Annotated in this window: 40 protein-coding genes, 1 tRNA gene and 1 pseudogene; 29 read left to right on the top strand and 13 right to left on the bottom strand. The window is 50.4% G+C overall.

Annotated features, from left to right (window positions below):
* Positions 1-218: 218 nt before the first annotated feature.
* The 4 genes from QZ383_RS00210 to flgF form a co-directional block, all read right to left on the bottom strand.
* A complete protein-coding gene (locus QZ383_RS00210) occupies positions 219-938 on the bottom strand; it encodes a flagellar basal body L-ring protein FlgH (RefSeq protein ID WP_291442058.1) in 720 nt (239 codons plus the stop codon).
* A gap of 27 nt (positions 939-965) precedes the next feature.
* Positions 966-2195 (bottom strand): flagellar basal body P-ring formation chaperone FlgA, encoded by a 1230-nt coding sequence (flgA, locus tag QZ383_RS00205; RefSeq protein WP_291442057.1) that lies wholly within the window; start codon positions 2193-2195, stop codon positions 966-968.
* Between the two features lie 140 nt (positions 2196-2335).
* Entirely contained in the window at positions 2336-3121 is a 786-nt protein-coding gene (gene flgG / locus QZ383_RS00200; protein ID WP_192111283.1) for a flagellar basal-body rod protein FlgG, read from the bottom strand.
* Positions 3122-3180: 59 nt separating this feature from the next.
* On the bottom strand, positions 3181-3975 hold the full coding sequence (flgF, locus tag QZ383_RS00195; RefSeq protein WP_291442055.1) for a flagellar basal-body rod protein FlgF: 795 nt from the start codon (positions 3973-3975) through the stop codon (positions 3181-3183).
* 496 nt (positions 3976-4471) lie between these two features.
* Here flgF and QZ383_RS00190 point away from each other — a divergent pair.
* The 3 genes from QZ383_RS00190 to QZ383_RS00180 all read left to right on the top strand — a co-directional run bounded on the left by QZ383_RS00190 (position 4472) and on the right by QZ383_RS00180 (position 9024).
* Positions 4472-4558 (top strand) — tRNA-Leu (locus QZ383_RS00190).
* A 174-nt stretch (positions 4559-4732) separates the two neighbouring features.
* The gene (locus tag QZ383_RS00185) at positions 4733-6553 is read left to right on the top strand and encodes a DUF6538 domain-containing protein (protein WP_291442053.1); all 1821 of its coding nucleotides are present in this window, start codon (positions 4733-4735) and stop codon (positions 6551-6553) included.
* A gap of 47 nt (positions 6554-6600) precedes the next feature.
* Positions 6601-9024, top strand: coding sequence for an AAA family ATPase (locus tag QZ383_RS00180; RefSeq protein WP_291442051.1), 2424 nt, complete (start codon positions 6601-6603; stop codon positions 9022-9024).
* Positions 9025-10231: 1207 nt separating this feature from the next.
* Here the strand turns inward: QZ383_RS00180 and QZ383_RS00175 are convergent.
* The 4 genes from QZ383_RS00175 to QZ383_RS00160 all read right to left on the bottom strand — a co-directional run bounded on the left by QZ383_RS00175 (position 10232) and on the right by QZ383_RS00160 (position 15108).
* Entirely contained in the window at positions 10232-13051 is a 2820-nt protein-coding gene (locus QZ383_RS00175) for a DUF927 domain-containing protein (protein WP_291442049.1), read from the bottom strand.
* Between the two features lie 131 nt (positions 13052-13182).
* A complete protein-coding gene (locus tag QZ383_RS00170) occupies positions 13183-13416 on the bottom strand; it encodes a hypothetical protein (RefSeq protein WP_240824156.1) in 234 nt (77 codons plus the stop codon).
* A 229-nt stretch (positions 13417-13645) separates the two neighbouring features.
* Positions 13646-14278 carry a hypothetical protein gene (locus QZ383_RS00165; protein WP_291442046.1) on the bottom strand — a complete coding sequence of 211 codons (633 nt, stop codon included), beginning with the start codon at positions 14276-14278 and terminating at the stop codon, positions 13646-13648.
* A gap of 293 nt (positions 14279-14571) precedes the next feature.
* The gene (locus QZ383_RS00160; protein ID WP_291442044.1) at positions 14572-15108 is read right to left on the bottom strand and encodes a helix-turn-helix transcriptional regulator; all 537 of its coding nucleotides are present in this window, start codon (positions 15106-15108) and stop codon (positions 14572-14574) included.
* Between the two features lie 155 nt (positions 15109-15263).
* On the opposite strand from QZ383_RS00160, the gene QZ383_RS00155 reads away from it, so the two are divergent.
* From QZ383_RS00155 to brxL, 10 genes are all read left to right on the top strand, one after another.
* The gene (locus QZ383_RS00155) at positions 15264-18626 is read left to right on the top strand and encodes an autotransporter domain-containing protein (RefSeq protein ID WP_291442042.1); all 3363 of its coding nucleotides are present in this window, start codon (positions 15264-15266) and stop codon (positions 18624-18626) included.
* Positions 18627-18827: 201 nt separating this feature from the next.
* Positions 18828-19091, top strand: a complete 264-nt coding sequence (locus QZ383_RS00150) for a type II toxin-antitoxin system Phd/YefM family antitoxin (RefSeq protein WP_291442040.1) — start codon at positions 18828-18830, stop codon at positions 19089-19091.
* Between the two features lie 789 nt (positions 19092-19880).
* Positions 19881-20495, top strand: coding sequence for a DUF1819 family protein (locus tag QZ383_RS00145; protein ID WP_291442038.1), 615 nt, complete (start codon positions 19881-19883; stop codon positions 20493-20495).
* A 17-nt stretch (positions 20496-20512) separates the two neighbouring features.
* Positions 20513-21103 (top strand): DUF1788 domain-containing protein, encoded by a 591-nt coding sequence (locus tag QZ383_RS00140; protein WP_256267711.1) that lies wholly within the window; start codon positions 20513-20515, stop codon positions 21101-21103.
* Positions 21104-21117: 14 nt separating this feature from the next.
* Complete coding sequence (gene brxC, locus QZ383_RS00135) at positions 21118-24657, top strand: BREX system P-loop protein BrxC (protein WP_291442034.1); 3540 nt, start codon at positions 21118-21120, stop codon at positions 24655-24657.
* Positions 24654-25772 (top strand): ATP-binding protein, encoded by a 1119-nt coding sequence (locus QZ383_RS00130; RefSeq protein WP_291442032.1) that lies wholly within the window; start codon positions 24654-24656, stop codon positions 25770-25772. The genes brxC and QZ383_RS00130 overlap by 4 nt, the downstream gene beginning before the upstream one ends.
* Positions 25772-26269, top strand: a complete 498-nt coding sequence (locus QZ383_RS00125; protein ID WP_291442031.1) for a hypothetical protein — start codon at positions 25772-25774, stop codon at positions 26267-26269. The genes QZ383_RS00130 and QZ383_RS00125 overlap by 1 nt, the downstream gene beginning before the upstream one ends.
* A gap of 2 nt (positions 26270-26271) precedes the next feature.
* On the top strand, positions 26272-29796 hold the full coding sequence (gene pglX, locus QZ383_RS00120; RefSeq protein WP_291442029.1) for a BREX-1 system adenine-specific DNA-methyltransferase PglX: 3525 nt from the start codon (positions 26272-26274) through the stop codon (positions 29794-29796).
* 12 nt (positions 29797-29808) lie between these two features.
* Positions 29809-32307 carry a BREX-1 system phosphatase PglZ type A gene (pglZ, locus tag QZ383_RS00115; RefSeq protein ID WP_291442027.1) on the top strand — a complete coding sequence of 833 codons (2499 nt, stop codon included), beginning with the start codon at positions 29809-29811 and terminating at the stop codon, positions 32305-32307.
* Positions 32308-32321: 14 nt separating this feature from the next.
* Entirely contained in the window at positions 32322-34394 is a 2073-nt protein-coding gene (gene brxL / locus QZ383_RS00110) for a BREX system Lon protease-like protein BrxL (RefSeq protein ID WP_291442025.1), read from the top strand.
* Positions 34395-34527: 133 nt separating this feature from the next.
* Here brxL and QZ383_RS00105 read toward each other — a convergent pair whose 3' ends face one another.
* The 4 genes from QZ383_RS00105 to QZ383_RS00090 are packed head-to-tail and all read right to left on the bottom strand — an operon-like array spanning position 34528 to position 39981.
* A complete protein-coding gene (locus tag QZ383_RS00105; protein ID WP_291442022.1) occupies positions 34528-37896 on the bottom strand; it encodes an AAA domain-containing protein in 3369 nt (1122 codons plus the stop codon).
* Complete coding sequence (locus QZ383_RS00100; RefSeq protein ID WP_291442020.1) at positions 37897-38382, bottom strand: hypothetical protein; 486 nt, start codon at positions 38380-38382, stop codon at positions 37897-37899. It lies immediately after the preceding gene.
* A 17-nt stretch (positions 38383-38399) separates the two neighbouring features.
* Positions 38400-38933, bottom strand: a complete 534-nt coding sequence (locus QZ383_RS00095) for a hypothetical protein (protein ID WP_291442019.1) — start codon at positions 38931-38933, stop codon at positions 38400-38402.
* On the bottom strand, positions 38923-39981 hold the full coding sequence (locus QZ383_RS00090; RefSeq protein ID WP_291442017.1) for a hypothetical protein: 1059 nt from the start codon (positions 39979-39981) through the stop codon (positions 38923-38925). Before QZ383_RS00090 ends, QZ383_RS00095 begins: the two co-directional genes overlap by 11 nt.
* A gap of 645 nt (positions 39982-40626) precedes the next feature.
* Between QZ383_RS00090 and QZ383_RS00085 the strand changes: the two genes are divergently transcribed.
* From QZ383_RS00085 to QZ383_RS00040, 10 genes and pseudogenes are all read left to right on the top strand, one after another.
* A complete protein-coding gene (locus tag QZ383_RS00085) occupies positions 40627-41400 on the top strand; it encodes an ERF family protein (RefSeq protein WP_365860585.1) in 774 nt (257 codons plus the stop codon).
* 67 nt (positions 41401-41467) lie between these two features.
* Positions 41468-42631: a hypothetical protein gene (locus tag QZ383_RS00080; RefSeq protein WP_291442015.1), complete on the top strand. Its 1164-nt coding sequence runs from the start codon at positions 41468-41470 to the stop codon at positions 42629-42631.
* A gap of 16 nt (positions 42632-42647) precedes the next feature.
* The gene (locus tag QZ383_RS00075) at positions 42648-43010 is read left to right on the top strand and encodes a hypothetical protein (RefSeq protein ID WP_291442013.1); all 363 of its coding nucleotides are present in this window, start codon (positions 42648-42650) and stop codon (positions 43008-43010) included.
* A 67-nt stretch (positions 43011-43077) separates the two neighbouring features.
* Positions 43078-43323, top strand: a complete 246-nt coding sequence (locus tag QZ383_RS00070) for a type II toxin-antitoxin system prevent-host-death family antitoxin (protein ID WP_291442011.1) — start codon at positions 43078-43080, stop codon at positions 43321-43323.
* Positions 43313-43609 carry a type II toxin-antitoxin system RelE/ParE family toxin gene (locus QZ383_RS00065; protein WP_291442009.1) on the top strand — a complete coding sequence of 99 codons (297 nt, stop codon included), beginning with the start codon at positions 43313-43315 and terminating at the stop codon, positions 43607-43609. The genes QZ383_RS00070 and QZ383_RS00065 overlap by 11 nt, the downstream gene beginning before the upstream one ends.
* A gap of 353 nt (positions 43610-43962) precedes the next feature.
* Positions 43963-44937: pseudogene (locus tag QZ383_RS00060) on the top strand (AAA family ATPase); the annotation flags it as partial.
* A 369-nt stretch (positions 44938-45306) separates the two neighbouring features.
* The gene (locus QZ383_RS00055; protein ID WP_291442008.1) at positions 45307-46344 is read left to right on the top strand and encodes a DUF3150 domain-containing protein; all 1038 of its coding nucleotides are present in this window, start codon (positions 45307-45309) and stop codon (positions 46342-46344) included.
* A 59-nt stretch (positions 46345-46403) separates the two neighbouring features.
* On the top strand, positions 46404-46640 hold the full coding sequence (locus QZ383_RS00050; RefSeq protein ID WP_291442006.1) for a hypothetical protein: 237 nt from the start codon (positions 46404-46406) through the stop codon (positions 46638-46640).
* 130 nt (positions 46641-46770) lie between these two features.
* Positions 46771-48402 carry a VWA domain-containing protein gene (locus tag QZ383_RS00045; RefSeq protein ID WP_291442004.1) on the top strand — a complete coding sequence of 544 codons (1632 nt, stop codon included), beginning with the start codon at positions 46771-46773 and terminating at the stop codon, positions 48400-48402.
* Between the two features lie 253 nt (positions 48403-48655).
* On the top strand, positions 48656-48820 hold the full coding sequence (locus tag QZ383_RS00040) for a hypothetical protein (RefSeq protein WP_291442002.1): 165 nt from the start codon (positions 48656-48658) through the stop codon (positions 48818-48820).
* 356 nt (positions 48821-49176) lie between these two features.
* On the opposite strand, the gene QZ383_RS00035 is transcribed toward QZ383_RS00040, so the two are convergent.
* On the bottom strand, positions 49177-49695 hold the full coding sequence (locus tag QZ383_RS00035) for a hypothetical protein (RefSeq protein WP_291442000.1): 519 nt from the start codon (positions 49693-49695) through the stop codon (positions 49177-49179).
* A gap of 253 nt (positions 49696-49948) precedes the next feature.
* Between QZ383_RS00035 and QZ383_RS00030 the strand changes: the two genes are divergently transcribed.
* From QZ383_RS00030 to QZ383_RS00005, 6 genes are all read left to right on the top strand, one after another.
* Positions 49949-52147 (top strand): AAA family ATPase, encoded by a 2199-nt coding sequence (locus tag QZ383_RS00030; protein ID WP_291441998.1) that lies wholly within the window; start codon positions 49949-49951, stop codon positions 52145-52147.
* Positions 52148-52180: 33 nt separating this feature from the next.
* Positions 52181-53182, top strand: a complete 1002-nt coding sequence (locus tag QZ383_RS00025; protein ID WP_291441996.1) for a WYL domain-containing transcriptional regulator — start codon at positions 52181-52183, stop codon at positions 53180-53182.
* A gap of 71 nt (positions 53183-53253) precedes the next feature.
* Positions 53254-55272 carry an ADP-ribosylglycohydrolase family protein gene (locus QZ383_RS00020; protein WP_291441994.1) on the top strand — a complete coding sequence of 673 codons (2019 nt, stop codon included), beginning with the start codon at positions 53254-53256 and terminating at the stop codon, positions 55270-55272.
* Positions 55273-55328: 56 nt separating this feature from the next.
* Complete coding sequence (locus QZ383_RS00015; protein ID WP_291441992.1) at positions 55329-56060, top strand: hypothetical protein; 732 nt, start codon at positions 55329-55331, stop codon at positions 56058-56060.
* 972 nt (positions 56061-57032) lie between these two features.
* Positions 57033-57377 carry an IS3 family transposase gene (locus QZ383_RS00010; RefSeq protein ID WP_365860579.1) on the top strand — a complete coding sequence of 115 codons (345 nt, stop codon included), beginning with the start codon at positions 57033-57035 and terminating at the stop codon, positions 57375-57377.
* Positions 57365-57671: DDE-type integrase/transposase/recombinase (locus QZ383_RS00005; protein ID WP_291441989.1), on the top strand; the 307-nt coding region annotated here is incomplete at its 3' end. The genes QZ383_RS00010 and QZ383_RS00005, both read left to right, overlap by 13 nt.

Raw genomic sequence — 57671 nt, 5'->3', positions numbered from 1 at the left:
TTTTATCCGCCCAGGTAACTAGCTAAATATAATAGTAAAAAATAACGACTATTTTTCTACAATTTTTTAGCCCTTTGTAATCAGGAACCAAGAGCATTAGCCCACAGAAGACATCTGGCTGATTTGCCGTTTTTCTGGTGACTTCACGCAAACACCCCGCCAACGCATGCCGCGCTGACGGGGTGTGCAGGTATCATCCCGAACGATGGATGAAGCGCCTAGAAGGGCCAGACGTTATCCATAAGCCGTGAGAACCAGCCGGGCTTCTGCTTGTCGGCCAGCACGCCCTTGCCGTAGTATTCAATGCTTGCGTCCGCAATCTGGGTGGAAAGAACGCTGTTGTCGGCGCTGACGTCCTTGGAGCGGATCATGCCGCGCACAACCATATACTCTGTTTCTTCGTTAACGCGGATTTCGCGAGCGCCCTCAATTTCCATCAGGCCGCCCGGCAACACGCGGAGCACACGCGTGGCCAGCGAGGTGGTCACGTAGTTCTCACGCTTGGTCTTGCCCGTGGCCGTCAGACCGCTGGTAGACCCTGTATTCAGGACAGGCAAGCCCACCGCAGGCTGCGGCCCCACGGGAACAAAGGGAATGAAGCCTGCGTGATCCCTATTGAACATTGCGGAAACCTCGTAATCGTTGGAGCCTTTCTTGTTGGCTGTAGTTTCCGCCTTGTTCTGGGCCTTGGTATTTTCCACCAGTTTGACCACAACAATATCACCGACGCGTCGGGCGCGGCTGTCTTCAAAAAGGGTATCTGTTTCGCTGGCGGCAAAAATCGACCCCGGATTGTTGGCCGAATTGGCCTCCTGCCGATATTCCTGTGGCGGCGTTACCGGCGGATGCAGTGCAGGTCGCCGGGTTGGGCTGCCGCCGCAGGCGACGCAAAACAGGTAGCTCAGCGCCAGAACGGGTATTATGTATCGTGCCTGCATATGCTCCTCTCCTTCCACCTTTAAACGCTAGTGGATTTCCACGGTGCTGCCATCTTTGACAATGGCGTATACCTGTTTTTTGGTTTGCAGATTCCGTACCGCAATGGTGGCCCCCGGCTCGCCGTCGGCCAGAGCCTGGGCCTGCGTGGCAATGCGCAGGTTGCCCTTTATATAGATGAGGTTGACCACATCACCGCGCCTTACCATCAACTGGCTCACAAGGTCGCTTTGCAAAATTGGCTCGCCGGTATTCAGCGCGCGGTTCACCTGCCAGGGGCCGCCGCGCCCATCCCACGGCAGATCACGCAACTGGCTGGCGTTGACCTTCATAAAGGTGACGGACTCTGCCGCCAGGGCTTCCCCTTTGTTCATGGGGCGCGATGCCGCAGGAGCCGTTATCCAGAGCGTGAGGTTGACCGTGCCGGAAATGCGCCGGAGCACATTGCCGTCCACTTCCTGCACAGCAAAGCGCAAGGGCACGCGGCCGGGCGACAGTTTGCCCGGTTCAAGCTGCACCCGCTGCTGCGCATGGGCCAAAAAAATGTAATCCGGCAGCCGAAAATCGCTCAGTTCCACCTGCCCCGGCATGGCGGACAATTGCGGTGTCAGACTTTTGACCACGTAGGAGCGCAGGTCTTCCTCATGAAACACCAGCCCCCCGCGCTGAATCACCAGCGAAGATGGCAAAATACACCGCCCGGCAACATCCTTGCCCAAGGCCTGCCGCAAAGCCTGTGAAAGGCGGGAATGACTGATCTGCAGGGGTTTGCCTTCTTCCGGAGGCGCAGGCCAAAGCTGCTGCGCGCGCAGTTGCGCCCAGGTATCCTGCCCCATCTGCCCCAGCGGAACAGCAATATCCCCCAACAAAACCATATCTGAATTGGTGACCGCTGCTGAAAGGATTTTGATCCGCCAGTCGTCAGGGCCAAGCATGTTCAGTTGTCCATCCTGCACCACTGGGGCTTCGCCTGCGGCAAGCTGGTTGCGCGCCTTGGCGGCCCGCTGATCCTGCGCATCATCCGCAAGGGGCATTTGCCCTGCCTGCGCCTGGGGAGTACGCAACTGTGTGACTATCTGATTGGGCGAACGGCGATGGTTGCGGTCATTGTCCTGCCAGGTGGCGCCGGAAACGCCGCCCTGCGGGGCCGCCACAGTGGCCGTAGCCCACAGGCAGCACACCAGAGCCGCAGCCAGAAGCGCGCGCAAAGGCAGCACCTGACCATCCCGCATTGCCCATATGACCTGCAAAAACCGCATGACGCATACCCCTGGAGTATTTTCACGCTCAAACACCTGCCTGACAGCGGAGCAGCATTGCTGCCATTGCCGGCAAGCCTTTCGTGGCGCGGATTTTTTCAAAATCAGCGCAACACAAACATTTTCAACAATAATCAGCCCTAGCTGCGCTTGAGCTGCACAGCGATACCAAGCATGGAGTCTGATGTCTGGATGGACTTTGAGTTCACTTCATAGGCGCGCTGGCCCACAATCATGTTCACCATTTCGTCCACAACTTCCACGTTGGACATTTCCAGAAAACCCTGCGCCAAGGTACCCACATTGTCTGTGCCGGGCACGCCTTCTGTGGCATCACCCGAAGCCTGGGTGGGCGTGTAGAGGTTGCGCCCGCGGGCATCAAGACCCGCCGGATTGATAAAGGTGTAGAGCGGCAATTCGGCCCCGGCCAGTTCCTGCCCCTGCGCATCCAGAGCCGCCATGTGGCCGGAGGATGAAATGGAGATGGTCTTGGTTTGCGCGGGCACGGCAAACTGCGGTTGCAGAATATAGCCGTTGGCGGTGACCACGGTGCCGTCCTGATTGAGCTTGAAGGAACCGGCGCGCGTGTACATGAGCTCGCCGTTCACATCCACCTGGAAAAAGCCGTCGCCTTCAATGGCTACGTCCAGAGTGTTGCCGGTATTCTGAAAATCGCCCTGCGTAAAAAACTTGTGCACAGCCGTGGGGCGAGCGCCCATACCGACCTGAATACCTACAGGCAGGCGGTTGTCACCCTCGGTGATGGCGCCAGCCATACGCATGGTCTGGTACATGAGGTCTTCAAACTCGGCCCTGCTCTTTTTAAAGCCCGTGGTGTTGACGTTGGCCAGGTTGTTTGAAATCACGTCGATATTGAGCTGTTGGGCCACCATGCCAGTGGCGCCTGTCCAAAGCGATCGCATCATGGGAATTTCTCCTTATACATAACCAGCGCGGCTGCCGGTTGCTGCTAAACCATCACCGGTTAACCCTGGCGGCGGCCCACTTTTTCGTTGGCAGCGCGATCCAGCGTGTCTGAGGTCTGCATGACCTTTTGGTAGGCTTCAAACTGGCGCTGCACTTCGATCATGTTGACCATTTCGGACACGACTTCCACATTGGCGGCTTCGGTAAAGCCCTGTTCGACGCGCGCGCCATTGTCGTAGGCATTGCCTTCAGCAATCTGAACACCATCGCGCGGGCGAAAGAGGTTGCCGCCCATTTTTTCAAGATTCTGCGGATTGTTCACGCTGACCAGGGCCAACTGGTCAATAACATTGCCATCGGCAAGTATCTGACCATCGCCGCTGATCTGCAAATGACGCGTACCAGCCGGGACGTTGATAACGCCGCCAGCGCCTTGCACGGTGTAGCCCTGCGGCGTCATAAGGACGCCATCGCCGTTGAGCACAAAAGCCCCGTTGCGCGTGAGATACTGCCCCGTAGGCGTAGTGACCCGGAAAAAGGCGTTGTCGCCGTTAATGGCAACATCAAGATCGTTGCCGGTATATTGCATGGATCCTTGCGAAAAATCTGTGTGCGAAACGGCCAAGCGAACCCTTGCGGCATTCATCGGTTCGGGAAACAGGGGCGTAGACTTGAGGTTCAAAATCGGCTCCCGAATCTCGTCAAAAGCAAAGGTCGGCATGGTATCTTTGAACGCCACTGTCTCACGTTTATAGCCACGCGTGTTCACGTTCGCCAAATTATTGGCGATGAAATTCATGCGGTGTTCCGTGGTCAATGCGGCAAAAAGTCCGCTAAACATGCCTGCTTGCATAAGCAGCTCCTTGTGTTGGCAGCAGCGCTAAAGATGAAGCGCCGCCGTCTACCTCGGGCCTGATGGCCCTTGCCAGAGCTTTTGCAATATGCGGGCCAATATCCGTGCATTGGGAAATATTCCCTGCGTGCTCGCGCAGCCCCGAAAAGGCGCAGGATATACAGACTGCGGCAAACTGAACCATCATCCCATGGATGCAAGCATGGTGCCCAAGCGCTAACCAGACGATTCTGAGGTCGCCTCACATATTATTGATAAAAGAGTCCACCCGAAACGCCCCCGCCACGGCGGCTGAGTTGCCGCGACCACAGGCAGCCCCTGACGGGGATAAAAATGGCATTTGTTCGCGCCATCCCTGACAAGCCAAAAATTCGGCCCCAGGAGCCAACTTTGGAAGAAACTTGAGCCTATCGTACTTGCCGCAATAAACTTTTTTTTGCCGGAATCAAAAAAAATGCTTGCCAGCCACCCCCTGTTGGCGTAAACACATCTTCGCGCCGAAGTGGTGGAATTGGTAGACACGCTAGGTTCAGGGTCTAGTTCTCGCAAGGGAGTGGGAGTTCGAGTCTCCCCTTCGGCACCATCTTTTAAGAGTCGTTACAAGCAACAGCCTGTAACGACTCTTTTTTTTGGCTTGTGCCCAGCATAGGCACCAGACCAAAACCCGCCCTTGGGAGCTTATGGGGTCAAAGCGCGGGGTCAAAGGCACGACAAAATTGGGCGCAAGCCCGTTTTGACGTTGCCAGGAGAAAACCCCATGCCTCACCTTCTTCCTGCCCTTTCCAACCTTGTGCCTGCCGTCGCCAGCAACCAGGATGATGACAAAAAGTCAGCCCCTGCGTATCTTTATTGCAAAAGAAAAATCTACTATTTTCGATATGCCTTCCCCGCCAACCTGCGAAAATCACTTGGGCGGGCCGAGCTGCGCGTGAGCCTGCAAACGTCCTACCTGAGGATTGCGCGATTTCGCGCCCGCATGCTGTCCGCAGAAATTGGCAATATGATTCTTGAGGGGTTTATGCTGGACTATAAGGAAATACGCCGCCGCATGAATATCCTGCTCCAGCGCTTGCTGGAGCAGGACCACGCAGATCTTTCAGAGCGTAAAAACATCTCTGTGGGAAAGCTCAACATCACGTACGACCAGCTCAGGACGTCTCAAATCGAACTACTCTTGCACTGTAATTCACCACAATTGCTTGAGCAGATTGCGCCAGAATGCATTGTTGACTTGCTTCGTTCCGGTGCTTTCACACGAAATGAGCTTGCAGGGGAAAACTATCTGCAAATAGTGAAAGCATACAAAGAGATGCAGATCACCAGGCATCGCATCGACATTGCCCGCACCAAAGGCGATTTTTTGATGGAAGAAGAAGTCATGGGGCGCGATTTTGGCAAGTTACCTTGCGACACCTCATGCACAGCACAGGAGCCACCTGCTTTGCTGGAGGTGCCTACGCACGTTCACCAGCAGCAGACGGGAGGAATCCTTTATTCTGAAGCCATGGAACGGTACATCGGCCAGAAACTTCAGGACGGTGAATGGCGTGAGCACAGCGTGAGGGACCACCGGGGACGCCTGGAAGAATTTCTGACCATTATTGGCGACAAGCCTATCAAGGACATCACCCGTTTGGACATGCGGCATTTTCGCGAAACATTGAGAAAGCTCCCACCTAACCGCTCACGAATTAAAGCATTCAGAGATAAAAGCATCCAGGAGCTGCTCGACCTGAAAGTTCAAGACACGTTGAGTGTCACAACAGTCAACATTCTTGTAGAAGCCGTTGGAAGCATGCTTGCGTGGTATGTGCGCGAGGGGCTATTGGACGCCAACCCGGCAACCCATCTTCAGATCAAGGACAGCCGCCAAGCTATTGAACTGCGTCAGGCGTTCTCCGCCGACGAGCTCACAAAAATCTTTGCGCATCCCAAATTCGCGAGAAAGGAATTCAAATCCCCCTCTTATTACTGGATCCCTCTGATTGCCCTTTTCACTGGCATGCGCCTCGAAGAAATCGCTCAGCTTCACTGTGCCGACATCTATGAAAGCCAGACAAAGGGAATCTGGGTCATTGATATCAACAGCAACGGCCTTGATGAACTTGGCAGGCCAAAACTGCTGAAGAACAAAAATGCACGCAGAATTGTCCCCATCCATTCAGACCTTATACAGATGGGCCTGTTAGACTATCATACTGAAATTGCCAAGAATAAACATATCAGGCTATTCCCTGAGCTGAAGAAATCGGAAGGCGCGGTCAAGTTTGGCAAACAGCCTGGCAAGCAGTTCAAGGCTGTTGTGACAGCAACGTTGGGCGAGGCTTCTGGCAAAACCTTCCATTCGCTTCGCCACACCTTTGCTGATTTTTTCAAGCAACGTGGTTTGCAAAACGACTATTTTCGGCAGGTCTTCGGGCATGAATTGCCCATGCTTGCCGCAAAGCAGTATGGGGAAAAGTTCTCTCCAGCAACCCTCAACTCAGAAGTGATTGAAAAGCTTGTGTACGATGCAAAGATAACCTCTGAATGTGAATATCTTTCACAGAAAATCAGCAACCAGCACAAAGCACAATGAAAATCAATGTTGCATCGTGACTAAAATTTCTTCAGCAAGAGAAGTATATGAAAGGAAATCAGCAGCTTTCCCCTAATGGCCTGAAATATCTCATTAGGAAATGGACCCCTCTTCCGTCACCCAGCAACCCCAAAAACCTCATCCGGTTGGCAGGGAATGATTCATTATCCCCTGCGTTTAATGAGACGCTCGGCAAAATGAACACCACCAACATCTACGGTCTGGACGACAATCTAATCAAGGTGGCTGTTTTCGAGGCTCTTCTTGAGATGGAGGCGTCACACCAATACCTATTAGGTGGCAATAGAGCACTCCTCGCTATCGAAAACATTAATGTTTGTTCTCCACATGAAAAAATCAGTGTTTCTTTTAAACTTACTCATAGTAGCAAGCTACTTTATCGACTTAACTTCGGGGACTACATCGAAGGAACATGGGTGGAGCTTCTCTGTAAAGTCTTTAACCTGCCAAAATTAGACGCGATAGCTACTCTCGCAGATATTCTAAAAATATCTCATGAAAAAATTTTTCAGCTTTCCAGCGAGAGACACTCTGCTGAATTGAATGGGAGATCGCGGCCAACCGATGACATACCTAACGTTCTTTATCTGTCTGGACTTCCGGCTGGATCGTCTTGCGCTGAGTTGGTAGAGAAAAGGTACGTCTACGGCAATGCTAATCAGAGAATCGGAGCCATTCTGCGTTATCGGTTGAATGGGAATGACTTCTGTCTTCCTGCTACAGTTGGTAATAATGTACTTTGTATGGGAAAATTCAAACCAACAGCTCACTTTCTTAACCAGCACCTTATAGACCAGCACCTATTCGCTCCTGTCATTTTTTTTCAGGACATGCGCACAGCCCTTGCATTCGAGCGCAGACTTGAAAAAATCGTAGGCCATAAGCCCGAAGAGTTCATCGTGACAGCCCATCTCGGGAATGACCTCACAGTGCTCCCTTGGAATTATTTCCACGGGCGTAAGGTTGTATTTATCCCTGCACCGACAAAAGAGTGCATGGCGATGATCAATCCGTATAAAGAGTATATAATGGGCGGGCAGGCTAATGATTTCCAGATCTATCCTGGCTTTCTGCTGCACTCACAGCCATGCGGTGACCTGACAAACCATGCAGGGGACGTTACCGATGCAGAGGCTAAGCTGCTGCGTAGGACTGTGTGGCTTGGCACTGTTAAGGACCCCGATCAGTTCGCGGCACAATTAATCGAGGAAGCCATTCCCTATAAAAAATTCAAGGGGTTGTGGGAGAGGCTGGGTATTTTCAAAGCGCCCAATGAACAGAGCAATTGCAACGAGGACTCTTCGTTCAACTCTTTGTCTCTATTTCAACCCGACACCGGCTTGACGAAGCCACTGAAGACATGCGTCAAGGATGTTACCACCGAGGAAATCTTTTTACCAGGTGGCTTCACCATGCTGCATGGCTTGAAGGATTCCGGGAAAAGCCTCATCTGCCTTTCGGCTGCCAAGGCTATCATCAGCGGTGGAAAGTTGTTTGAGTTTTTCACTACTGGGGAATCCAGAAATATTCTGTATTTGGACAGCGAAACGCCGAAAGATCTTCTTGCAGTACGACTTAGTCAGCTCGGCCTTGTTGCAGAGATTGGCAATAGCCTATTTCTGCTCTCAAAGTTTGACCTCAAGGGCAACGACCTTCCCTTTTCCATTACGGACCAGAAATTCCGCGACAATGTGGAAAAAATCATGCGCGTGCATAACTGCGGCTATCTCGTACTGGACAATCTAACTTCCCTCATGGACGATGGCAGACTCTATAATTCCACCACCGTCAGTAAACTTTTTGCCGACTGGGTTGACAGCCTGACAAGACAAGGCCTCGGGGTGGTCATGGTCAGTCACACTCAAGAAGGCCCCAACGCGGGTACCTCCGCTGCAAAAGCACGAGGCTCTGAAGAGTTTTCAATTCGCGCCCACTCGGAAATCGTGCTGGTGCGGAGTACAGAAATTCTGGAAAAAAAGCTCGGTACGGAAGCAGTTCAGCATATGGCAGCCCAGGACGGCTTGACCGTTGGCGTATGTTTTAAGGTTTGCAAGGAAGCAGCCGTCCTTCAGAAAAAAACCTTCTGGTTGCATCTGCCGCTTAGAGCTCCGCGATGGAAATTTCTGACCGCTACCGGAGCAGATGGGAAAGAAATCGAAGTTGCCCAGGCATGCTCTAGGCCGGAACAAGATCTCACAATTCAGGACAAACCGTTGCTTGATGAACTTGAGATTGAGGATGTAGCGACCTCTAGTAAACTGTCCTCCGACGAAAAAGCGGTATACTACATGACCAAGGGTACAGGAACCGTTAAAACCGCAGATATCGCGCAAAAACTGGTTTGCTGTAAAAGAAAAGCTCGTATCATCACAAAAAGCCTAGAGGAGAAAGGCCTTCTTGAGCCTAATGAGGGCAAAGGCTCTCAGCAAGGTTACCGCTTAAAGGGTTAGCACATCTGCCTTACCCATTTTTATAGCGCGTGACTTTCGAGTCACGCGCTTTTTTTTGTGTCCCTCCCCATAACAGTCTTGCATATTTGCTTGGCCTGACGCGGTGTCATGCCGAAAGCAGCTATGTTCCTGCATCTGCCTGCAAGCACCTTCTGCATTTGGCACGAAGTTTGATACAAAGCTAGCCTCGTTCCTGCATTGGCCCCTGTTTACCGTGAAGAGCTCCTGCATTTTTACCTGCAGTGATCACGAAAGACAGCCTGCATGCAGGAACAAAAAAAGTCATTGTTAAATATTTAAGCATGTTAAACTAGCAACTATTTTCCCATGAGCGGACAAAAAAGGCGTCGCAGCCAGGCGAAGCCTCGTCGATCGATGATGCCGTCTGCCCATGACTCTAATGGAGGGCAGGTACCTTTTCGCGCCCAGTTGCAACGCAGCCAAATGGCAGCGACAAAGGCCATTGCTCCGTTCATGGCCATACAGACCGCTCACTCCGATGATTGCCAAGTATGCCTGCTCAATGCGCCAAGAAAAGCCCCGTGCCCTTCCGGCTGCGAATTTGTGGCTGGCACAAAACATGGTCGAATTTAGATCCCTGAAAGCCTTAAGACCTCGATACTCAGTTCTCACCGCACAGGATGACACTGCGCCGCACAAATGCCCTTGTGCGGAATTTTTACACCCCCCCCTGTGTTCTTCAGGTGTTTTGAGTTTCCGCACAACCGCACAACCGCACAAACCCAAAATGCGCTTTTTAGTTTGTACATACTGGAGAAATCGAAAGCGGATGTTCAAGCTCCTCTACGCCTGTAACAACAACCACAGCGGTGAAGCGTCATCTCCCTCCATCCAACTGCACCGGTTAGCAGCTTCAGAGCTGAAGAATTGGCAAGACTTGAACAGCATTATGCATAAAGTTGGCTATGGTTCCCTATTGCATTCTGATCTGAAGATTACCGCACGCAAGTTACCTTAGAGAGGCCCGGCATAAACTCTACCATGCCGGGCCTTTTCGTTGTCCATATTAGCTGCAACCGTTTTCGCAGCATAGATGAATTCTGCTCTTGGCTAACCCATATTACCATTTTTGCAACATGGTAAAAATCGCTGTGCGGTCTGTGCGTTTGTGCGGAGCCTGAAACCCCAGCAATATACAGTTATCTCAGGCTAGAAACCGCACAAACCCTTCTGTGCGCCGCACAGGTTAAAAATCGTCACCAAAACTCATGTTCACATTTGCTTCAGGGGACAGCGACTTACCCCGCCCGGCTTCACCGTCCCAGGCGGACAGAATAAAGCCGTAACCGCGAACGTTGTGCCCCTTGATCCACTTTGTGGTCACAAGGTTACCTTTGTCATTCATCAGGAGCCAGCCCTGCTGCCTCATGTGGTCTAATAATTCGTGTTTATTAACGCCCTTGGCGAGATCGTTAAACGTAGGGATGTTCATGAAAAACGTCTGTTCCCCCTTGTCCTCCCACCTGTAGCCCGCAAGATCGCGCATACTCTCTCCCAGACTGTCCACCTCAACAAAGCGGCTCCTGCCGTGACGCGCAATGAAATCCTTAAACCGCTCAAGCGCCTTCATGATTTCCAGATTGCCGATGCCACCACGTCCATCAAGCCAGACTTTAAACCATTCTGCCACAGCATCACTTGATTCTTCAGGCGTCCAGGGCAGGATGTCATGTTGGGTGGCAAACATACCTGCAGCGGCTATCAGGCCAAACTTAACTGCAACACGGCGAACCTGGCCACATGAACCGTCAGGGCAGCATTCCTTGGCGAACATTTCAATGTGTTCTTTGATTTCAGCGATATTCGCATCCAGTTCATTACTATTGGCACCGCACAAGGCCCTAAGGAAAGCTCTCAAGGGTGTTCCATAGTAACGTTTGGCTGCTTTTTTAAGATGTTCGCTCAATTCCGCAGCACTTTCAAAATCATGCAAGCTGGAATAGGCGTTCTTGCCCTTTCCACCGTCGATGGGAAGATTGACAACGCGGACGCTCTGCCCAGACATGGCCCGGAGTTTTCCAGTTTCTTCAATCTTTTCATCAATCGTCTGTTCACCCGTAGATAAAAGCTGAATCAGCCAATGATAAGCTTTGCGCGGGGTGGAGTCCGACCGCATGCGTTGCTTGCCTTGACCGTTGAACAGCATGTACATCAACTTGTACAGAGCCTCGGCGGTGGCCTCGCCAGATTCGTCCATCACCAGCAGACCATCATTATGCTGTACCGCCGTATATTCTCCGGCATTCGCCGTAGTGTTCCACTGGCGAATATACCCCTTGTCAGCGTTGCCACCGCAAAGGCTACCAGCCAACAGCGCCAAAGTTGTCTTGCCAGTAGACGATGGGCCGAAGAGATGCAGCCCTCCCCCTTCCACCTCGCAGGAACGCAGAAGTGGACCGGTTAATGCAAATGCCGCAACCAGCATCAACAGAGTATTACCCAAACAATAGCGGCCAACGTGTTCCTGCCACTCTGCAAGATCACCAACGCAATTGAACAGTCCGTTTTCCTGCGTATAGTTGATCTCTTCGTTCCCGCCTTCGCCAAAAATTTCATCTGGAAGAACATACCGGTTGCGATGCCAACCCAGCCGCTCAACGTTGATGAAGACCTTGTCCGTAGCAGCAAGGCGGAGATAATCCATGACAAACTTCCCCATCTTTCCGCCGGTCAGCTCAAGGCCATTATCGCAAAGCAAAGCTAATACATTATCGCACCTTCCAACACAGTCCCTCATGGGAATATTCAGTTTGTTGGCCTTGCCATCAGGTGTCACCAATTCCACCAATCTTGCCCAGCCAGTTCCGTCCGTATTGCGCATCCTGCCGAGAATTTTCATTGGGCTGCACACTTTGAAACCATCGTCTTCCAGCATGCCACGGGAAGAGGAATAGTACAGACCATCTGTTTTCAGGCTAAACGATTCAGCCACAACTACCGCATCGCTCTGACGTTTACGCTCAAGCTCAAGTGGAATACGAACCTTGCAACGAGGGGTACACTGAAAGATTTTCTGAATTTCCTCACAGGTGGCTGGATACCCCTTATTCAAGGCATGCAGGAACTTGTTGCGAGTATTTTGCGCTGAGTATCCTGGGTAATGCCTGCTGTATTCCTGCGCCAGATCAAGCCCTTTTTCACCCAGAGGCGCCAGCACCCTCATCATCATAAACCATTCAGGCTCGCTGAGTGTTGCGGCATTTTCGCGACAGTGGTGCATAAACTGGCATGCTGAAAGCGACTGGAGGTTGTAGCTACGAGGATCCAGCGATTGCCAGTTCATCAGGGCGTAATCAAAAAGAGCTGTCATTCCCGTTGTAGAGGGAGATACCAACGGGATTAAATTTGCCCTTGGTTCCCGCGTAAGATCTAGCAGGTAGTCAACATCCCACTCAAAAAACTCTTCTTCGCTAACCTGCACCTTGTAGCGCCCGTCAGGTCGCCTGACATTGGGAGCGCGAAGTAGATGTCCCTTGCCCATGCAGTACATACTGGTGTCTACGAGGTCGCCGATAGTTTTTCCCTTGAGTGTACCGGGTACAAATTCACCCAGCGCCAGCATTCCGAGCCTCTGGTTATGCGATGTTTGAGAAAAATGCTTTTCAAGCATCTTGAGGTGTAATCTGGGCAGAAAGGGATGGCCATTTTCACCGCCAAACATTTCAGCCGGAATGCGGATATGTACTCCCTTGCTACCGCTCATGAAGTATTCAAGCATGGCAGGGTTAAAGCCATCATAAGCATGGGTACAATCCGTGATCAGCATCCGAGCCGCAATCACTGCTAGAAACGGCGCTTCCTTGCAGTCGATGTCCAGCCACAGGTCACCGAAGCGTAAAGGTTCAGCCTTGCCCTTCTCTGGTTCAAAGTCAAAGCTCATGGTCGTGAACGCCTTGCAGCCTTCATCAAGTGCCTGTGAACGAGACTCTCGAGTGTCCTCGATAAACTGCCAGGGGCCACTACCGGGCCCGGGGATACCAGCGTATACAAATCTGCTCTTGTCCATAGAAAACTTTCCTTTCGGGGTGATACGTGTTGAATAAATCCCAAACGGGAAAACAACTGCCGCATATAATAGAAGAGGGGCACGAATTTCTTCATGCCCCGATTGCTGAATTGCCTCAGGTGCTATGCTGTTTATTGCTGGACGTACTGCCGAAGCCATTGCAGGAAACTTCGACGCTCATAGCATACTTTCTTTCTGATGCGTATTTTGACCCACGGCCCGTTGCCTGCCGCATCAAGATTTGAAAGAGTTTTGGCCCTCATCAGTCCTCCCATCTGCCGGGCCGCTTCTTCACGGGAAAACACCGGTGGGAGATTCTTCTCTAATTGCTCAAAGATTGCAGTTTCAGATGCATGTGTGTCCATGACTTAATATCCTCCAGTAATTTTGCATACTATATCGGCATGGAATAGCCTGATCTGGTAATTAATTACGGAGTCAGAACCACGTTGCGGCGAAGCGAGTAAAGGATATCCGCATGGGATAAAATCCTTGCGGAATCGATAGGCGCTGGTTCGCAGTAAGGATGGATGTTTGACTTTGACAGGGGGAATCATGGCAGAATGACTACCATGAATGTGCATTAAATTGGCGTCAGGGCTTACCAGGAGAGTAATCATAACCCCAGTAACGTTGCCACGGCCCGCCATGCTGCACGCCTGAAATAACAACGCAACTTTCTGGTTGGTTCACTGCCCTGCAGAACCCCTCGCTGATTTCCGGGGGCATAACCGCGTCAGTATTGCTGCTTAAATGCCTCTGGGGCAAGTGCTGCAGCGATGGAGCCACCGCCATAGGGTTCAAAGATTCTGCAAGCTGGCTCACACCCTGCAGGTCTGCCCAAGTTTCAGTATCAAGATTGCCCGCAACCGTGCCCAGAAAGGCCACATCCCCCCTCGTGGCAGCAAGTAGTGCCGCAGCCCCGCCACCGCCAGAAAACCCGACCAGAATAATCTGCTCTGCCCCGCATGCAGCCTTGGCTTGGGTAATGGCCGCATCAAGGCTGTTAATTACCTCCGGCCCAAGCCGCGCTGACGTCCAGTAGCGCTTTGAACACTGCCGCCTATCCTCGCCCTGAACATATTGGCATGGTCGCGCCAGATAAAGCACGGGATCCGCCCCCGGATCAGCCATAGCCAGGCGCAGGGCAACAGGATTGCGCGGCGTGGGGTCTGCAGATGGCCGGGTGCGAGACTCCCAGGCGTGTCCGTCGCCTTCAATATACACGCGCAAAATTTTTGAGTCAGACGATAAGCCGGGACGAAGCAAGCCGCACAAAGTAAACAGCTTCGTTGAGAAGAGGCGCTCGGAAAATCCCTGCTCTTGCGCAAGAGCACTGGCTTTTTGCCGAGGCGAGGAAGCGCAGGCAGATAAAAGGCACAGAGTAACGCCCAGAGCACAGCACAGCCACGTACCTGCGTATTTTCTGCTGGTTTTACTTGTGCATCCTTTTGTGTCTGCCATGTCCTGCCACTAGCACAGGAACATCCAGTTGACCATATCTCCGCGGCCCGCCGCAATTACTCCTTGGGGAGCGCGGCTGAGGCATGATGCAGCTGATCAAAAAACTCGCGGATATCCACACCCGTTGCCGCCACTAGGGCAAGAGCAGACATCACGCCAGGCTCTTGCTGCCCTTTTTCCACCGCATTGACATTGCGCAGGTTATAACCCGCGCTTTTTGCCATGGCGGTCTGCGACATGCCGACGGCCAGCCGTGCCTGAGCCAGTAACGGACCAAATATGCTCTTCAGCCCCTCAACTGCCCCCAGTGGCTGGTAATTCACGCTCACCCTCTGGGCTGGCGATAAGACCCCATCGCCAGCTTCGCCGACGGCTTCTTCAAAAAGAGTTTCAAAAAAATCCCCCGGGGCCGCATCAACTGCGACCACCATGCGTAGCGCGAGCAGCACACCAGGCTGGCGCGAGCCATCCTCAATGCGTTGAATGTTACGCGTGTGGTACTGCAGACGCATGGATACCGTCCACTGCGATATTCCTCGTTGCTGACGCTCCAGCCTAAAAGCCGGTCCGAATGGGCATGATTTTTCTTGCATGATGCAAGATTTGAATGAAATGCGGCACATTCGCTAGTAGGGTATTGACCGACGGCTAATTTTACATAATCCTCACAACGGGAAGAACAAAGTTGCTCCAGCTTCCGCGAAGGAAGCCGGTTGGACACAACCAGACAATTTCTGAGGAGGATTGCATGCGATTTACACAAGGTGCCCTGGGTATGCTCATGCAGCGCTACAGGGGAATTCTGAAAAAATGTCACATGCTCAATGTGCTTGGCGGAGTGGCAATTAGCGCATTTTTGATGGGAAGTGCTGGCATGGCAGTTGCCGCTGCGCCCATCGCCATCAGCGACACGCATCAGGTAGCGGACGGTGCGGCAGAGACCTACACCACAATTGACGTGAACAATGGCGGCATACTGGCCATCGCGCGCAACGCCAAGGTGAGCGGGTCAGACGTAACCGTTAACACCGGCGGCACACTGACTTCTGCGAAGAATCTGCACTTCGGCTCTTTCAGCCCAGAGCCGGGCACGGGTCTGCTTGGTAGTAGCCTCACCCTGGACGGTGGCACTGTTAGCGCCCAGCACATGGGGCTGGCCCCCAGCGGAACGGCAACCCTGAAAAAAGGCATGCTCACGCTGAATTCGCTGGACATGCGCAATGGCACATTTGCCTTTAATGTTGCAGGCGGCGACAGCGCCACTCTCACACTGCTTGGCACCACCGATGGCACGGACTTTCTTCAGGGAACAAGCCTCAGCGTTGGTACGGGCAACAACGTTTTTCTGGGGGCAGATTCCGGCCCCGGCGGCAACCAGACATCCACCACATCTCTGGCTGTAAGCGGCGGTTCGCTACAGGTTGGGCACGGCAACTGGCAAACTGGCGACCTGACCCAGACCGGCGGGCAGGCCAAGATCAGCGGCAACGCGGTGCTGACAGTGAACAACCTCGACCAGACCGGCGGCCTGCTGACTGTGGGCGGCACCACCAATTCCGGCAAACTTGTGGTCAATGGCAGTGTGGCCAATGCAGCCTATGCTGCCGGTTCCACGGGCGTGGCAGTGACGGGTACGGGCACCTTGCAGGTGAAGTATGATGAACTGGTCAACGCCACGGGCGATGACTTCAAAGACTCTGCCACCCAGCACGCCGTGAATGTTGCCAATGGTGGCACCCTGCTGCTGAATGGCTATGTCGGTTCAGGCATGACGCTGGCTGAATTCAAAACTTTGTCAGACAAGCTCTTGGCTGCTGGCAGCACGGGTACAGTACAGGGCATCACGGTGAGCACTTCCGGCGCATCATTGCAGGATGTGGGCGATGCCCGTCTTGCCACGCCCACTGCCGTCATAAACGGCAGCGGAGGACTCACTTCCGGGGCCGCAACGGTTGGCGGCATCACTGGCGCAACCACTGTCAGCGGCAACGCAGCTTTGACCCTTACTGGGCAGGCTTCAGGTAATGTTCTGGCAGACAGCGGCGTCACGCTCAACGGCGGTATACTGACGTTGGGCAATCCTGCGGGCGGCTCAACCGGCGGCACACTACAGGGCGGTATTGATGCCTCCACAGGCACCAATACTATCAATGTGATCAACGGCACGCATACCGTTGCCGGTGGCCTCACTGGCAACGCAACCACTACGGTTGCCGTGGGCAGCAGCTCCGGCAGCGGCACCCTTGTTGCCACCGGCGTCAGCATGAATGGTGGCCAGCTCAACTTTGACCCGCCTTTCGCTGCCGCTGGTGACACTTCAAACGCCTCCATGGGCGGTTTGACCTTCACCGCCAATACCCTGGATGCCCTGATGACCGTGGGCCAGAACAGCATGGTGTCTCTGGGCAGCACAGATGCCGAATGGCTGCGCACAGAAGTGCTGCGTTATCAGAGTGACGGAAAGGGCCTGTGGGGGCAGGACATAACGGCGGCGCTCGCCTTGCGCACGCCGCAGACGCTGAGCACCGCAGGCGGCATCAATGTGGATGGAACATGGGTCACGGGCGGCGCGGCCGCCACTGCCAACACCGCTCATTTTGCCGATAAATCTCTGCTTGTGGTGGACGCTACGGGCATCGGCAGCGGCGTGGCCCTTTCAGGTGAAGCCGGGGGCACCAGCACCCTTACTGTGGATTCCGGTGCAAAATTGCACATCGTGGGCGGTCAGGACGGAGAAACGCTGAACGTCACTGGCGGCTTTGGCGCTTCCACAAAGGATGCTGCCAGCTGGACAGGCAGCAACCTGACCACAAGCACCGCTCTGCTTTCCGCCACGGGCGGCACGTTTGATACGGCCAATGGCGCATACAGCGTGTCCCTTAAGGCCAATGCGGCGTCTTCGTCCTTCCCCATGTTGTCGAACAGCATGGGGGCACTGGTAGATCGCATGGTGGTTCAGACCGGGGTAAATCCGAATTCGCCCAACGCGGGCGTGCGCTTCATCTCCCGCGCCATGAGCGATAATTACATCGGCACGACAGACCGCGACAAGGCCGCCGCAACTGTTGAAGGTGCGGCCCAGATGGCTGCTGTAGGTGCCGTGCAGGGCAGCACCCTGAGTGCTGCGACTGCGGCCTCCGGTGCGGTGCTCAACCGCACATCAATGACGTCGCCGCGTACAGACATGAGCCAAGCCGTGGCCGTGAGGCAAGATACGGACGGCAGCCTCAGCCTTGATTCCGGGCTCAGTGCCGGTGACGGCCTTAAAAACGGCCTTGGAATTTGGATCATGCCGCTCTACCAGTCCAACAATGTTTGGGGCATGAAGGCGGAGAACTTCAAAACCGGCTACAACAGCAGTCTTGGCGGCATTGCCCTGGGTGCGGATTACACCATCAACGACATGTTCCGCTTCGGTGCCGCGTTCAACGTCGGTGCCGGGTACGCAAAATCCAACGGCGATTTCAACAGCACGGACAATCGCTTCAACTTCTGGGGCGTGAGCCTTTACGGCGGCTGGGTGTACAACAACTTCGGTCTTTCTGCCGATGTGGGCTATACCGGCAACTACAGTAAGGTGGAGCAGGATATGCCCGCCTCCATGCAGATGAGCGACCTCAAGGCCGACGTCACCAGCCATGCCTGGAATACGGGCCTTAAGGCGGAATACAAATTCAACGCCGGTGCGCTGGATATTATTCCGCATGTGGGGGTGCGCTATCTGGGCCTTGTGACCGATGGCTATGACGTGAAGAGCGGCGGCACCGTCTTTGAGGTGGACGAGAGCACGCAGTCCATTTGGACATTCCCCGTAGGCGTGAGCTTTGCCAAAACCTTTGAAACCGAGAGCGGCTGGCAGATCAAGCCGCAGCTTGATCTGGGCGTTATCCCGGCGGCGGGAGACGTAAAGGCCAGGAGCAAGGCCCGCGTTCCCGGTGTGGACAGCCAGGCCGAAATGAAAATGCAGGTGGTGGATTACGCCACCTTTGACGGCGGCTTGGGCTTTGAGCTTGGCAAGGGCGACTTTACCCTTGGGCTGACCTATAATCTGCAGGCATCGGAACTCCGCACTGGGCATGGCGTGTTTGGTTCGCTGCGGTATGAGTTTTAAAGTCGGTTTGGTTGAATAATTGAGGGACTGAGTAGAGAGGGCCGGGGATTTCCCCGGCCCTCTTCATTATGATTGGCTATTTTCTAATGAACGGGGACAAGCCTTCACTGATTGGCAAGCACAATCCAGCGCACGGTGACGCGAAGCCAGCTTGACCGATAGAACCAAATTCAGCACTTATTTGGCAAAAGGAGCGTGAAAATGCAACTCAGCACAGCAGTACGCCCAATTAGTGCGGTCAAGGCGCACCTCAAAGAAATCATTCACACTTTCAACGAAGAAACTGCGTCGCCCGTTGTTATCACCCAGAATGGCGAGGCCAAGGCCGTGCTCATGGGCATTCCTGGATATGAGCGCATGCAAAAAACTTTTGCCATGCTCAAGGCCCTAAGTCTTTCCAGTAAGAGCCTTGAGGCTGGCAAGGGTCGCTCTGCTAGAGAAGTGTTTGCGGGCCTGCGGCAGTAGAGGAACGATGACACTTTCCATTGGGGCGCACACCAGCAAGCCTTGCTCGCCTCAGAGGCGAGCAAGGCTTGTATATCTACACATGTATAGCTGCCAATGCCGGGCAGGAACAAGCTGATACGATTCTAGGCAAGCTTGAGTAGGTACCCTCTCCCTGGAAAGTTTCCCTCTGCGTGGCAATGTCCCCCTAGAACTTGAAATAGTGGGCATCACCCGTTACCGTGAAATACATGACCCTCCATGGCGCAGAATCTACAAAGCGCTTGAAGCGTGGTGCATGTCCATTGGGTGTTCGACTTCCGATGGGGTGTTGCTGGGTGATTTGCGCAAAAAATGCTTCGAGTTAACGTTTTGCTATTGAACTTTAGCGTTTAACAAAGAGTTGCGCCAAGGTACGGAGTCTCCAGTGCCCAATACTTATGATTTTGTGCCAGAATAGTTTCGAAAAAATATGTATTCGTGTAACCTAATGGGGATCTCTGACTTACAAATGGTGAACGCTGTGGGTCAGGTCAAGTCCACCCGCTTTCTTTTTTACTTCTGGCGAGCTATGAACTACTTCCAATCCTCGCGAGAAACTTCAAAACTGCCCGATATGAAAGATACTGTTTGTCAATCGATATTAGTAAATACATCTTGGGACAACGATAACACCAACGTAAACGGATCGATAAGCAAAATACCTGATCATCGCATGGGCCTCTATGAAAATTCAGTAAAGATGAAGTATATAAGTACGTAGATGTAAGTAGCCATGCTGATCACCATATAACACATTATTGATAAAGAATGAACAACGACAGATACAATATGTCATTTACGGCTGGAAGTCTCTTTCACCGTGAATCTGTAAGTCTTGCGAAACTCTATCTTGACTGTCGCGATTGGAATGTGGTTCGAGATGTGGTCATCGCAGACAATTTATTACAAGCCAGAACACTAAATACACTCAAGCGTGTTTGCCGTGAGGTTCTTTCTCGGATACAGACGCTGAGCTATGATACTCTTGAATTTTTTGTTGAAGGTAACAGTCAAGAGCAAGGCTATCTTTTGTGGCTTGCCATTTGTCGTCGTTACAATTTCATCGCTGATTTTGCTGTAGAAGTGCTTCGGGAACGTTACATTAGTCTGAAAACTGATGTAACCTATGATGATTTTGATTCTTTCTTCAACCGGAAGTCCGAATGGCATTGTGAGCTTGATGATCTTACTCAAACAACCCGTGAAAAGCTGCGGCAAATCTTGTTCAAGATGCTTCGGCAGGCCGACCTCTTAGCGGTCAATAATACAATAAATGCAGCCATGCTTAGCCCTAGATTACTAGAATTGATCCTGCAAGGGGATCGCAGAGATCTCTTATATTTTCCGGTAAACGAATCCTATCTGCGGAGGATAGCGCGTTGACAGCAGATATAGCCAGAATGCCTATGCAAGACAGATTTCAACATCTTTTTTCTGTGATATCTGGGCAGCGTTTTCTCAATAAACAAGGCCTCGGTAATGAGATCCCATTCTTTATCTGCCCATTTATACCTGAAGAGTCCAATGAAATGGAACGACTTCGAAACCAACTCATCAATCGCCTAGCGCAAGTAGGGGTCAGAGTCCTTGAGATCAACCTGTATGACCTTTCAATAGGCATACTCAAAGCTGAAGGTGACTTTGAATGGTTGATTCAAAATGAGTCTCGCTTGGAAAAATCCAAGCTTCAGGAAGAACTTCAAGGTATTTTGGATATCGAAACTGTTATGGTGCCCGCCATCGCAGAGAAAATTGCATCCACTGATTTTGACGTGCTTTTTCTTTCTGGAATAGGCGAGGTTTTTCCATATATCCGATCACATAACGTTTTGAATAACTTACAGAGTACGGCGAAAGAGCAACCGACTGTCCTCTTTTTTCCAGGAGCCTATAGTCATTCCCTTGAATCTGGAGCGTCTCTCGATTTATTCGGCAGACTACGTGACGACAAGTACTACCGAGCGTTTAACATCTTTCACTGCGAAGTATAAACGAAGGATGCGTAATGAATCTTGGAAACATTTTTGCGAAGCCAGTTGACCGTCCAATCGAAGGGGTCATCAAAGCTGATGATGAAGCCAGTCTCCGTTTAGAAGTTGAAGAATATGTCCTGACTAATGAGGTTGAAAAGCAACTCGAATCCTTTCTAGGAGCCTATAACCACTACGAAGGTGCTAATGGTGTATGGGTTTCCGGCTTCTTTGGGTCAGGTAAATCACATCTATTGAAAATTTTGGCAATGTTACTTGAAAACCGGCAGATCGACGGAGTCTCTACACTTGACTTGTTTCTTCCCAAGTGCGGTGACAACGAAATTCTGCGTGGTGATCTCAAGAGAACGGCTAACATCCCTTCGAAAAGCATTCTGTTCAATATTGATCAAAAAGCAGATGTGATCAGCAAAGCTCAGCTTGATGCGCTTCTTGCAGTTTTCGTCAAAGTATTCGATGAGATGTGCGGGTACTACGGCAAGCAAGCGTACATCGCACAGTTTGAGCGCTCACTAGACCATGAGGGCCTGCTCGAGGCATTTTGCTTGGAGTTTGAAAAGGAGGCCAAGAATTCGTGGGAATGGGGGCGTAGTCGACCAACCCGCGTAGCAGATCAAATTGACAATGCCTATAATAAGATTACTGGTCAAAATCAAAAAGATGTACTTGATAAGCATCGGCAAGATTATCGCCTTTCTATAGAAGATTTCGCCGAGCAAGTGTATGCCTATATCAAACGGCAATCTCCCAATTTTCGCTTAAACTTCTTTGTTGATGAAGTTGGTCAGTACATTGCTGAAAATGTTAAGCTGATGACCAATCTCCAGACTATCGCCGAGACATTGGCCACAAAATGCCGAGGACGCGCATGGGTCATCGTTACCGCCCAGGAAGACATGGGGACGGTTGTCGGCGAGATGGGCAAACAGCAAGGCAACGACTTCTCCAAGATTCAGGCGCGATTTGCCAACCGCATGAAGCTGACCAGCGCCGACGTGGCGGAAGTTATACAAAAGCGTCTGCTTATGAAAACTGATGAAGGCGTTCGTCTGCTCTCAGACATTTTTCACTCGCAGTCCAACAATTTTAGGACGTTGTTCGACTTTGCCGATGGCTCACAAACCTACAGGAACTATCAGGATCAGGATCACTTCATCCACTGCTATCCGTTTATTCCGTACCAGTTCGCGCTGTTCCAGTCGGCTATTCAGAATCTGTCGCAGCATAATGCCTTTGAGGGCAAACACAGCTCAGTAGGTGAACGCTCCATGCTGGGCGTATTCCAGCAAGTTGCAATTCAGATCGGGGGGCATGAAATTGGTCAGCTGGCGACCTTCGACCTGATGTTCGAGGGCATCCGCACCGCGCTAAAGTCCAACATTCAGCGGGCCATCATCCAAGCTGAAAACCACCTGGATGGCCCCTTTGCGATCCGGCTGTTGAAAACGCTCTTCTTGGTCAAATACGTCAAGGAATTCAAGCCGACCCTTCGCAACCTGTGCGTCCTGATGCTGGACGGATTCAATCAGGATCTACCTGCTCTTCGGAAAAAAGTCGAAGAAGCCCTCAGCCTTCTCGAACAGCAAACCTACGTGCAGCGCAATGGCGAACTGTATGAATACCTGACCGACGAGGAAAAGGACGTCGAACAGGAAATCAAGAATACCGAAGTTGAGTCGTCAGACATTGCCGCCGAACTTGAGAAGATCGTTTTCGACCACGTCATCAAGCATAGGAAGATCCGCTACGACGAGAATGGCCAGGATTACCCATTTTCCAGAAAGCTCGATGACCGACTGCACGGGCGGGAGTACGAGTTGGCCATTCATGTCATCAGTCCGTTCCATGAAAACGCCGAAAACGAGTCCACTCTGCGGATGCAGAGCATGGGGCGTGACGAACTGCTAGTCCTGATGCCAGCAGATGAACGGCTTGTTCGCGACATACTCATGTACAAACGGACGGAGAAATACATCCGGCAGAATATCTCGATCACGCAACAGGAGGCCGTCAAACGCATCCTGACGGACAAGGGCTTCCAGAACCGGGAACGGTATGCCGAACTACAGCAGCGTGCTCAAAGCTTGATGAGCAAGGCCAAGTTGGTGGTGGCAGGAGGTGACATTGAGATCGGTTCCGAAGATGCACAGACCCGTGTGCTACGAGGATTCCATGAGCTCATTTCCCGCACCTATCCGAACCTTAGCATGTTGCGCGGTGTCACCTATGCCGAGAATGACATCGCTAAATTTCTTAAGCATTCTCAGCAGGGGTTGTTCGGCAACGATGCCACTTCACTGGCCGAGTCCGAGCAGGAGCTTCTGGCGTTCATCCATAGCAACGATCGGGGTGGCGTGCGCACCACGCTAAAGAACCTGCTGGAGAAATTCGAGCGCAAACCATACGGCTGGTACTACGGCGCCGTACTTTGCACTTTGGCCAAACTGTGCGCACGCGGCAAGATTGAAGTTCGCACCGACGGCAACCTGCTGGAAGAGGGCGAAATTGAACGGGCACTACGAAACACCCATGGCCACGGCAATGTGGTGCTGGAACCCCAGGTCGAATTTACTGCATCGCAGGTCCGCGCCCTCAAAGAATTCTTTGAGGACTTCTTTGATGCCCCGCCACGCTCCAGTGAAGCGAAGGTACTTGGCAAGGAGACCGGAACCGCACTTCAAGAACTCATCCATCAGCTTAATCCGCTGGAGGCCCAGGCATCCCAGTATCCATTTCTGAAGGCGCTGACGCCGGTGATTGAGAAGCTCAAGGAGCTAACCGGTAAGCCATACGCCTGGTATCTGACCGAACTCACCCGCCAGGAAGATGCACTGCTCAATATGAAGGAAAGCGTCATCGATCCTGTCCGGAAATTTATGAGCGGCCCACAGAAAGGCATTTTCGATAACGCCCGTAAATTCGTTCAAAGCCAGGAGCCCAACTTTGCTTACATCGAGGGCGAAGAATCTGCGCAGATAGTCGCCAGCATGACCGATCCGGAATGCTTCAAGGGCAACCGCATGCCGCAGGTGAAGATGCAAGTCGAAATCCTGCAGGGGAAGGTCACTGCCCAGATCGAGGCCGAGATTGCCAAGGCCAAGGAAAGGGTCGACGCCCTCAAAGGCCGCCTCTGCGGAATGGCCGAATTCAGCGTACTGAACGGTGAGCAGCAGGAGCACGTCACCCGCCCGTTTAACGAATTCAACTCAGGCCTTGAGCGCCAGCAACTGATCGCCGTCATCCGCGACAACCTGCGCCGGTTTGAGGAAAGCGACTACCAGCGGCTGCTTTCGCATATGACCTCTTGGGCGCAACCGGCACTAACACCCGAGCCTGAGCCGCAACCCGGCCAAGCAGCTACGCCGGATGCAGGTACGAAGCCCACGCCACCGGCTAAACCGGAACCACGCATTGAGTACGTGCCGATCCGCTCGGTGAAGGTCTCGTTCGACAAAGCCTGGTTGGCCGACGAGACTGACGTGAAACGCTACCTGGAATCCATGCGCGAGGCGTTGTTGGATGAAATCCGCAAAGGAAAAAGAATTCAAATATGATCACAAATCTAACTCTGAAAAATTTCACAGTCTTCAAAGACTTGTCCATCGATTTTTCCGCCAAGATCAATGTGATCATTGGCGAAAATGGTGCTGGGAAAAGCCATTTACTGAAGGCTGCCTACGCTCTTTGCTCGGCGAATAGTGGCCTGAATGGTCAAGAAGACGTGTCGGATAAAGAGATAAAAGAGGCCTTAACGAATAAGCTGCTCAATGTCTTTCTCCCTCCTGATCGGAAGCTTGGGAAAATGCGCAAAATAGGGGTGGCTGAAGATGCCTGGATGCGCGCCAGTTTCGTTTCCGACAAAGGAATCGCACTGAAATTTCGCTCAAATTCAAAATCAGTCACCGTAGAAGAGAATAGTGATTACGAGCACGATAGCTTGAGCCCTATCTTCATTCCCACGAAGGAACTCATGACATTTCTGAGAGGCTTCGGAAACATCGAGGTAAATGCGAATATTCTCAAACTGATGTTCGATGAAACCTATTTTGATTTGGCAGCCAAACTTCTCAATGACGCTGGCCAGGAGCCACGAGAAAAAGAAGAATGGCTGCTAGAAAACTTGGTGAACAAAATGGAAGGACGATTTTCTCTGGATGCCGGAGAAATGTCATTTCAGCCCGGTACGTACATTGAATATGCCGACGGAAAGGCAAAGGATGGAAAGCTGACCTATTTTTCGCCGCAAAGAAAAGATGTGTTCAGCCCCAATATGATGGCGGAAGGGTTTCGGAAATTCGGTGTACTACAAAGACTATTGCAAAATTGTTCCCTTGTCCCCGGTGTTACAGGCTCGTTGTTCTGGGATGAACCAGAGTCAAATTTAAATCCACAGCTGATGAAACTGCTCGTGCAGACTATGCTGGAGCTGTCACGAAACGGCCAACAGATCATTCTGGCAACTCACGACTATGTGCTGCTCAAGTGGCTTGATCTCCTCGTCGATACGGATGCAGGAGATCACATTAGATTTCATGCGCTAGCAAGGGAAAATGGAGATGTGCAGGTTCAGTCTGCTGATGATTATCGACAGCTGAACAGCAATGCAATCGCCAATACATTCAGCGATCTGTATGATGAAGAGATCAAGCGCTCTTTAGGAGGTGCTTGATGACAATTTTAGCCGAGAATGACTTGGAGTTTGACTTTAGCTCAGCCACGGAGGCGATCATCTTTGATGACGATGCGTTGCACAATCCCAGCACCATAAAGAGGGTGGACTTTATAGCAGAGTACACAGACCGGTTTGTCTTTCTAGAAATCAAAGATCCCGATCAGCCTGGAGCCGCCAATCCAGAGGCATTCAAAACAAAGCTGCTAACCGGAAACCTCATACCTGATTTAGCTGGAAAATACCGGGATAGCTATTGGTTCCGTAGCCACAGTGGAAAAGTAACAAAACCCATCCTCTACGTTGTATTGATCTCGATGGTCAGCCTCGAGCCTGCGTTGTTGCTTGCGAAACAGGATGAACTGAAGAAGTCTCTGCCCATTTCGCATAAAGATTGGTCAGCGCCCTGTGCAGTGGGCTGTGCAATTTTGAATCTAGATCAGTACAAAAAACAGTTCGGCGCAAATTCAGTCCGGCGTCTGAGTGCGGAAGGCTAACGATGGAAACACTAAAATTAAAGCGCTTCGCCCAATATGCTCGACGCTCTCTGCTGGAGCAGGTCTCCGGCAAGTTGAAGCTGGTGTTGACGGCAGAGAGTTCGGCACGCCGTGAGCATGATGCGGCGGTTAAAAAACTGGAAGAAGCAATCCAGAAAACCGATAAGAAACAGGTCATTGAGCGGGTGGCATATATCTGGTTCAACCGCTTCTGCGCCCTGCGCTTCATGGACGTGAACCGCTATAACCGGGTCAATATTGTCTCTCCAGCAGACCCTGGGCAGTTCCAGCCCGAAATTCTGGCCGAAGCTAAGATGGGGCATATCGATGAAGAAATGGTGCCGGACAAGACCCGTCAACAAATCTTCGCACTGCTCGACGGCAAAGCATCCAGCCATGATCCGCAGGGGGAAGCCTACCGGATGCTGGTAGTGGCCGCCTGCAACTTCTGGAATAAGGCCATGCCTTTTCTGTTCCAGCGCATCGACGACTACACCGAACTGCTGATGCCCGACGACCTGCTCTCGGGCAACTCCATCCTCGCCTACACCCGTGAGGCGATGACGCCAGATGCCTGTGAGGATGTCGAGGTGATCGGCTGGCTCTACCAGTTCTACATCTCCGAGAAAAAGGACGAGGTGTTCGACGGCCTGAAGAAAAACAAGAAGATCACGCCGGAGAATATCCCCGCCGCCACCCAGCTCTTCACCCCACACTGGATCGTCCGCTATCTGGTGGAGAACTCCCTCGGCCGCCTATGGCTGCTCAATCGTCCCGGCTCGAAGCTGGTCGAGCAGATGGACTACTACATCAAGCCCGAGCAGGCGGAAACCGACTTCCTGCGCATCACCAAGCCGGAAGAGATCAAGATCTGCGACCCGGCCTGCGGCTCCGGCCACATGCTCACCTATGCCTTTGACCTGCTCTACGCCATCTACGAGGAGGAAGGCTACGAGTCCGCCGAGATTCCGGAAAAGATTCTTACGAATAACCTCTACGGCATCGAGATCGACGAACGCGCCGGGGAACTGGCGGCTTTTGCGCTGACAATGAAAGCACGCATCAAGCAACGTCGGTTCTTCAACAAGGACGTCAAGCCGAACATCTGCGTGCTGGAGAATGTCCACTTCGACGATGGTGAGCTGAAGAGCTACATGGACTTCGTCGGACGCGATCTGTTCACCGTGCCACTGCAAGCCACCCTGCGCCAGTTCGAAGAGGCCGACAACTTCGGTTCCTTGATCCGTCCAGAGGTCACCGATGTTGACGGCATACTCAGCATGCTGGAATCAAAGGATGTCTCTGGTCATTTGTTTCTTAGCCCAACTCACCAGAAAGTGCTAAAAGTTCTGGAGCAAGCCTATTACTTGGGCCCGAAATACCATGTGGTGATTGCCAATCCTCCGTATATGAGCAGCGGGGGAATGGATAGTCGCCTAGGCTCGTGGGCGAAAGATAACTACCCCGAAGGGAAGTCGGATCTTTTTGCGATGTTTATGGAAAGGTTGTTGGGCCTTGCGCTAAAGCAAGGCATGGCGGCGATGATAACTATGCAAGCTTGGATGTTTCTTTCTTCTTTTGAAGCCCTTAGAACAAAGCTCTTATCTCGTGTAACCATTCTCTCAATGGCGCATATTGGTGAACGTGGGTTTGATTCAATTGGTGGTGCTGTTGTTTCAACAACAGCATTTGTTTTCAGCAATTCAGTTATCCCAAACAATGAAGGTGTGTACCTTCGACTTGTAAATGGTAAATCAGAGGCTGAAAAATCGTCGATGGCCTTTGAAGCAATTCACAATCCAAGCTGTGGTTGGTTGTATCGTTCTTCTGCCAATGACTTTTCTAAAATTCCTGGACATCCAATCGCATACTGGACATCAAAATCTATCATTCAAGCATTCGAATCTGGCGTAAGACTTGGCGATAATCTCGATACTGCTCAGGGAATGAAGACTCTGGATAACGAAAGGTTTATTCGAAGATGGCAAGAAGTTGCAGTTTCGAAAATCACTGTCAATTCAGTACCAGATAAGCAATGGGTTCCGATAAATCACGGCGGTGGATTTAGAAAATGGTATGGATTTCAAGAATCTGTTTTGAACTGGTATAACGATGGCGAGGAAATAAAAGAGCTTGCCCAAAAAAAATACAACTCGGTGACTCGTACCGTAACGGGCATGGGACATTACTTTGAGAATGGAATTACTTGGAGTGCAATTTCGTCAGACCATATAAGTGTCAGGAAATTTGGTGAAGGTTTTATATTTACGAATGCAGGTATGTGTGCCTTTGGAAATGAAAAAACTCAAAACACAGCAATGACGCTCCTTAATTCAAAAGTTGGTATCGAAATATTAAAAATACTCGCTCCATCGGTAAATTTCGGGCCTAATCAAGTTAGCGAGGTCAGAATTATAGATTCTGGTGATTGCACACAAACGATCCAGACTAATTCCGGGAAGCTAGTATCGCTTGCACGCCAAGACTGGGACTCCTACGAAACATCGTGGGATTTCATGAGGATGCCACTACTGGCTCCCGAATGCCGCCAGTCAACCCTAAAGGTCACTTATCAGAAACTCCGTGTCCACTGGCAGGAAATGATGCAAACAATGCAACGGCTGGAGCAAGAGAACAACCACATCTTCATCGAGGCCTATGGCCTGCAAAACGAACTGGATGAAAAGGTTGAACCCAGCGAAATTACCCTGACCTGCAACCCGCACTACCGTTACGGCAACGACAAGAACGAGGAAGAGTTGGAGGCGCTGCTGCTGGCCGATACCATGCGCGAGCTTGTCTCCTACGCCGTGGGCTGCATGTTCGGCCGTTACGCGCTGGACAAGCCGGGGCTGATCCTGGCCAATCAGGGCGAGACCATCGAGGATTACCTGAAGTGTGTTCAGGAGCCAAGCTTCCCGGCGGATGACGACAACGTCATCCCCATGTTGGACGGCGACTGGTTCACTGACGACATCGCCGAGCGGTTCCGCAAATTCTTGCGCGTGGCCTTTGGTGAGGAGCATTACGAGGCGAACATCCAATTCGTTGAAAAGGCGCTGGGTAAAAATGGCAAAGCCCGCGACATCCGTGATTACTTCCTCAAGGAGTTTTATGCCGACCATGTGAAACGCTACAAAAAGCGTCCCATCTACTGGCTGTTCTCCAGCCCCAAAGGCAGCTTTAACGCGCTTATCTACATGCACCGCTACCGTCCGGATACAGTCAGCGTGGTGCTCAACGACTACCTGCGCGAATTCCGCACCAAGCTCACCTCGCACAAGAACCACCTAGAGGCGGTCAGCATCAACGCCAGCAGCAGTCAGGGCGAGAAGACCAAGGCCCTGAAGGAGATCGAGAAGATCACCAAGATGATCGCCGAGATGGAAGAGTACGAACGCGAAGTGCTGTACCCACTGGCCATCGAGCAGGTGGAGATCGACCTCGACGACGGCGTGAAGGTCAACTACCCCAAATTCGGAGCGGCCTTGAAGAAGATCGTTGGTCTGGATGCGCAAGAGGATTAAGGAGCACCATTGATGGAAAACCGCATTGCCCAAGCCCTGACCAAGCTCTTCGACCGGCACCGAATTGTCTTTTGGTACGACGCCAAGCAGGAGTTACGCGACGACTTCGAGGCGTTGTCACTGCCTGCCGTAGAGAAGCTGGAGCTGATCAATAACGAGTACGGCATTAAGTATAAGCTGCTGCGCGAGCAACCGGAGCAGAAATTCTTGCTCTACCGTGAAGGCCCTCAGCCCGCCGATCTGGATAACTGGCTGCTGGATGTTCAATTGGCCCACGGCGAGTTCCGCACTGATCAGGTGGCCATCTGGCTGTCCGAACTGGAGCTCGGCCTGGAGTTCACGGATGTGGTTCAGGCCAATGCGGAGTTCTTCAAGGCTGTCAAGCGTAAGGATGCCCTTAAAAATTTGCTGAAAGCAGATGACACCGCCGGACAGATTCGCCTGAAAATGCTGGCGGTATGCACTGGCAGCGAACCGCGCATGGATGCGGTGGTAGAAAACCTGCTGCAGGAGCTTGCCGACGGTCGGGACGAAAAAATCAAGCTGGTTGGACGGTGCAGTTTAGATGATTTTTTCTGGGAACAGATGATCCGCTACTATGGCTACAAGTCCGACGAGCTGGGCATCCGTGACTTCGCCATCGAGTTGTTCAAGTCCTGCTACGCCATGGGCACCAACGGGCAAGTGAAACTGACCGGCGACGCCATGGTGTTTCTTAAGCGCTGGAAAGACAGCCGTCAGTTCGAAGGCAGCTTCGAAACCCTCTCGGGGGAATGCGCCGAGGTTCTTGGCATTGAGCAGGATCTGACCAAGCGGGATTTCCGCGAGTTGATCGATCTGGATTATTTCCGCCTGATCGATCAGAAGATCATCAGCGAACTAGTGCGGGTGGTGTCTACTCGTACCGCCTCCAGCGGAGATGTGGCGATCTGGGTTCGCCAGCGGCGGCAAGGCCACTGGTACCGCGAATACCGGCATCTGTACGAGGCGGTCGATTACGCCGCTCAGTTCACCCATGCCCTGGGCGAAGCCAAACTGGCCATGGACAGCCTAGCCGAGGGCGTCCAGCGTTACAGCCGCTTCTGGTATCTGCTCGACCAACTCTACCGCAAGTTCACCTACCATGTGCGCATGTCGGGACAGGCATCGCTGATGGGCAGCCTGACCGACCAGATCGAAAACCTCTACTCAAATAACTACCTGTTGAAGCTGGGCGATCGTTTCCAGACCTTTGTGGACTCGGCATCCAAGTGGGAAGCCTTCCCGGTACGCAAGCAGAAAGAATTTTTCGAGTATTGGGTGCGGCCATTCCTGCGCAAAGACAACAAGGTCTGCGTAATCATCTCCGATGCGATGCGTTACGAGATCGGCGACGAGTTGATGAGCCTGATCCGCCAGGAGGACCGCTACAGCGCCGAACTAGAACCGGCTCTGTCGATGCTGCCCAGCTACACCCAGATCGGCATGGCGGCCCTGTTGCCCAACAAAACGTTGGCCATTGCCGACAATGAAACCGGCACTGTACTGGTGGATGGGCAAAGTTCCCAGGGGACGGCCAACCGCATCAAGATCCTCGGTCAAGCGATCACGCAACGGGCTACCGCTTGCAAGGCCGATGAATTGATGGCCATGAAGGGAGACGATTGCCGGGCCCTGGTGCGCGATCATGACGTGATTTACATTTACCACAACCGCATCGATGCCACCGGTGATAAGAGGGAATCCGAGGAGCGGGTCTTCGAGGCGGTGGAGGAAACCTTGCAGGAGCTGATTCGCCTGATCAAGAAGCTGACCGGTGCCAACGCCAGCAACTTGCTGGTGACCTCAGATCATGGCTTCATCTACCAGAACCGCACCATCGATGAGAGCGACTTTTCCGGGGTCGACGCCGAGGGCGACAAGATTCTGTTCAGGGATCGCCGCTTTGTGCTCGGCAAGGGGCTTACTGAAGCATCAAGCCTGCGCAAGTTCACCCCCGAGCAGCTTGGACTGGCCGGTGAGGTAGAAGTGCATATCCCCAAGTCTATCAACCGCCTGCGCCTGAAGGGCTCAGGCAGCCGCTTTGTGCATGGCGGCGCGTCGCTGCAGGAGGTGGTAATCCCGGTGCTCAAAATCAACAAGAAACGCCAGAGCGATGTCACCGCCGTCGAGGTGGACATTCTGCGTGGAGCCAGCTCGGTGATTACCTCAGGGCAACTGGCGGTAACCATGTACCAGGCCGGGCCGGTGACGGACAAGATCCAACCGCGAGTGCTACGGGCTGGCATCTACACCGAGGCAGGCGATCTGATCTCCGACAGCCACGACCTGACCTTTGACCTAAGCTCGGACAACCCCCGGGAGCGGGAGCTGCAGGTCCGCTTTGTGCTCACCCGCAAGGCCGACGAGGCCAATGGCCAGGAGGTCATTCTACGGCTGGAGGAAAAACACGGCGGGACGTCGCATTATAAGGAATACAAATCGCTCCGGTACTTGATACGGCGCTCATTTACCAGCGACTTCGACTTTTAAAGGGCGGGTGACCGATGAACGAACTTGACCAGAAAATCAACAAATACTTCCCGGGACTGGTTGTCCGCAAGGATCTCGTCAAGACGGTCAAGGGCAACGCCATCGTCCCATCATACGTTCTGGAATATCTACTGGGCCAGTATTGTGCCACCAGCGATGAGCCGACCATCCAGACCGGTATCGAGACGGTCAAAGAAATCCTTGCCAAGCATTATGTCCACCGTAACGAAGCAGGATTGGTCCGCTCGCACATCAAGGAAAAAGGGCGCTACAAGGTCATCGACAAAATCAGCGTTGACCTGAACGATAAGAAGGATGTCTACGAGGCACAGTTTTCCAACTTAGGGCTGAAGGAGGTCTTGGTTGATTCCGGAACGGTGAAGAAGCACCCCAAGCTTCTGGTCGGTGGCGTGTGGTGCATTGCGGATCTGGAATATGAGTTCACCGAAGACAAAAGCGCCAGCCCCTGGATATTGTCGTCCCTCAAGCCGATCCAGCTCTCCCATTTCGATTTCGACGGTTACGTTGAGGCCCGCAAACAATTCACCATCGATGAGTGGATCGACCTGCTTGTGCAAAGCATCGGCTTTAACCCGGAGATATTCGGCAAACGTAGCAAGCTGACTCAACTGGTCCGCCTGATCCCGTTTTGCGAACGTAACTACAACCTGATCGAACTTGGCCCCAAGGGAACTGGCAAGTCTCACATCTACTCGGAGTTCTCGCCCCACGGCATCCTGATCTCCGGCGGCGAGGTTACGGTTCCCAAGCTGTTCGTGAATAATTCTTCCGGAAAAATTGGTCTGGTCGGTTACTGGGATTGTGTTGCCTTCGACGAATTTGCCGGAAAGCAAAAGCGTGTGGATAAGGCCCTAGTAGACATCATGAAAAACTACATGGCCAACAAGTCCTTCTCTCGAGGCATCGAAACGCTGGGCGCTGAAGCCTCCATGGTGTTCGTGGGTAACACACAGCACACCGTGCCGTACATGCTCAAGCACTCTGACCTGTTCTGCGAACTGCCCAACAAATTCTACGACTCCGCATTTCTTGATCGCATCCATTTCTACATCCCCGGCTGGGAGGTCGACATAATCCGGGGAGAAATGTTCTCCAACGGTTATGGTTTCGTGGTGGACTATCTGGCCGAGATCCTTCGCTCGCTGCGCAATCACGATTACTCGGATCGCTACCAGGAGCACTTCTCCCTCTCATCCGATATCTCAACGCGAGACCGTGATAGTATTCATAAGACGTTCTCAGGCTTGATGAAGATACTCTTTCCACATGGAGGGGCAACTAAGGATGAAGTGGAAGACCTGCTGCAGTTATCGATTGAAGGCAGAAAACGTGTCAAAGACCAATTAATGCGTATCGACTCCACCTACGGCAACGTCCGCTTTACCTATCAAGACACCACAGGCATGAACAAACCAGTCACAACACTCGAAGAGGATGAATATCCCAGCTACTACCACAAAACCATCGCCGAGGGTGAAGACGGGGAAATCTTGGAAGTTGCTCAATCGGACTCGCCCCAAAGTCCGTCCGAGCCCGTGGCTTCGGCCGAGTCTGCCCTCAAAGAAAAGCACCTCACATTTCAGGAGAACCAGAAGGGCCTCTCCTTCGATACTCTGCTCGGACCCTACTTAAAGGGCGCTACCGCGATCACTGTAACCGACCCTTACATCCGCCTGTTCTACCAGGTGCGCAACTTCATGGAATTTTTGGAGACGGTGGTCAAACACAAGGCTCCTGATGAGGAAGTGTCAGTGCATCTGGTGACGACGGAAGACGAGTTCAAAGGCGAACAGCAGAAGGACAGCTTCGAAAAGATGAAGGAGTCCGCAGGCAGCGTGGGGGTGAACTTCACATGGGAGTTCGACGGCACCGGCACGATCCACGCTCGCCACATCGTAACCGACCAAGGCTGGAAGATCTCCTTGGATCGCGGCCTCGACATTTTTCAGCACTACGAGATGAACGATGCCTTCACCTTCGCCAATCGCCTACAGCAATACCGCCCATGCAAGGCGTTCGAGGTGACGTTTATAAAGCGCAATTTGGGTAGAGTTGCAGAGGACTAGAATGTGCGAATATTGTCTTCACAGATTTATGGTTCCAGATGGCGGCATGCGACTACTTCAGCACATAAGATTATTGCGTAGCAACTCCGTAAACTGATAAAACAAGTTCTAACACCTTCACCAGGAGAGATCACTAACCACTTGTCAATTCAAAAATCCTTGAAAAAATGTTCTCCGGGCCTCCTGCATTTTTTTTCATAAAAACATCTTTGTTGCCTATAAAAAAAAGTGCGTGCCTTGCTCTTGAACAAGCCACATTGAGCCGCTTTTTGTCCAGAAGAAAATCTATAGGCCCCTTGCTCCGAACTGTTGAGTAGATGACGATGTCAGCTTCACTTCCTTGAAATTGATCAACTGTGTTTATGTTGACGCTTTTTAAGTTGTTAAATGTCTTGTTTGAACACACTTTCCTTAAAAGCTTTTTTTGTTCTCTATACGGTGTAATTACTGCAACAGACTGAAATTCTTTAATTTTTGACTTCTCATCCAAGAATTCAAGAAATTCTAAAGTTTTTTGGCCTTCAATTTCATTGTAGAGGCTCGTCCCCACCCTTTTATGTGTTCCTTTTACGTCAATCCATCTGACATAACCCGGAGCCTTAATTTCCTGCAATCCATTATAAAGTCTACGCTCACCGTTCTCTGTATAGAAAAGTTCTGCGACTAAATCTCCAATTGCATTGTCCATGCGATACTGTTCCGTAAGTCTGCACCGTGCAGATTCAGGGAGAGAATCAAAAAGCGTTCCGAAGTAGCTGTTATCTAAAAAAGTTTCTTTTAAGAAAGGCAACGCTTCCTGAGCAGATTCGTCACGTAGCAAAGGATTAACTGCGGGAGGAAGTTGACAATGATCACCAATAAGAACCACTTTTTTTGCTAACTTCATCGGAATAAGTAACTCCGGGGGTGTAGCTCGACCCGCTTCATCAATAATGGCCAAGTCAAATCGGCACTGATCCATTGCAGCCGCTTTATTTGCCAGCCCAACACAAGTTGCAGCTACAATTTGACAACCAGCGGTCATACAAAATAACATTTCGTTGTCAATTCCTGATTTACTCAGTTTAGGTTGCAGAAAGTCTCTCAGGCGTTTCCTCAACGTAATATTATCCATCTTATTGAGGTTAGTTCCAGAGCCAGGAGTAGACTTACCCCAATTAGACTGCACCAACGAGAGGTTTGTGGAGGCATCTTCAGCATTCACTGAAAGCATCTCCGTAATTTTTCTTAAGTGCTCATTAAATGTAAACTGCTGCGAAATTAGAGACATTTTTTCTTCATTGCCAATTCGCATTATTGAAATTGAGTTTGCTTCTAAAAAATCTTGCTGATGCTGCACCAGTCGCTCAATTACATTGTCAACAGCGGTATTTTGTTGTGACGAAATGAGCACACGCCCGGTAGGATTATGCGACAAGAATTGGTAAACTATTTCTAGTATGCAGCGCGTTTTTCCTGTTCCTGGCGGACCTTGAACTATAGTTAAGGGGTCAACACTTAAACAAGTTCGGACAACTTCCTTTTGGTTCGCACTTAGCTTGTTAGGTTCAAGCGACCAAATCGCTTCAGCTTCAAGTCGCTCTTTCCAATATTTTGAGATCGCAGGTTTATAAAAAGTTTCATTGGGAAGCAGCAGGGCATCGCGTAGCTCTGAATTAGCAAGCCGATCATCACGCATGGCTTTGAGAGCGTTTTTTTGTCTTTCTAAAGGAACATATTGCATCGTACGGAAGCTTAATTTAAATAAACTGTCCGTTCCTGCTGAAAAGCCTTCCATGACTCTATTACGAAGACGAACAAGGAGTGTACAATTATCAGAAGTTCTACTAATAGATTCTGTCTGCAATCGCTTCCAATATCCATCCCCAGTAGTTTTAGTGATCCAGTAGCTTAATATTGGTTCTTTTTGAGGATTCAAATCACATTCTTGATCAAAAACTTCCCAGAAATTTTCTATATCATCATGTGGATTTTCTGCTAACGATGACAGCGGCAATAAGAATTCGCCGAGATCATTTGCAGCCGGGATTGTTGCTGGAAACTCTAGTTCCTGTTCGCCCTCTTCTTCCTGAAGAAAAGTTAGAACTTGCATCCAGTTATCAAAAAATGAGCTCATCGCTAAGGCACTTTGCTGCCGTTTTTCTAGGCTGCGAAGACGTTCAATGAAACTTTCAAGTAAAATTAACCCATCAGCAGACGGCAAGAGTGCTTTCCTGCGTTCCTTTTCAGCCGGTATAATCAGAATTGGCAGATCAATTCCGGCACCAAAATCTAGGGAGTTGCTTATGATGTCTTCCATCTCAAGCCAGCCCTGAGGATCTACTCTACAAGAAAGGACTAAGCCTCCCTTAGATAACTTAATAGATACACTGTCCCTATCTTCATTTACCGTTGCGTCCAAGAGATAAAAAGGTTCGCTAGCATCGTCTAGAATTTTGCAGACACTTTCCTCATACTTTGAACTTTCTAATAGTAAAAACAATGGATTAAGTTGCGATACTGTGGTCCTGTAACATGGGATTTCGCTCACTATAGGGAGGGTATTTCCCCCTTTTAATTCAAAACGGCCTGTGTAGTTATGCTGAAGCAGCAAGTCAAATTCTTCGGGATAAACGTTTAGGGTATCACCTTCTCGACGGTTAAGCCCTGGAGAAAACATATTGTCGCGAGGCAAAATCGCATGTATTTTTCCTTCAAACATGGAGCCTTGATAATAAGTAGACCCACCTCTACTTATTCGAAAGGTTGTTGGCTCACTGTCAAGAACATGCTTGAGAAAAAATGCTCCCTTTAATGCGCACCCCCAGAATACACAAGGCCTATCTCTATTTTGTCTTTCGATTAATACTGGAGAAGCCTCTTGTCCCGGAGGAGTGAAGTACATCTGCTGTATCTGCCTGGATGGCAAATTATGTAGTAAAATGGAATGCCCAAAATCTGGAAGAGCTTTACCCAGCATATCTATTGGGAGCATTACTAGTTTCCCAGGGTACAACCAAAATTCTGGCAATGTTACTGATGGCAGAGAAAGACTAAACAAATCGCTAGAAGAAGGGGCGAGCGCAAGCTTTGACAGCTTTTCCTCGAACCATTTGATGTACAAAAGATACGCATCCAGCTTACGCTTCGCATCATCAAATCGGAGCAACTCTCTTTTGAGCATATTGCGACGAAAAGTGTCCGTAGTTGGTTCCTTAGCCTCCGCAAGGACTAAAGGAAGAATTCTGTTTAACTCATTTTCTATTGGTGCCACTTTTTGGGCAAGCTGAGCCAATTCTACTTTAAGAAGCTCAATCCAACCTTGCGAATAAATTAATGCTTGGCAAGGAACGCCATCTTTTTGCTCACTATAGCGAGCGAATTCCTCTTGCAACTTACCAAATTCTTTTTTCAAATTACGCTGGCGCTCTTGCTCGCGTTCCGTTTCTTGCTCATAAAGCCACGCAAGTGCCGTCGCGCTAATAGTAACCGTACCAAGGATGGCCAGAAGAGGAAATATCACCTATGACTCTCCGAGAATTTGCCCACGAATAGAGTCCAGCCAATTTGCCGTTGTTCTAGATAATTTTTCATCGCCAAGTGACATAATTGCAGTTTGCAATTTAGCTATTTCGTCTAGGCACTTTGTCTTAATTTTTTTGTCTACTTCTTGGGTAATAATATCTCTATATGTCTTTACGCACTCAATCATGGCGTCAATATGCATTCCTCTGCATTTTTCTTCATGACCTGTGAGAATTTTTATCATTTCCGCATAATTACGCTCATACTCCCGCTGGCTATCCAACTTTGCCTTTTCAAGTTCATTATTGCTGGCATGGATGACCGATTTAGCCTTTTCTCTCTCTTGCTCTGTACGTTCCTTTTCCTTAGTGAGTTCGGCCACATTTCCCATCGCTTTAATAAAATCACTGCCGAGTTTTGATACGTCCGCAATAGAAATTGAAAACCCATCTGTTTTTTTCCCAGAGTTGCTCTGTTTCCCCATATTCAAATCCTCCAGAGTTACACCACAGATTCAACGACCTGTAGGTAGAGTAAATTGGTGTCAAAAAATTGTTTACCTAGCCTTCTGTGCGTCTCTCTGCTTCCAATCCCCTGTAATCGAAAATCTCGCAGATTAGCACTAACTTCATGCAATAAGCTTCCTATGCGCTTAAGCGCCTCTACAGCTTGCACCATTTGTCCGATTCGAGCCCTTGCTTCCAGGCCATGCCTGTTTAATGCAGCGACCTCTTCAACTTCTAACACCCTTTTAATATTAGCTATCTCCTTGCGAAGAGCATCGTTCCGCATCTCTAATTGTTTTGTTCTTTCTCTAGCCTGCTGATACTTGCAGTATGACGAAACCAGGTCAATCAGGCTTTCTGCTGCATCCACAAAGGCAAGAGCTGGATTGGCGCTAGATGATGTTTTGCGAAGAAGCCCGTACATACGAGAACCCGTCCTGTAGACGCGTTCAACACGGTCATAATTTTCAGAAGAAATGAAAACCGAAAGCACCTTAAATCCAATAAGACGAGTTGAGTCAAGAGACATCTTCATCTCCATCATTTATATAGTCAGGAGTCCACGATTTTCTATTAGAGAAATTGTAAGCAAAGGCACTTAATACAGAAGCTGACGAAATGTTACGACTCCGCAAATGTGTATGCATGGAAACAGTTCTCGAAAAAATCGAATATGAAGCAGCTTCTTGCAGGAGAAACTGTGATATTTCCTTTTTCCAGGCTGATTTCGGCCATCCAAGAGCAGGGTAAGAATCTTGTACAGGATTACTATCACTGTCACACACTCTCTCTCCTGTCAGCAAACAAATTTCCGTCTGGACAGCAGGTGGCGGTATAATTTCGGATGGGAAATATACGTCCCCTACTGGCTGCTGATAGACTGTCTTGATCACCAGACTGGGTAAAAACAAAGGAATAATAGAACCAGTTTTGTGGGAAATATCCACGCCCTCCGGGAGGGCAAATACACAGTATTTTTCTTCTGGATCATAGTTATCATCAAGCTCGTTTCTATCTGTTTGCACAAAAGAAGCATATACTTGCCAAGTATCCGCACTTTTTTCAGCTTGACTTGCCGTTGTATACTCTGGAACTAAAAATCCCAGCAAGCGATATATATGTTCTTGGCGCGAGAAGGCAAAGGGGCGTTGCCGATTGTCATAGGCATTTATTTTCAAGGAGTCGTCTAGACATGAGGACTCGTCAGTAAGTATCTGTGTTTCCATAGGTAAAATGATTTTTAACGATCGGCCCCAATGAGCCCACACCTCAAAGTCTTTACCATGAATTGCCTTGAGGCAAAAAGCGTAATGTTTCCCGAGCTCGGTAAGGTGTCCCTCATGGATAAGCGAAAACAGGCGTAGACGCTCAATTATTGCTGTAATATCAAATGGAAAGACCTCAACAACATGACTCAATACGCTTCCAGCATGAAGCTCCAAAAGAACAAATTGCGAGACAATTCCCAAATGCCCATGCATGAATTCGTCGAACAAGCGATGCGTGAACCGCAACGTTAGCCTACGAAAATTTAATGCGAGAGAAAGTTCTTTTGGAAGGGTGCTGCCTAGGTTCATAATTAATCTCCCCACTTCCAGCATGCCATAGTAACGTCACTCATTTCCTTTTGATAGACTATAGAAACTTTGAAGGCACTTTGTCATTTGGGGCTTGCAAAATGAGCTCGCCGAGAAGGAACTGATAAGTATGGATTAGTCACGATGTTCAATTTGCCACCCTATTCCTGAATAAGAATGAAAAGAACCTGCATTTTCCCCTCCAAAACAATTCCATCTGCAAAAAAGAATCGCCCAGAGTGGGGTGGAATTTGCATGAACATGACTAGCACCATTTTTACCAATATAAAATTCGTTGTAAACACGTTGGGTTCCGGTGCTTCCGCACATAAAGTCGGCAGCTTAGGAGGCCCACGCCTATTTCTGGAAAAGATAAAAAACCTCAAGACGCATGAAGTCTGTCGGTAAGGAAACGATATCCCTTCGACTTTTATCGCACTAGTGTTAATTGTCTACAAATAAAGCACCGATCATAGTACCACAAACATCTCGCCGCCTAGCAGCTTGTTCCGAATGCCCCTCCCCCTGAAAAGTATGCCATTGAAAAGTTATTGTTCCTGAAATGGGAATCAAATAAATGGAACCTGGATCAATGTTTGTCACCAATTTTTAAGAATATATTATTGTTACAAGAACACCAGGATAATGTTTCAAATCAACCTGAACGCTCTATCCGGATCAAGCCGGATGGGGCGTTGCCATTTTCAAGGGACAAACATGCACGAATACCAATCAGAAAACATTACCGATTTGGCTAAGGCCCTACTCATTGTTCAGCGAACCATGCAACCCATCGTTAAGGACGCAGAAAATCCCTTCACCAAAAGCTGGTACGCCAGCCTCAACAGTGTCATGGACGCCTGTCGTGATGCGCTTATCGAAAACGGCATCTGGATGTGCCAGTACCCTGTGCCAGTGGAGCAGACCAACTCATTAGGGCTGGTTACCAAGCTGACGCATACTGAGTCTGGCCAGTGGCAAAGCTCCCTTGCTGTTGTTCCTATGCCGAAGGCAGATCCGCAAGGGATGGGGTCGGCAATGACATACGCCCGTCGTTATGCTCTAACCGCCATGTTGGGCATGGTAACTGAAGATGACGATGGTGAAGGTGCAAAAAACGGCAAAAAATCGCCCACACGTCCAAAACTGCCCGTAAACGCCCCCGAATCACAAAAAGAACGACAACGCAACCCATCTACCACAAATAATATTTCAGGCCCCTCAAATCGACCGCCAGCAAGCCTTGAAAATCTCCCGCCGCTGGAAGGCGTCACCTACCAGCAAGTTACAGCCCAGGACGGACGTCCTTGCATCATTGCCACCGGCAACACGCAGGCCAAAGAGGAATTACTGACGGGCTCAGGCTTCCGCTGGAACCCGCAGAGAAAATTGTGGTGGAAGTATGTTGACGCTGCATAGCAAAAATAAAAATGTCGAGTGAGAGGGCTGCCTGATGGCGGCCCTTTCGCTTTTATGGAGATAACCCATGGAACAGAAAGACCGCACAGAAGGATTACGGGCGTTGATCAGACAGGGTCTGCAAGCCGTTGCCCACAAAGACACACTTGCCCATCTGGGTGACCGCTCCTGCTATGTGGGAATGAGCGACATCGGCCAGCACTGGGAATGCCCACGGGCTGCACTGGCCAGAAAAGTGCTGCCCACCACAAACAGCCTGGAGCGTCTGCTTACGCTGCAGCGCGGGCACTGGTTCGAAGCTGGGGTTGGGCAAGCTCTGGTATCACTTGGCCTCCATGTACTGCCCCAACTTGAGATCAACTGGCAGCATCAAGGCGTGCCTATCAAGGCTCATCTTGATTTTGTGTTGGTCTGGGGTGCGCCCGTCAATGCCATACGAATTCTGGAAGTAAAAAGCACCGACAAGCTTCCCGGCACCCCACACGATTCCCATCTGCTGCAACTGCACGGGCAAATCGGCCTTTTGGTAAAAGCATGGAACAAGCCCGTCTTCAGCCTCCGTGCTGAGGACGGTACGCTTCTGCATGAGAAGATGACCTTCCCTCAACTTTGCCGTGCCCAGCTTGGTCTTGAGATGCCTTCAACTGCTGCCAAGACAAGCATAGAAGCATGGTTGCTGTGCCTTTCCATGAAAGAGGTTAAAGCGTTCGGCCCCTATGGCTTCAATCAGGCCATGCTGGATACTGCCCTTGACCATGCGGCACAACTTTGGGGCGAACTCGCAGATTTCCGCGCCGGCCACATAACCCTGGCACAGGTTGATTGCGCTCACGGCTTTTACCCGTTGTGCTCGTACTGCGAACACAACGGTGACTGCCCCAAATTCCCGCAGGGCGTGCAAATGCCCCAATGGGAACCAGCTCTTGAAAAGCTGGCGGCACTCAAGGAGCAGCGCACCGCTTTAGATAGCGAAATAAAAGAGATGGAAACTGTGCTCAAGCTTGTTCACCGCCAGGCTGGCACACGGGATTGGGTAGACACGGGAAATTACCGATTCCGTATGTCAGTGACAGCAGGCCGAACCACGTTGGACAGGGATGCTCTGCGGGAGGAGTTGACCGAAATTTTTCATGCGGAGCATCTGGGCGACATCGACGTGGACACCTTGCTGGCCCGCTGTGAGCGTACGGGCTCACCTTTCGAAAAATTGAGCATTTCGCCCATAAACTGACCTTCGGGAGATCTACATGGGATATTATTCTGACGTGGCCCTGTGCCTGACAAAAAATGGCATGGATCAGTTAAAAACAGCTCTTGCAGAGGCAGAAAAGAACAATCCCGACAACTTTGCAGCAATCAAAATGCTCATCGGTGGCGAACCCAGCAAAATCGATGAAAGCACCGGGGCTGTTGTCTTTCTGTGGAAGGGGGAAAAGTGGTACGAGGAATTTGCTGAAATGGCTTTTGTAGCAAAACTAATGGACAGCTTGCCCAGCGAAGACTTCCTGTTCATCCGTCTTGGCGAAGATTATGACGACATTGAAACTCGCGGTAGTTATCGGTGCAATCCGCAGCTGGTGCGAATTACCCGGGAAATTGCAGCGGATTGAGGTTCATTGACTGATGTTAAATTTGATGTCATAAAAGATATCGAATTTATCCAACTTGGAGGATTTCATGGATTCCATACACTCCAATATTACCGTTAGCGTCACGGAACTCAAACGGAATTTTGCGAATGTCCTGGCAACTGCCAAGGATGCGCCGGTGGCAGTTTTGAACCATAATAAGCCAGAGGCATACCTATTGTCCGCAAAGCATTACGAAGAAATCCTCGGAATTCTCGAAGATCTTGAAGACAGAAAGATTGTTGAAAAGCGCGAAAATGGCCCTTTTGTCAAGGTAACGCTTGATGAGCTATAGTCTGCAGTTTCATGAGCTGGCACTGAAAGAATGGAAAAAGCTGGATGCCTGCATCAGAGAGCAGTTTAAAAAGAAACTGGCAGAACGGTTACAGCAGCCGAAAGTTCCTTCATCTGCCCTGTCTGGCATGCGTGATTGCTACAAGATCAAATTGCGCTCCATTGGGTATCGTCTTGTGTACAAGGTCAATGATGACATTCTCTTTGTAACGGTCATCTCCATTGGCAAGCGTGAACGCCTAGAGGCATATCGACAAGCCTTACGACGTATGCCCTCTGAAGAATAGTACCATAAGGAGAACACTGCTTCCTGATAGGCAATTGTCAGCAGTGCAACGGAGACATTATGCCACTTAGCCTTGAAGAGCTGGTTGCACTGCCATTGAAAATCAGCCTGTTATTCTTGAATTTGAGCTTAAAAAAGGCATTCCGTTGAACTACCTGAATGAACAAGGGCACCCTGCGTTACCCTGATGGTCATACGGAGGCCGTCTCGCTGCCTCAGGCCGCAGAAGTTCTCCAGTCGGACAATTCCGTATAGTTCACAAAAAACTATCCTAGCTAGACTGATACCATATTTCGAAGAGCCCGGTTCCCTTAAAAGGAGCCGGGCTTTTTCTGCATCTAAGGAGCAGCAATTATGAACACAAATTTGATCGAAGAACTTAGTAACCTGCAACTCGCCGACCTCAATGCAGGACAAGTCTTCAGCGGCAAGTCCTCCGGCACCACGGTCAGGGGCTACGCCGTTCCTTCGGCCTACACCCCGGCTATTGACCACGACTATATTTTCCATGAGTCCAGCCGCGATGTTGTGGTTTGGTTTCTCAACCCCCAGGAACCACTGTACGTCTTCGGCCCCACAGGCTGTGGTAAAACGACATGCATCAAGCAGCTGGCAGCCCGCCTAAACTATCCAGTTTTTGAGGTTACTGGGCACGGGCGGCTGGAGTTTGCCGACCTGGTTGGTCACCTGACAGTAAAAAATGGCAGCATGACCTTTGAATACGGCCCACTTGCGCTTGCCATGCGCTACGGGGCGATAATTTTGTTGAACGAAATCGACCTGACCTCGCCAGAGATAGCAGCAGGCCTGAACAGCGTACTTGACGGCTCCCCCCTGTGCATAGGGGAAAATGGCGGCGAACTGATTGTGCCACATCCCATGTTCCGTCTGGTTGCCACGGCCAATACCAATGGCGGTGGCGATGACACCGGCCTCTACCAGGGCACCCAACGGCAGAACCTTGCATGGCTGGACCGCTTCACAATCTGCGAAGTTGGCTACCCCTCTACCGATGTGGAAAAACGCCTGCTCGCACGGCGCTTCCCATCGCTGCCCGAATCGTTGTGCGCCACCATGGTGGACTACGCCAATGAGGTTCGCAAGCTGTTCATGGGCGAGGCTTCCACCAGCAATCTGACTAACGCCATTGAAGTTACATTCTCCACTCGCAGTTTGCTGCGATGGGGTGGTCTGACCGTTCGCTTTCAGCCGCTAGCTCATCAGGGCGTACAGCCTGTCACCTACGCCCTCGACCGGGCTCTGGGCTTCCGAGCCAGCCGTGAAACCCGCGCCATGCTGCACGAACTGGCTCAGCGCATGTTCCCTCAACAGGTGGAAGTTGAGTCCCCCCAAACCTTAACGGCAGAAACAGAAGTCCTGCAAGGTGAGCAAGCCCTACTCTTCATGCGCTGCCATCTGCATCACACACCCACGGTGGCCAAGCCCCGCGTTCATCTTCAGGTAGTCCACAACCTTTCTGGCAAAAAACAGGACGGCAAATACTGGATCGGCGAAGCCAGCCCTGTTGGGCTCACGCTGGAGTGGGGCAAACCGGACACTGTCGGGCAACAACACTTCATCTCCGCTGAAAATTGTGCTGGCAACAATTCCGTGCTGGAACTTGAAGCTCGCGCGACAAAAAAGATCACGCAAGGCTACACTCTCAATCCTGCAAAAAGCTCTTTCTAGGAGAAAACCATGACAAAACTTGTTTCAGACATCCGCATTTTGGACAATTTGTTAGCTCTCAACCTTAACGTCAGCTTGTGGTCTGCCCGTCGCAAAATGAGTCAGGAAGACCTAGGTGGTGCGGAGCTACCCCCTGAAGATCTGGCTTCTCTGGGCTCAAAGCGCATTGCCGACCCGGAAAACCTCAAGGTGTTCGGCACGCTCAAGGCACGCGCCTTCAACTACCTTGACCGGCACGGGGTACGGTTCATGTCTGGCTGGGCTATCCCCGAAGAAAAAGCCGGCGAAATCGTGCAGGAACTGCTTAACATCCGCACCGAATTCCAGAAAGAAAAGGAAGCGTTTCTGGCTGACTATGATCAAAATGTGCAGGCATGGATTGAGAAGCACCATCAGTGGGGCGAAATTATCCGCAACTCCCTTGTGGGGCCTGATTATGTGCGCGCCCGCATGGATTTTTGCTGGCAGTTGTACAAGGTGGCCCCGCTGGAGCAGCACCCGGACAACACCGCTGTGTTGGAAGCCGGTCTGGCGGAAGAGGTGCAGGGCCTCGGCGGCACCCTATTTGATGAGGTGGCCAAGTCGGCTGACGATATATGGCGCAGGGTTTACCATGGCAAGACGGAGGTGACCCACAAGGCGCTCTCACCGTTGCGCACCCTGCATACCAAGCTCACGGGCTTGTCATTTGTAGAGCCGCATGTGGCCCCGGTGGCTGACATCGTGCAGGCTGCACTGCTGCGCATGCCCAAGAAGGGCAACATCACCGGCACAGATCTGCTGCTGTTGCAAGGGCTGGTATGCCTACTCAAGGACAGTACGGCTCTAGTGGGCCACGCCCAAAAAGTTATTGAGGGCTATGGCCCGGCCTTTGTGCTGGATGCCCTGTTGGCTGGTCCGGACGTTATCCACGAGTCGGGCGGCCTTGCTGGACAGATGGATGGCACCGTGGATGGGGGTATGGACGATGAGCCCATTTTGCCTGATATTTCCGTGGCAGATAGTGCTTTGCCGCATCCTGCCATACCCAGCCTGGGTCTGTGGTAATATCAAAAATTCATTGAATAAGGCTAACGCTATGGCTAGCCTCAAGGAAAGGGAGCCCCATGCAACAAGTATCCACCAGACGGACAAGGTTCGCCAGCCAGATGGATGCGGACCTCTATGAATGCCTCAAAACAATCGCTCGACAGGAAGGCCGTCCAATTAGGGCAGTACTGGAAGATGCTGCACGTGCATTCATTGAAAATCGCAAGGAAAATATTGCACAGAAGAGCGTACTTGAGGCTCTTGATAAAAGCATGCTTGAACACGACACGCTTTATAAAAAGTTGGCAAAATGAATCCAGCTTACCTCCCGCCCGCAGGGCGACACACTACGCTGGCAAACGATCCGCCATGCTTTGTAGCGTTGCCTAACAAACCCAAACAGTAGCCCGGCAGAAATGTCGGGCTTTCTTATTGTGGGGTACCATGATTCGAACAAAAGATGTTCTCAACTGTCTGCCCCTGCTGGCGTCCATCCTTGGCGACCGCTATGGGGTGCAGGTGCGTATTGGCGGCAAGGAAGCCTGCACCAACGGTAAGGTTATCCACTTGCCATCGTTGCCCATGGATTGTGAGCCGGAATTATTGGCGCTGGCCAAAGGGTTCACAGACCATGAGGCTGCCCATATACGGCATACGAATTTTAGCGTGCTGCAAGCCGCCAACCTTGACCCTGTGACCTTCAACTTGTTCAATTGCCTTGAGGATTGGCGTGTTGAAAAAATGCTGTCAGGCATTTTCCCTGGCTGCCGAAGAAACTTGAACTGGCTGATAAGACGATTCTTTGTAGAGCAAGCACAGCCAAGGGCCGGGGACGATTCCCCGGCCCTTGCTGTTTTGGACTATGTGCTGTTGACGGTGCGGGTCTGGGATGTGGATGAGGTGACCCCGGCACGCCAAAACGCGGCGAGCATCATGGAGCATCACTTCCCCGGATTGAAAGAGGCCCTGGATGCCATATTGGTCAAGGTCTACATCCATTGCCCGGATACGACGGCAGCAGTTGAATACGCGAAACAGATCGCCCTGTGCATCCGGCAGTGGGAACCGCCTCAGCCAATGGCAACCAACAAGTATACGGACAAAAACGATCAAGGCGACATGCCACAGTCGACAAGGGAGGCCAATGATTCTACTTCACAAATAGACCAACAATCTTGGCCTGTTCAACCGTCGAGTGCTTTGAGTGATTTACCGCTCAAAGCTCTTTTTCATGCGGAGGCGCAGGATCTACCCCAGCAACTCGGCGAAATCTTGGCGATTGAACTTACCAATAATAGTATCGAGGCTGCCGGTGACGCTCTTAACGTCGCGGTAGAAGGCACACGACCAGCAACACCCTTGCCAGCTAATCAGAAACTGCAAGCGTTACAGGCCAGCATTGCGCTGCGTATACGCCTTCAGGGCTTTCTGCAGGCGCAAACGCAAAGACGTTGCAGCATCGGGCGCAGAGGGATTCTGCACGCTAATTCGCTTTATCGTCTGCAGGTTGGCAATGCTCATATTTTCCAAAAAAAGTCTGTGCAACTGGGCCTCAATACGGCTGTCCATGTCCTGCTGGACGTAAGCGGCAGCATGGCTGGCGCACCGATTAATCTTGCCAATCGGGCCTGCTATGCCGTGGCAACAGCGCTAAGCCATATCCGTGGCGTGAATCCAGCGGTTACGGCTTTCCCTGCTACGACGGTCACAAACTCTGTATTCCCCATCATGAGGCATGGGCAGTTAGTGCCAGACTTGTTCGACATTCGGGCTTCTGGCGGCACACCCTTGGCTGGGGCCTTGTGGTGGGTTTTGCAAACCATGCTGCCCCTCAAAGAACAACGCAAGATGATCTTGGTTATCACTGACGGCATGCCGGACAACACGCTGGCCGCAAACAATGCCATCGGGGTGGCCCAAAAACTCGGCTTTGAAGTTTATGGCCTAGGCATACGGGATGAGCACATAACACGCCTGCTGCCGCATACCAGCAAGATGGTCAACGACTTGCCTGATCTGGTGCCTGCCATGTTTGCCATGCTTCAGGTCGCCTTGCTCAATGGTGGTGCGGCATGATGGTCCCCCTTGATTTCAACCCTTGGTACCGAGCGGGAATATTCCGTTTCTTTACTCTCAACAAAAAGCGGCGCATCCCGCGCTGCTAAAAATGAAGGAGGACATATGAACCCACTGGCTTGGATACCAGTAGCCATCGCCGTATTGCAGGTCATCAAGGATAACTGGGACGACTAGCCCTATAAGGCTGGCATGCAGAAGGCGGGAATTCCCCCACCTTCTATCATTTCGCAATAACAAGGGGAGCAAGAATATGAGCAAGACTTGGGTATTTATTGGCGGTATGGTGACCGGAATAGCAGGTGTATTTGCTGCGGCGTTTGCGGCTGAAGAGTTTGACGCTCGCAAACAGCCCGGAAAGGACAGCACAATTGAAACCGAAAACATACTTGCCCTGCCAGAGGCAAAGAAGCCATAACAAAAAATGAAGTAGCCATGCATCCGGCATCTGTTCACGAACCGGATGCATGGCAAAGAACTCCACAGCTAAGAGATTGCTCAATTCAAGATAAATGTGGAGGCAATGGACTATAACACTATATTTTCTGCGCCCCCCCAATTAATCAGCAGCGCACTACCCCATTTTTCACACACCGATTTATGCTTCCAGATGTTGCGGAAAGGTGACCATGGAACAACCTTGAGAAACCGTCTGCGCTCATTACATCAATCACCAGCGGCACAAAGACATACGAGGACGTGCAAATAGTACAAAAACGGAATCTACCTAAACCTCACAATCTGGCTTCGGCACTACTAGGGCCCATAAAAAACCTAACCTTGCCTGTTGGCAAAGGGCAAATTCCCATAAATATTTTTAAACCTCTTCAGCAAACAGCCTTCACACCCCTTTGGATCTTCAGGGGCGACGCGCCATGCAACAAGGCACTCGTCAATATTTTCCAACTGCCAGATTGATCTTCCACCACGGTGCGCTGCCTTTATACCATTTCCATACCGCATATACGCCTGCAAACGCGCCTTAAGAGTTGTTTTGTATTTCGGGCCGCCAGCCTTGCCAATATATAATATTCTTGTTCCCTGCACCCAGCGTTGCTGTAATTTTTCTTCGCTCTGCGGCGTGACCTTGTTGGCGCGGGCCCCCCTGCCGGGAACGCAAAAAATGGGCTGCTCTGTTTCGCCGGGGAGCAGGATCATGTAGACGCCTGCCTCTTTGGGAACATTGGCGCAGGCACTGCCCAAATCGCCAATTTTTTCAAACCCTGTAAAGCCTTGCGGGTTAGCATCAGAAAACGTTTTAATATCAAATATTTCAGCCCATTCCATGCTCATTCTGCCTCCAAAAATCAGCAATTTTTTTGCCCTAGCGTGCAGACGGTAGCGGGCACATTACATGGATTTTTACTTACGGCAATTATTGGGCACGTCAAGTAGCGCACCTGTTTATGGTGCTATCGTTGGTTGTTGGCTAGCAATTCACTATTGGCCGTGCGTTGTCCTGGCGGTAAAGTCAAATAAACTGAAAACAACCGTCAAAATCTGAAACGATAAATGTGCATGGTACCTGCAAACAAGGAATCCCAACATGCGCAAATCGTTTCAAATTTCATGTCCATCCTCAGACACTTTGATTTCACCAGAAGTAGCATTGGGCAAGGCCCTAGCAAGCAAATGGCTTATGAGGCTCCTTGACCTACCTATTCCATTGAACAACTATTTCTTTTCTTGTCTACGCTGGTGCGCAGACGACCTAAGGGATTTTGTCGTTATGCTCCAAGACCAGATGGTCGCTTATTCTGGTCGCAGCCATAACAATACAAAGCTTCGCCACGCCATTAAAGAAATGCAAACAAAGCCAGTAAAACGTCTGGACGATGCCCTGGAAGAACTCGCAGAAGATCATGCGTGGTTTCAGCCTCACCTCAGACAATGCGCACAAACATTTTTATCCTCCATCTATCCCCATGAACAAATATGCAAACCCTACACCAAATCACAGAAAAAAATTCAAACTTTTTTTGGCTTGAGCAATGAAGCAATGAGTTTGTGTATCCTCGCTTTTTTGACAGGAAATTTTCGTTTTGTAGAAATTTATTTTGAAGACACCCTGCGTATTCAGTCTGTTGAATCCAGACTGACGCTCAGCTACATGCTGAATATCCCCAGCACTGTTTGCAAGGAAACAATTGCACAATTGCAAGATATGGGCATTCTTTATGCTGGGGGATCAGGCATCAGGCTTTGCGAAAAATTTGAAACAATCTGGCAACGTTGCGATACAGCCTCATTGCACAAAATTTTTTGCACTCCCTTGCGAGGCAAGTCTCTGCCTCTAAACGAATTTAACATTGCAGAAGAGAGTAAAAAACACGTTATGCGCCTGCTGCGTCGCCAAAGCAGCAGACCTGTTCATATTTTGCTATACGGCGCACCAGGCACAGGAAAATCCAGCTTTGCCCACGCCCTTGCCAATGAGCTAAACGTTAAGGCTTGGGCTGTTCCTTGCAAAGAGGATGACTTAACCCAGGACAGGCGCATTGCGCTCACGGCATGCCTACGAATGGCTGCTCCCCATAAAAATAGCTTTGTTCTAGTGGATGAGGCAGAGCGCCTTTTGGACACCTCTGTAACCATGTACAGAAGTTCATCCACCAAAGCGTGGCTAAACGAATTTATGGAACACCCAAACCAGCATGTCATATGGATAACCAACGATGTTAACCAGATTGATCAGGCAGTTCGCAGGCGTTTTAGCTTCAGCATCCATTTTGAGGCACTGGATAAAATAGAACGTCGACGCATCTGGCTCAGAACAATGCAACGATTGCAGGTCGAAAAGCATATCGCACCTGAAGTTGTAGAACAGTTTTCTGACCAATACCCCACGCAGGTAGCTGTCATAGAACATGCCTTACGCGAAGCCAAAACATTAGCCACGCGCAACGGCTTTGCCGCCTGCGTAGAGCGTATTTTGCTGGCACATGCGACCCTGGCGGAAAACGGAATTAAGCCCAAAAGAAAGCCCACCAGTGACACCTGCAACGCTTACAGCCTGGACGGTGTGTGCACAGTTCAACCATTTGGCGTGCAGCTTGATCAACTTCATCGTTTGAACAAGCACCTGAACACCAACAAAACTGGCTGTCAGGGCATGGGCACAATTCTTTTTTATGGGCCACCTGGAACTGGCAAAACAGCACTGGCAAAACATCTTGCACATCTGTTAGGGAGGAATTTAACCATCAGGAAAGCTAGCGACCTGTTAGATCCCTATGTTGGCATGACAGAAAAAAATATTGCCGCCGCATTTTCTGAGGCGCAACACAATGACACCATGCTGGTTATCGACGAAGCAGACAGTTTTTTGAATAATCGCGACAGTGTGAGCCAAGGATGGGAAAAAACTCAAATAAACGAGTTCTTAACTGCTCTTGAATCCTTTACAGGGCTTTGCATTTGCACCACCAATCATAGAAATGGGATGGATCCTGCGGCAATGCGACGTTTCAGTTTTAAAATTGAATTTACATATGCCGGGCCAACGCAGCTGGAAGCCCTCTATACCAAAGTGCTTGCCCCAGTTGTGGGCACACCACTATCACTTGAGCTTAAAAATAAACTATGCTTACAAAAAAAACTTACCCCTGGTGACTTTCATGCCGTGCTCATGCAGTTCTGGCTGTGTGAGCAAGGTTCGATTTCTCATGAAGTGTTGCTGTCAGCCTTGCTCCACGAGCAGTCATTAAAGCTCGAAGATGTTGCACAACGTATCGGTTTTGCCTAATAATTAACGAATTAGTTCATTAAGGAGACCGTAATGGGCAAAAAGTGGAATGACGCAAAACCAGCAGAAAAACTACTTGGCCTTTACACTATGCTGCTGGTGGCGAACCGCCCGTACAGTCTTACGGAACTCTCAGGCATGCTTTGCTGTTCTAAACCGGCCGTAACCAGGTTGATTGAACAGCTTGAAGGATCACGATTTGGCAAAATACAACGCTTTCAGCAGGGGCGCGAGGTTCTATATCAACTGGAAAAGCCATCACGGCTCCCCACGGTTTGCCTTAATGCCGAGGGGCTGTACCAACTTGCCCTTTGTCGCGAATTGCTGACCAATTTGCTGCCAGAAACAATGCACAAAGAAATGGAAATAAGCCTGCGGCAAGCTGTGGCTTTTTTGCCGCAAGGTTCACAGGAGCTGCCTGATCACATTGGTACAAGCATATCCAAAGGGCGAATCGACTATAAGCCTTTTCAAAAAATGCTTGGCACTCTTTTGGAAACTATTCGCAAGCACAAAGTCTGCGAAATTACATATAAAGGTGCGACAACTACAAAAGAAAAATCTTTTGATTTTGCCCCAAAGCGCATGATTGGATTCCGAGAAAGTCTCCTGATACAAGGCTATGTTGTAGCAGCAAAAGGCACAGTTGTTCCTGTTTATGAAAACCACACCACGCTCGCCTTACACCGTATCAAGGTCTGCAATGCCACCCGGCGGGCAGCCTGTGTGCCGGAAATTCCCGAGCCAGGCAATAGTACATTTGGGGTAATGCAGGGAGAGCCCTTTACCGCCGTGGTGCGGTTTGCCCCCACCGCCGCCACCTATGTGGCAGAACGCCAGTGGAGCGCGCAACAAACCATAGAATTTCATGATGATGGTTCACTAACGCTGCACGTGCAGGGGCAGAGTGTGCCAGAATTTTTATCGTGGGTGCTGAGCTTTGGCAAAGCCGCAGAAGTTCTTTCGCCAGAATGGTTGCGAGCTAAAGTTGCACAAACAGTTGCAGAGACACACGCACAGTATTTTGAAGTATAACACAATTTAAATTTTTTTGGATGGTTAACAATTTCATACCCTGTGGTATGCTTCTGCAAAAAGGGGAGAAAATGTCGATCGCGCACACAAGCAAAACCTCACCACTGAAAATCGCTACACCTGAAGGTTTTCCAGGCCTTGGCATGTCAATTTGCCCTGGAAAGGTTGACCCTTGTGCCATGAGTGGTTCATGCAACAGAGACCTTGCAACTGATATTGCCCGCATACAGCAATGGGGGGCACGAATTGTAGTAACTCTCATGGAAGATTCAGAACTTTCTGCGCTCCATGTAAAAAATCTGGGCCACGCAGTTAAAAAGGCTGGGATGACATGGTGGCATTTCACGGTTGTTGATGGGTCTGCCCTCAAGATGCGACAAAGCCACGACAATTGTCATACATGGGATCTTCCCTGCGCCTTGCTCAGGCTACTGATCTCCCTTGGAGGCAAAATTTTCATCCACTGTCGAGGGGGCTTAGGTCGCACCGGTACGCTGGCAGCTCGAATTCTCATTGAAGAAGGGTGTGAACCAGAAAAAGCCATTTCCCTGATTCGTAAGGCTCGTCCTGGTGCTATCGAAACAATAGAGCAGGAGGTCTATCTTCTGAACCTGCCTCCAATTCTTGAGGCTAACAAAAAAAGAAATATTGTTCGTGCGGGCATGATCGGCGGAGCTATTGGCGATGCAATCGAACATTCAATCACAACATCAAAAAAAATATACACATCTGCATCAGACTGCATTAATCACATAGCTAGTTTAGACACGTTGCAAATAACACAAAGCACGCTCCTTTCACTTTTTACTACTGAAGCGTTGATTCGATCATACACATCCCCAGCAGCAGCCTGCCCTCGCTTGCGCCCCCTCCATGCAAAAATGGACAACCTGCTAAAGAAACTAGGCAATACAAAAAATATAGAAGCAAACAAGCTTCGAATCTTGAACGAACATGCACGCGAGGCCATGGGCACAGCCACCCAAAGGTTAAAATACCTCTACCCAGAACTATGCATGCAATATATTGCAATACGCGACTGGCACACTCTACAATCAAACATATCCACCTTAGTTCAATCTAAAGGAAACGGCTCACTTTTTCTGGCCTACCCCAATGGGGCGGCAGGGCTACAGAATGGCTATATCAATAAATCCTTTCCCGATTCAAAAACATTTTTCCCAACCAACAGCAATAAGGGTTGCCTTAGCATCGCACGCCTCACACCAATCGGCCTCATAAGTGCACAATACAATTTTTTTCCTATTGGCGATAAGCAGCACATTATCCGCACAGATGACAGTAATGATGCACAAAATATTTACCAGGGAGATTTTAGGCTTGGATTTAGCTCCTCACGATTGACGCATAGCGACCCCATTACGTCGCTAGTGGCTGGGGTCTGGGTAAGGCTTGTTAGCTTGTTTGCCTTTGACAACGCGCCTACAGGGGAGCGCCTTGAAAAGCTGCTCAAAGACATATCTCGCTATACTAATATTATATCAATAGAGAATTCGCTTCATGAATTGATATATGCTGCTTTTACTTTTGGGCGAAAAAAATATCTCAGCAAAAATACCAGCGCTGAAATTCCAAGCCAATTAGGAACCGGCAGCACAGCAGATGAGGCTCTTGCCATAGCCCTATATTGCACCATCGCCCATAGGCGTTATGAAGATGCAGTCTTTGCAGCGGCAAAAAACAGCAAAAATTATGGTGGGATACAGATATTGATAAGTCAGCTTTGGGGGCTCCTTCACGGACAAAAGGGCTTTCCTACAGCCCTGATATCCAAGCTGAAATATCGATCTTCCATAATCGCAATGGCTGATACTCTGTCTGCAATATCATATTCACAGCACGAAACTCGGATGATAGCTGGGGAATTATGGCCTAATGCAGATTTTTCTTCTTTATTAAACCCAGAAGTTAATGCACCACACCACAGCGACACATTGGAAGGACATGCTGCAAAAGAAGAGACCGCATTCATTAAACTTCCCAATGGTATGTCAAAAAAATTAATGAAACGGTACAAACATCCAAGTCGTAATTGTGAGCAAAAAATAACACTGCCTGAACGACCTTGATATTGTGCTTAAGTCTGTTTTAAATCTGAATTATAACGACGACCAATGGAGATGTAATGAATAGCAATATTGATACAGTTTTACATAAATTTATACATGAATTTTATGGTTATGGTAATTATCATGGAAAAATATGGTTTATTGGCATGGAAGAAGGCGGAGGCAATACAAAAGAAGAAATCATGGCGCGTATTAATGCATGGACAAAACATTGCAGCGAATTGGTAGATGTAGCCTCCTACCACAAAGCCATTGGTATAGACAAATTCTTTGCAGACCCCCCCGTATTACAAACTACGTGGAGCAAATTAATACGCATCGCGTTATGCTTTCAGAATATTGCCCCATCGATAGATCGGATACGCCAATATCAGGCAAAACGCCTGGGCCGGTGGAATGACGATACCTGCCTTCTTGAATTGCTACCGCTGCCATCCCCATCAACCAGTAAATGGCACTACAACTCCATTTCTACGCTGCCATATCTCAGCTCAAGAAAAAACTATTCTGAGGAGCTTCTTGCTCTCCGAATAAAATCAATTCAACAAAAAATCATTCAATATTCACCTAATGTTGTCATTTTTTACAGCAAAAAATATGCAAAATACTGGGAAGAAATTGCTGACGTTCCATTTATGGAAGCAGCAGACAACATAAGCACAGGGCATAACGGAACCACAACTTTTGCAATTGTTACCCACCCTGCGACTCATGGAGTTACAAATGAATACTTTTGCAAGGCTGGCAATATCATCCGCACACTCCATCAAGAAAAAAACTCCACTTAACGGAAGTAAAAATTTTCTTGGCCGTTTCAAGAACCAGTTTTATGCAGCATCGTCACTGATATGAGCCATTTTTAGAAAAACAACTCAACGTAGCAGCTAGCTCAACAATTCTTGCTGGTTGCAAATTTCTTGCTTACAAGCTGAGATATATGTTGAGATAAAGTGCAGCAAAATTCGACCCATTGAAACCCATAGATAGAAAAAGCAATCAAATTTAATTCATACACAAAAGGAGAGCATCTTGAGTAAATGTAAGTATTGCGGCTCTAGCAGCTACGGTTCAGGCTGCCCCAACAGCCCCACAAAAAAACACGAACACGTTGACGATGAAAAAAATTGTGTATTCTGTGGTTCCACCAACTACGGCTCAGGCTGTCCCCACAGCCCGACAAAAAAGCACAAACATGGCTCCGATCCCAAAAAATGCATCTGGTGCGGCTCTGCCAGCTTTGGTTCTGGTTGTCCGCATAGCCCAACACAAAAGCATGAGCACAATGACAACGAAAAAAGATGCGCTTACTGTGGCTCCACCAACTACGGCTCAGGCTGTCCCAATAGCCCAACCAAAAAGCATGAGCACAATGACGATGAAAAAAAATGTGTATTCTGTGGTTCCACCAACTACGGCTCAGGCTGTCCGCACAGCCCGACAAAAAAGCACAAGCACGGCACAGGAGCCAACAAATGCACATGGTGCGGTAGCACAAACACGGGCGCAGGTTGTCCACACAGCCCCACCGGCAAACACGAAAAATAACACTGCACATTAAAGAACCCAAGGGGAGCCGAGCTGCCCCCCTTGGGTCTGACCATGCCTACAGGCAGAGTTTAATGCATGGCTTGAGAGAAATGCAGAGGCTCGAGGCTGCCAATAAGTGCCTAGCCTAGCTTTTTCCAATCTAGCCAGCCTTGCTGATTTGCCCAAATTGATTGCGCCGTTTTGGGTGCGCAAGCCAGTAGTCAAGGGAAACCGTGCATCACATTCAGGCTGCGCATGGCTACTCAGAGCGGCGGGCTTGCCGAGTGATTCAGTTTAATCGGTGCTCAGCCAGACGGCCACCATCTGAGGACCGTGATCTTCTTTTGCGGACTCGGATGCTGGAACTGGCAAATGATCGGCGGCGTTTCGGTTCTCCGCGCTGGCATGAGTTATTGCGCCGGGAAGGGCTGGTGCAGAATCACAAGCGGACAGAAAGGATTTACCAGGAAGAAAACCTTTCACTGCGCACCCTCAAGCGGGTGAAGCGTTCAAGCCATGCCCGTATTCTCTGGCTGGCCCTGCTGGCCCGGATGAGCAATGGGCGATGGACTTTGTAAGCGACTCCCTTACGGGTGGACGACGCATCCGGATTTTGACAATTGCCGATCTATGGGATCGTTCAAGCTCCGCGCTCGAAGTGGACATGTCGTTGCCTGGAATTCGAGTTGTGCGTGTTCTTGAAAGGCTACGCCTTCAAGGAAGGTTACTGGAGCGTATCAAGGTTGATACTGGGCCGGAATTTATCAGTAAGGCCCTGGACACATGGGCTTTTGAGCATGGAGTGCAGATAGAGTTTACTCGTCCGGGGAAGCCCACGGATAATGGGCACATTGAAAGCTTTAACGGAAAAT

This window comes from Desulfovibrio sp. (assembly GCF_019422935.1).
GTDB lineage: Bacteria > Desulfobacterota > Desulfovibrionia > Desulfovibrionales > Desulfovibrionaceae > Desulfovibrio.
Note: the sequence above shows the minus strand (reverse complement) of the source record. Positions and strands in the feature narration are given on the sequence as shown.

Excerpts from the sequence above, each read along its gene's own strand:
- QZ383_RS00210 (WP_291442058.1), bottom strand. The coding sequence starts at position 938 with ATGCAGGCACGATACATAATACCCGTTCTGGCGCTGAGCTACCTGTTT.
- flgA (WP_291442057.1), bottom strand. The coding sequence starts at position 2,195 with ATGCGGTTTTTGCAGGTCATATGGGCAATGCGGGATGGTCAGGTGCTG.
- flgG (WP_192111283.1), bottom strand. The coding sequence starts at position 3,121 with ATGATGCGATCGCTTTGGACAGGCGCCACTGGCATGGTGGCCCAACAG.
- flgF (WP_291442055.1), bottom strand. The coding sequence starts at position 3,975 with ATGCAAGCAGGCATGTTTAGCGGACTTTTTGCCGCATTGACCACGGAA.
- QZ383_RS00185 (WP_291442053.1), top strand. The coding sequence starts at position 4,733 with ATGCCTCACCTTCTTCCTGCCCTTTCCAACCTTGTGCCTGCCGTCGCC.
- QZ383_RS00180 (WP_291442051.1), top strand. The coding sequence starts at position 6,601 with ATGAAAGGAAATCAGCAGCTTTCCCCTAATGGCCTGAAATATCTCATT.
- QZ383_RS00175 (WP_291442049.1), bottom strand. The coding sequence starts at position 13,051 with ATGGACAAGAGCAGATTTGTATACGCTGGTATCCCCGGGCCCGGTAGT.
- QZ383_RS00170 (WP_240824156.1), bottom strand. The coding sequence starts at position 13,416 with ATGGACACACATGCATCTGAAACTGCAATCTTTGAGCAATTAGAGAAG.
- QZ383_RS00160 (WP_291442044.1), bottom strand. The coding sequence starts at position 15,108 with ATGCAAGAAAAATCATGCCCATTCGGACCGGCTTTTAGGCTGGAGCGT.
- QZ383_RS00155 (WP_291442042.1), top strand. The coding sequence starts at position 15,264 with ATGCGATTTACACAAGGTGCCCTGGGTATGCTCATGCAGCGCTACAGG.
- QZ383_RS00150 (WP_291442040.1), top strand. The coding sequence starts at position 18,828 with ATGCAACTCAGCACAGCAGTACGCCCAATTAGTGCGGTCAAGGCGCAC.
- QZ383_RS00145 (WP_291442038.1), top strand. The coding sequence starts at position 19,881 with ATGAACAACGACAGATACAATATGTCATTTACGGCTGGAAGTCTCTTT.
- QZ383_RS00140 (WP_256267711.1), top strand. The coding sequence starts at position 20,513 with ATGCCTATGCAAGACAGATTTCAACATCTTTTTTCTGTGATATCTGGG.
- brxC (WP_291442034.1), top strand. The coding sequence starts at position 21,118 with ATGAATCTTGGAAACATTTTTGCGAAGCCAGTTGACCGTCCAATCGAA.
- QZ383_RS00130 (WP_291442032.1), top strand. The coding sequence starts at position 24,654 with ATGATCACAAATCTAACTCTGAAAAATTTCACAGTCTTCAAAGACTTG.
- QZ383_RS00125 (WP_291442031.1), top strand. The coding sequence starts at position 25,772 with ATGACAATTTTAGCCGAGAATGACTTGGAGTTTGACTTTAGCTCAGCC.
- pglX (WP_291442029.1), top strand. The coding sequence starts at position 26,272 with ATGGAAACACTAAAATTAAAGCGCTTCGCCCAATATGCTCGACGCTCT.
- pglZ (WP_291442027.1), top strand. The coding sequence starts at position 29,809 with ATGGAAAACCGCATTGCCCAAGCCCTGACCAAGCTCTTCGACCGGCAC.
- brxL (WP_291442025.1), top strand. The coding sequence starts at position 32,322 with ATGAACGAACTTGACCAGAAAATCAACAAATACTTCCCGGGACTGGTT.
- QZ383_RS00100 (WP_291442020.1), bottom strand. The coding sequence starts at position 38,382 with ATGGGGAAACAGAGCAACTCTGGGAAAAAAACAGATGGGTTTTCAATT.
- QZ383_RS00095 (WP_291442019.1), bottom strand. The coding sequence starts at position 38,933 with ATGTCTCTTGACTCAACTCGTCTTATTGGATTTAAGGTGCTTTCGGTT.
- QZ383_RS00090 (WP_291442017.1), bottom strand. The coding sequence starts at position 39,981 with ATGAACCTAGGCAGCACCCTTCCAAAAGAACTTTCTCTCGCATTAAAT.
- QZ383_RS00085 (WP_365860585.1), top strand. The coding sequence starts at position 40,627 with ATGTTTCAAATCAACCTGAACGCTCTATCCGGATCAAGCCGGATGGGG.
- QZ383_RS00080 (WP_291442015.1), top strand. The coding sequence starts at position 41,468 with ATGGAACAGAAAGACCGCACAGAAGGATTACGGGCGTTGATCAGACAG.
- QZ383_RS00075 (WP_291442013.1), top strand. The coding sequence starts at position 42,648 with ATGGGATATTATTCTGACGTGGCCCTGTGCCTGACAAAAAATGGCATG.
- QZ383_RS00070 (WP_291442011.1), top strand. The coding sequence starts at position 43,078 with ATGGATTCCATACACTCCAATATTACCGTTAGCGTCACGGAACTCAAA.
- QZ383_RS00065 (WP_291442009.1), top strand. The coding sequence starts at position 43,313 with ATGAGCTATAGTCTGCAGTTTCATGAGCTGGCACTGAAAGAATGGAAA.
- QZ383_RS00055 (WP_291442008.1), top strand. The coding sequence starts at position 45,307 with ATGACAAAACTTGTTTCAGACATCCGCATTTTGGACAATTTGTTAGCT.
- QZ383_RS00050 (WP_291442006.1), top strand. The coding sequence starts at position 46,404 with ATGCAACAAGTATCCACCAGACGGACAAGGTTCGCCAGCCAGATGGAT.
- QZ383_RS00045 (WP_291442004.1), top strand. The coding sequence starts at position 46,771 with ATGATTCGAACAAAAGATGTTCTCAACTGTCTGCCCCTGCTGGCGTCC.
- QZ383_RS00040 (WP_291442002.1), top strand. The coding sequence starts at position 48,656 with ATGAGCAAGACTTGGGTATTTATTGGCGGTATGGTGACCGGAATAGCA.
- QZ383_RS00035 (WP_291442000.1), bottom strand. The coding sequence starts at position 49,695 with ATGAGCATGGAATGGGCTGAAATATTTGATATTAAAACGTTTTCTGAT.
- QZ383_RS00030 (WP_291441998.1), top strand. The coding sequence starts at position 49,949 with ATGCGCAAATCGTTTCAAATTTCATGTCCATCCTCAGACACTTTGATT.
- QZ383_RS00025 (WP_291441996.1), top strand. The coding sequence starts at position 52,181 with ATGGGCAAAAAGTGGAATGACGCAAAACCAGCAGAAAAACTACTTGGC.
- QZ383_RS00020 (WP_291441994.1), top strand. The coding sequence starts at position 53,254 with ATGTCGATCGCGCACACAAGCAAAACCTCACCACTGAAAATCGCTACA.
- QZ383_RS00015 (WP_291441992.1), top strand. The coding sequence starts at position 55,329 with ATGAATAGCAATATTGATACAGTTTTACATAAATTTATACATGAATTT.